The organism is Micromonospora sp. KC207 (assembly GCF_004348615.1).
In the GTDB taxonomy this organism is placed as follows: Bacteria; Actinomycetota; Actinomycetes; order Mycobacteriales; family Micromonosporaceae; genus Micromonospora.
This window is the reverse complement of the sequence record NZ_SMKJ01000012.1, coordinates 1-44,652: the sequence shown is the minus strand read 5'-3', so window position 1 is coordinate 44,652 and position 44,652 is coordinate 1. Positions and strand designations below refer to the sequence as shown.

At 73.3% G+C, this 44,652-nt stretch carries 43 protein-coding genes; 16 read left to right on the top strand and 27 right to left on the bottom strand.

What is annotated here, in order from left to right; genetic code table 11:
• Window positions 1-1,574, top strand: a 1,574-nt coding sequence (locus tag E1258_RS02930) for a PQQ-binding-like beta-propeller repeat protein (protein WP_207919372.1), incomplete at its 5' end; no start/stop codon positions are given.
• A 141-nt stretch (window positions 1,575-1,715) separates the two neighbouring features.
• Here E1258_RS02930 and E1258_RS02925 read toward each other — a convergent pair.
• Window positions 1,716-3,596: a propionyl-CoA synthetase gene (locus E1258_RS02925; RefSeq protein WP_132396551.1), complete on the bottom strand. Its 1,881-nt coding sequence runs from the start codon at window positions 3,594-3,596 to the stop codon at window positions 1,716-1,718.
• 291 nt (window positions 3,597-3,887) lie between these two features.
• Window positions 3,888-4,451, bottom strand: coding sequence for a hypothetical protein (locus tag E1258_RS02920; protein ID WP_132396549.1), 564 nt, complete (start codon window positions 4,449-4,451; stop codon window positions 3,888-3,890).
• A 108-nt stretch (window positions 4,452-4,559) separates the two neighbouring features.
• Here E1258_RS02920 and E1258_RS02915 point away from each other — a divergent pair, with 108 nt between their 5' ends.
• Both E1258_RS02915 and E1258_RS02910 read left to right on the top strand, forming a co-directional pair.
• Window positions 4,560-5,792 carry a GNAT family N-acetyltransferase gene (locus E1258_RS02915; RefSeq protein ID WP_132396547.1) on the top strand — a complete coding sequence of 411 codons (1,233 nt, stop codon included), beginning with the start codon at window positions 4,560-4,562 and terminating at the stop codon, window positions 5,790-5,792.
• Between the two features lie 62 nt (window positions 5,793-5,854).
• Window positions 5,855-6,181, top strand: coding sequence for a hypothetical protein (locus tag E1258_RS02910; protein WP_132396545.1), 327 nt, complete (start codon window positions 5,855-5,857; stop codon window positions 6,179-6,181).
• A 22-nt stretch (window positions 6,182-6,203) separates the two neighbouring features.
• On the opposite strand, the gene E1258_RS02905 is transcribed toward E1258_RS02910, so the two are convergent.
• From E1258_RS02905 to E1258_RS02895, 3 genes are all read right to left on the bottom strand, one after another.
• The gene (locus tag E1258_RS02905; protein ID WP_132396543.1) at window positions 6,204-6,671 is read right to left on the bottom strand and encodes a ribose-5-phosphate isomerase; all 468 of its coding nucleotides are present in this window, start codon (window positions 6,669-6,671) and stop codon (window positions 6,204-6,206) included.
• A gap of 101 nt (window positions 6,672-6,772) precedes the next feature.
• Window positions 6,773-7,972: a DUF1015 family protein gene (locus E1258_RS02900; protein ID WP_132396540.1), complete on the bottom strand. Its 1,200-nt coding sequence runs from the start codon at window positions 7,970-7,972 to the stop codon at window positions 6,773-6,775.
• Window positions 7,973-8,143: 171 nt separating this feature from the next.
• Entirely contained in the window at window positions 8,144-8,743 is a 600-nt protein-coding gene (locus E1258_RS02895) for a disulfide bond formation protein DsbA (protein WP_132396571.1), read from the bottom strand.
• A 243-nt stretch (window positions 8,744-8,986) separates the two neighbouring features.
• On the opposite strand from E1258_RS02895, the gene pepN reads away from it, so the two are divergent.
• A complete protein-coding gene (gene pepN, locus E1258_RS02890) occupies window positions 8,987-11,542 on the top strand; it encodes an aminopeptidase N (RefSeq protein ID WP_132396538.1) in 2,556 nt (851 codons plus the stop codon).
• A gap of 280 nt (window positions 11,543-11,822) precedes the next feature.
• Here the strand turns inward: pepN and E1258_RS02885 are convergent, their stop codons facing one another.
• From E1258_RS02885 to E1258_RS02830, 12 genes are all read right to left on the bottom strand, one after another.
• The gene (locus tag E1258_RS02885; protein WP_132396536.1) at window positions 11,823-12,230 is read right to left on the bottom strand and encodes a DUF5130 family protein; all 408 of its coding nucleotides are present in this window, start codon (window positions 12,228-12,230) and stop codon (window positions 11,823-11,825) included.
• The gene (locus E1258_RS02880) at window positions 12,217-12,501 is read right to left on the bottom strand and encodes a hypothetical protein (protein ID WP_132396569.1); all 285 of its coding nucleotides are present in this window, start codon (window positions 12,499-12,501) and stop codon (window positions 12,217-12,219) included. The genes E1258_RS02885 and E1258_RS02880 overlap by 14 nt, the downstream gene beginning before the upstream one ends.
• A 72-nt stretch (window positions 12,502-12,573) precedes the next feature.
• Window positions 12,574-14,037, bottom strand: a complete 1,464-nt coding sequence (locus E1258_RS02875; protein WP_132396567.1) for an amidase — start codon at window positions 14,035-14,037, stop codon at window positions 12,574-12,576.
• Between the two features lie 139 nt (window positions 14,038-14,176).
• Window positions 14,177-15,253, bottom strand: coding sequence for an amidohydrolase family protein (locus E1258_RS02870; RefSeq protein WP_132396534.1), 1,077 nt, complete (start codon window positions 15,251-15,253; stop codon window positions 14,177-14,179).
• Window positions 15,253-15,777, bottom strand: a complete 525-nt coding sequence (locus E1258_RS02865) for a 3-hydroxyanthranilate 3,4-dioxygenase (RefSeq protein ID WP_007072554.1) — start codon at window positions 15,775-15,777, stop codon at window positions 15,253-15,255. Before E1258_RS02865 ends, E1258_RS02870 begins: the two co-directional genes overlap by 1 nt.
• Complete coding sequence (locus E1258_RS02860; protein ID WP_132396532.1) at window positions 15,774-16,196, bottom strand: RidA family protein; 423 nt, start codon at window positions 16,194-16,196, stop codon at window positions 15,774-15,776. Before E1258_RS02860 ends, E1258_RS02865 begins: the two co-directional genes overlap by 4 nt.
• A complete protein-coding gene (locus E1258_RS02855; protein WP_132396530.1) occupies window positions 16,193-16,966 on the bottom strand; it encodes a 2-keto-4-pentenoate hydratase in 774 nt (257 codons plus the stop codon). Before E1258_RS02855 ends, E1258_RS02860 begins: the two co-directional genes overlap by 4 nt.
• The gene (locus tag E1258_RS02850; RefSeq protein WP_132396528.1) at window positions 16,966-17,754 is read right to left on the bottom strand and encodes a 2-keto-4-pentenoate hydratase; all 789 of its coding nucleotides are present in this window, start codon (window positions 17,752-17,754) and stop codon (window positions 16,966-16,968) included. The genes E1258_RS02855 and E1258_RS02850 overlap by 1 nt, the downstream gene beginning before the upstream one ends.
• Window positions 17,751-19,232 (bottom strand): 2-hydroxymuconic semialdehyde dehydrogenase, encoded by a 1,482-nt coding sequence (locus E1258_RS02845; RefSeq protein WP_132396565.1) that lies wholly within the window; start codon window positions 19,230-19,232, stop codon window positions 17,751-17,753. The genes E1258_RS02850 and E1258_RS02845 overlap by 4 nt, the downstream gene beginning before the upstream one ends.
• Before the next feature lie 23 nt (window positions 19,233-19,255).
• Entirely contained in the window at window positions 19,256-20,632 is a 1,377-nt protein-coding gene (locus E1258_RS02840) for an NAD(P)/FAD-dependent oxidoreductase (protein WP_132396526.1), read from the bottom strand.
• Window positions 20,629-21,909, bottom strand: a complete 1,281-nt coding sequence (kynU, locus tag E1258_RS02835; protein WP_132396524.1) for a kynureninase — start codon at window positions 21,907-21,909, stop codon at window positions 20,629-20,631. Before kynU ends, E1258_RS02840 begins: the two co-directional genes overlap by 4 nt.
• Window positions 21,910-21,923: 14 nt before the next feature.
• Entirely contained in the window at window positions 21,924-22,859 is a 936-nt protein-coding gene (locus E1258_RS02830) for a tryptophan 2,3-dioxygenase (protein ID WP_132396522.1), read from the bottom strand.
• A 145-nt stretch (window positions 22,860-23,004) separates the two neighbouring features.
• Between E1258_RS02830 and E1258_RS02825 the strand changes: the two genes are divergently transcribed.
• The 3 genes from E1258_RS02825 to E1258_RS02815 all read left to right on the top strand — a co-directional run bounded on the left by E1258_RS02825 (window position 23,005) and on the right by E1258_RS02815 (window position 25,086).
• On the top strand, window positions 23,005-23,439 hold the full coding sequence (locus tag E1258_RS02825; RefSeq protein ID WP_132396520.1) for an Lrp/AsnC family transcriptional regulator: 435 nt from the start codon (window positions 23,005-23,007) through the stop codon (window positions 23,437-23,439).
• Between the two features lie 220 nt (window positions 23,440-23,659).
• Window positions 23,660-24,163 carry a hypothetical protein gene (locus tag E1258_RS02820; protein WP_132396518.1) on the top strand — a complete coding sequence of 168 codons (504 nt, stop codon included), beginning with the start codon at window positions 23,660-23,662 and terminating at the stop codon, window positions 24,161-24,163.
• Window positions 24,164-24,267: 104 nt separating this feature from the next.
• Window positions 24,268-25,086, top strand: coding sequence for a class F sortase (locus tag E1258_RS02815; protein WP_207919373.1), 819 nt, complete (start codon window positions 24,268-24,270; stop codon window positions 25,084-25,086).
• A 102-nt stretch (window positions 25,087-25,188) separates the two neighbouring features.
• On the opposite strand, the gene E1258_RS02810 is transcribed toward E1258_RS02815, so the two are convergent.
• From E1258_RS02810 to E1258_RS02795, 3 genes are all read right to left on the bottom strand, one after another.
• Window positions 25,189-25,725, bottom strand: coding sequence for an HNH endonuclease (locus tag E1258_RS02810; protein ID WP_132396514.1), 537 nt, complete (start codon window positions 25,723-25,725; stop codon window positions 25,189-25,191).
• Window positions 25,726-26,023: 298 nt separating this feature from the next.
• Window positions 26,024-26,281, bottom strand: coding sequence for a GntR family transcriptional regulator (locus tag E1258_RS02805; RefSeq protein WP_132396512.1), 258 nt, complete (start codon window positions 26,279-26,281; stop codon window positions 26,024-26,026).
• Window positions 26,282-27,029: 748 nt separating this feature from the next.
• Complete coding sequence (locus E1258_RS02795; RefSeq protein WP_132396563.1) at window positions 27,030-27,824, bottom strand: helix-turn-helix domain-containing protein; 795 nt, start codon at window positions 27,822-27,824, stop codon at window positions 27,030-27,032.
• Between the two features lie 142 nt (window positions 27,825-27,966).
• Here E1258_RS02795 and E1258_RS02790 point away from each other — a divergent pair, with 142 nt between their 5' ends.
• The 6 genes from E1258_RS02790 to E1258_RS02765 all read left to right on the top strand — a co-directional run bounded on the left by E1258_RS02790 (window position 27,967) and on the right by E1258_RS02765 (window position 32,951).
• The gene (locus tag E1258_RS02790; RefSeq protein WP_132396510.1) at window positions 27,967-28,338 is read left to right on the top strand and encodes a nuclear transport factor 2 family protein; all 372 of its coding nucleotides are present in this window, start codon (window positions 27,967-27,969) and stop codon (window positions 28,336-28,338) included.
• Window positions 28,339-28,534: 196 nt separating this feature from the next.
• Window positions 28,535-28,879 (top strand): DUF1330 domain-containing protein, encoded by a 345-nt coding sequence (locus E1258_RS02785; protein WP_132396508.1) that lies wholly within the window; start codon window positions 28,535-28,537, stop codon window positions 28,877-28,879.
• Window positions 28,880-29,427: 548 nt separating this feature from the next.
• A complete protein-coding gene (locus tag E1258_RS34280) occupies window positions 29,428-29,613 on the top strand; it encodes a hypothetical protein (RefSeq protein WP_243715135.1) in 186 nt (61 codons plus the stop codon).
• Between the two features lie 108 nt (window positions 29,614-29,721).
• Window positions 29,722-30,789 carry a mechanosensitive ion channel family protein gene (locus E1258_RS02775; RefSeq protein ID WP_243715134.1) on the top strand — a complete coding sequence of 356 codons (1,068 nt, stop codon included), beginning with the start codon at window positions 29,722-29,724 and terminating at the stop codon, window positions 30,787-30,789.
• Window positions 30,790-31,044: 255 nt separating this feature from the next.
• Window positions 31,045-32,430 (top strand): MFS transporter, encoded by a 1,386-nt coding sequence (locus tag E1258_RS02770; RefSeq protein WP_132396504.1) that lies wholly within the window; start codon window positions 31,045-31,047, stop codon window positions 32,428-32,430.
• A 101-nt stretch (window positions 32,431-32,531) separates the two neighbouring features.
• Window positions 32,532-32,951, top strand: a complete 420-nt coding sequence (locus E1258_RS02765; RefSeq protein ID WP_132396502.1) for a globin — start codon at window positions 32,532-32,534, stop codon at window positions 32,949-32,951.
• A gap of 49 nt (window positions 32,952-33,000) precedes the next feature.
• On the opposite strand, the gene E1258_RS02760 is transcribed toward E1258_RS02765, so the two are convergent.
• The 4 genes from E1258_RS02760 to ettA all read right to left on the bottom strand — a co-directional run bounded on the left by E1258_RS02760 (window position 33,001) and on the right by ettA (window position 36,702).
• The gene (locus E1258_RS02760) at window positions 33,001-33,585 is read right to left on the bottom strand and encodes a YbjN domain-containing protein (protein ID WP_007072569.1); all 585 of its coding nucleotides are present in this window, start codon (window positions 33,583-33,585) and stop codon (window positions 33,001-33,003) included.
• A 131-nt stretch (window positions 33,586-33,716) separates the two neighbouring features.
• Entirely contained in the window at window positions 33,717-34,556 is an 840-nt protein-coding gene (locus E1258_RS02755; protein ID WP_132396561.1) for a hypothetical protein, read from the bottom strand.
• 11 nt (window positions 34,557-34,567) lie between these two features.
• Window positions 34,568-35,023 (bottom strand): thioesterase family protein, encoded by a 456-nt coding sequence (locus tag E1258_RS02750; RefSeq protein ID WP_132396500.1) that lies wholly within the window; start codon window positions 35,021-35,023, stop codon window positions 34,568-34,570.
• 2 nt (window positions 35,024-35,025) lie between these two features.
• A complete protein-coding gene (gene ettA, locus E1258_RS02745; RefSeq protein ID WP_132396498.1) occupies window positions 35,026-36,702 on the bottom strand; it encodes an energy-dependent translational throttle protein EttA in 1,677 nt (558 codons plus the stop codon).
• A gap of 17 nt (window positions 36,703-36,719) precedes the next feature.
• Between ettA and E1258_RS02740 the strand changes: the two genes are divergently transcribed.
• The 3 genes from E1258_RS02740 to otsB all read left to right on the top strand — a co-directional run bounded on the left by E1258_RS02740 (window position 36,720) and on the right by otsB (window position 41,106).
• Window positions 36,720-36,962: a hypothetical protein gene (locus tag E1258_RS02740; protein WP_132396496.1), complete on the top strand. Its 243-nt coding sequence runs from the start codon at window positions 36,720-36,722 to the stop codon at window positions 36,960-36,962.
• A gap of 140 nt (window positions 36,963-37,102) precedes the next feature.
• Window positions 37,103-38,503: a trehalose-6-phosphate synthase gene (locus tag E1258_RS02735; RefSeq protein ID WP_007072575.1), complete on the top strand. Its 1,401-nt coding sequence runs from the start codon at window positions 37,103-37,105 to the stop codon at window positions 38,501-38,503.
• On the top strand, window positions 38,500-41,106 hold the full coding sequence (gene otsB, locus E1258_RS02730) for a trehalose-phosphatase (protein WP_371688556.1): 2,607 nt from the start codon (window positions 38,500-38,502) through the stop codon (window positions 41,104-41,106). Before E1258_RS02735 ends, otsB begins: the two co-directional genes overlap by 4 nt.
• Before the next feature lie 68 nt (window positions 41,107-41,174).
• Here the strand turns inward: otsB and cobA are convergent, their stop codons facing one another.
• The 3 genes from cobA to cobC are packed head-to-tail and all read right to left on the bottom strand — an operon-like array spanning window position 41,175 to window position 44,643.
• Window positions 41,175-42,464, bottom strand: a complete 1,290-nt coding sequence (cobA, locus tag E1258_RS02725; RefSeq protein ID WP_132396494.1) for a uroporphyrinogen-III C-methyltransferase — start codon at window positions 42,462-42,464, stop codon at window positions 41,175-41,177.
• Window positions 42,461-43,558, bottom strand: a complete 1,098-nt coding sequence (gene cobT, locus E1258_RS02720) for a nicotinate-nucleotide--dimethylbenzimidazole phosphoribosyltransferase (protein WP_132396555.1) — start codon at window positions 43,556-43,558, stop codon at window positions 42,461-42,463. The genes cobA and cobT overlap by 4 nt, the downstream gene beginning before the upstream one ends.
• Window positions 43,558-44,643, bottom strand: a complete 1,086-nt coding sequence (gene cobC, locus E1258_RS02715) for an Rv2231c family pyridoxal phosphate-dependent protein CobC (RefSeq protein ID WP_132396557.1) — start codon at window positions 44,641-44,643, stop codon at window positions 43,558-43,560. Before cobC ends, cobT begins: the two co-directional genes overlap by 1 nt.
• Window positions 44,644-44,652: the final 9 nt, after the last annotated feature.

The following is a 44,652-nucleotide window of genomic DNA, read 5'->3' as shown; positions in this document are numbered from 1 at the left end:
GAGCGGGAGCGGGAACACCAGCGGCGGCGGGAGCGGGAGCGCCGGTGGGCGTACCGCCGGGGGTGTCGACGCCGGACGTGGGCGGCGGCCCGCCGCCCACCCTGGCCGGCGGCGCTCCGGGGCTGCCTGCCAGGGTGCCCGCCGCCCCCGGGATGCCGGACACCGGGTGGGGCGGGCCCGGCACGCCCCCGCCCACACCGCCGCCCGCCGCGCGGCGGCGCGGGATGTGGATCACGGTGGCCGCGGTGCTCGCCCTCGCCGGGGTGGGCGTCGGGGCCGCACTGTGGTTCACCCGCGACCGCTACCCGGCGCTCGAGTTCCGGAACCTGGCCGAGATCGAGCGCGTCCCGGCCGGCGAGGACCGGCCGGTCGAAACCTTCACCGCGCTGCTCGGCAACGTCGGGTACGCGGCGTACCCACTGCCGGACGACCGGCTGGAGATCGTGTCGGTCGACGCGGAGACCGGGGCGGTCCGGTGGCGGAAGCAGACCACGCAGGCGGCACAGCGATGGGACGGGCTCGTCGCCCTGCCCGGGGCGGTGGCGGCCTTCTCCGACCCGATCGGCGCCGATGCGTCCCGCGAGCTGGTGGTGCTCGACGCCGCCTCCGGCGAGCAGCGGTGGAGGCGGACCATCGGCGACGACGACCGGGTGATCTTCGGGCGGGACGTGGCGGTGCTGGTCGACACCGCCGGGCACCGGCTCGTCGGGCTGCGGACACGCGACGGGCGGCCGGTCTGGGACGAGGACAACCCGCGCGACTCCACGGGCAACGCCCGCAGCGCGGTGCTGCCCGTCGAGACGGCCGAGGGGGCCGGCGGCCCGGCGTACGCCGACGGGACGCCCCGCGACCCGTGGCGGGGGAAGGCCGACCGGCTCGTGCAGATCGGCGCGGACCGCTCCGCCCGGCTGATCGACCCGGCCAAGGGCACGGTGCTACGGATCTGGCCGGGCGTGGCCGACCGCGACGACCTGATGGTCGCGCGGGAGGACCGGCTGTACGTGGTCGACGACGCCGGGGCCGGCGGGTACCGGCTGCTCGGCTACGACCTGACCCGGGTGGCGGAGCCGACGGTGCTGCACAGCGGCGCGGACGACGGGCGTCGGGTGACGGCGCTGGCGGCCTGCGGCAAGCACCGGGCATGCCTGGTGGAGACGCCGGCCGGCGAAGCGGACCGCGCCGAGGTGGTGGCCGCGACGGAGGGCACCAGGACGAAGCGCTGGGCGGCCCCGGGGGCCATGGAGCTGGTGCCGGTGGGCGAGCACCTGATTGTCCGGCGGCAGTACCCGGAGGCGACGTCGACGCTGTTCGACCCGGCGGGCGGCGTTGTGCTGCGCGACCGGGACGGGGTGGCCATCCGGCTGGACGCGGGCAACGTGCTGGTCTTCGCCGGCCCGCTGACCGGCAGCGAGGGCGATCGGAGCCTCGCCGGGCTGGCGGTCGGTTCCCCCGACCCGGTCGAGCTGGGCCGGGCCGAGGACGTCCGGAGCGAGTCCTGCTCGTGGAACACCAGTGTGCTGTTGTGCGGCGGGGCGAAGGACTTCGTGCTGTACCGCTTCGCCCCGGCACCCTGACCCCGGCACCCTGCCCCCGGCATCTGGCCCTCGGCACCCCTGCCCCCGGCATCTGGCCTCCGGGATCCTGAGACCCCGGCAACCGGCGGATCGCCGCCCGGCCCCGCCCGCCGGTGCGAAGCGGGCGGAGCCGGACGGACGTCAGTCGGCCGTGGCCAGGTCCCGGAAGACACTGAGCGTGGCCGGGTCGTCGATGGTGGCCGGCACGGGCTCGTCGCGCCCCTCCACCAGCCCGCGCATCGTGCGGCGCAGGATCTTGCCGGAGCGGGTCTTCGGCAGCGCCGGCACGACGGTCACCCGGCGGAACGCGGCGACCGGGCCGATCCGCTCCCGCACCAGGGCGACCAGCTCGGCGGCGAGCACGTCCGGGTCCACCTCGACGCCGGCCTTGAGCACCACGTACCCGCTGGGCACCTGGCCCTTGAGCTCGTCGGCGACGCCGATCACGGCGCACTCGGCCACCGCCGGGTGCCCGGCCAGCACCTCCTCCATCGCCCCGGTGGAGAGCCGGTGCCCGGCCACGTTGATCACGTCGTCGGTGCGGCCCATCACGTACAGGTAGCCGTCGGAGTCGAACCGGCCGCCGTCGCCGGTCAGGTAGTAGCCGTCGAAGGTGCTCAGGTACGACCGGACGTACCGCTCGTCGTCGCCCCAGAGCGTGGGCAGGCAGCCCGGCGGCAGCGGCACCCTGATCACGATCGAGCCCTCGACGCCCGCCGGCACCTGCGCGCCGCGCGAGTCGACCACCCGCACGTCGTAGCCGGGGACCGGCACCGAGGGCGAACCGGCCTTGATCGGCAGCGGTTCGAGGCCGCGCGGGTTCGCCACCACCGGCCAGCCCGTCTCGGTCTGCCACCAGTTGTCCACCACCGGCACGCCCAGCCGTGCCCCGGCCCAGGCGAAGGTGTCCGGGTCGAGCCGCTCACCGGCCAGGAAGAGCGCCCGCAGGCTGGTCAGGTCGTACCGGCCGATGCGGGTGCCGTCCGGGTCCTGCCGGCGGATCGCCCGGATCGCGGTGGGGGCGGTGAACAGGGCGGCCACCCGGTGCTGCGACACGACGCGCCAGAACGCCCCCGCGTCCGGGGTGCCGACCGGCTTGCCCTCGTACAGCACGGTGGTCGCCCCGGTGAGCAGCGGCCCGTACACGATGTAGGAGTGGCCGACCACCCAGCCGACGTCGGAGGCGGCCCAGAAGACGTCGCCCGGCCCGATGTCGTAGACGTTGCGCATCGACCACCGCAGCGCCACCGCGTGCCCGCCGTTGTCGCGCACGACGCCCTTGGGCCGGCCGGTGGTGCCGGAGGTGTACAGCACGTAGAGCGGGTCGGTGGCGGCGACCGGGACGCAGTCGGCGGGCTCCGCGCCGTCGCAGGCGTCGTCCCAGGTGAGGTCCCGGCCCGGGGTCAGCGGGGCGGGATGCTGGGGACGCTGCACGATCACGCACCGCTGCGGGGCGTGGTCGGCCTCGGCGAGGGCCGCGCCGAGGATCGGATGGTAGGGCACGATCCGGTCCATTTCGAGGCCGCACGAGGTGGCCACCACCACCTTCGGCCGGGCGTCGTCGATGCGCACGGCCAGCTCGTGCGCGGCGAAGCCGCCGAACACCACGGAGTGCACCGCGCCGATCCGGGCGCAGGCCAGCATGGCGACCACCGCCTCCGGGACCATCGACAGGTAGAGCAGCACCCGGTCGCCCCGGTCGACCCCGAGCCGGCGCAGCGCCCCGGCGAACCGTGCGGTCGCGTCGCGCAGTTCCCCGTACGTGTACGTGCGGCTGGTGCCCGTGACCGGGCTGTCGTGGATCAGCGCCGGCTGGTCGCCCCGCCCCGCCGCCACGTGCCGGTCCAGGGCGTTGTGGCAGGTGTTCAGCTCCCCGTCGGGGAACCAGCGGTACAGCGGGGCCCGGCTGTCGTCGAGGATCCGCCGGGGCGCCCGGTGCCAGTCGATCTCCGCCGCCGCGTCCCGCCAGAAGCCGGTCGGGTCGGCGATGCTCCGCTCGTACGCTGCTCGATACGCGCCCACCCCGCCATGCTCGCCGCGCGCGGCGGGGCGGCACGACGGTCGATCGCCTCCGGTGCGCCGGACGTACCCCTCGGGTCGCCGAACGGCGGGCCGGTCGGTCGGCGGCCGGCCGGCGGCGGGGCCGCCGGGTCGCCGCCCCGCAACCGTCGCAACCGGGCCCGTCCGGGGCGGATGAAGGCCCGCCGGGCGGGTAAGCGGTGCCGGCCTGGTGAGGAACGACCGGCGTCGCGCGGGCCGCGACGGCGACGCCCGGGCGTCCGGCTAACCGCCGGCCGCCCGGGCGCACCGGATTCAGTTGCCGGTGACCCAGTTCCAGGCGGAGACCACCCACTCGGTCTGCTGGAGGTAGGCGACCCCCAGGCCGACCAGGAAGACCGCCGTCACCAGGTGGGCGCCCCGCGCGCTGCGCCGGACCCGCCCGAGCTGCCGCTCCCAGATCACCCGGCCGAGCAGCCGGGACAGCCCGAACAGGCCTGCGGCGACCAGCAGGCTCAGCAGGAAGGTGAGCACCGGCGCGCCCAGGTTGCCCCGCCCGGAGATGGCCCAGATGCCCCAGCAGACGAAAGCGAAGAGGGCTCCGGCGGCGCTCCACTCGCCGCCGACCCGCAGTTGGGTCAGGTGCCAGCTCAGCGGCCGACGGGGCGCCGACACGCCGGCCCAATGGCCGCCGTGGCCGTCGTGGCCGTCGTGGCCGTCGTGCTCGACGGTGGGGAACTGCTCGGTACGCGGCGTGCGCCGCTGGCCGACGGATGCCACGCCCCGGCGGAAGGCGTCGGGCTGCGGCGGCACCCCGACACCCGGCTGCGGCGACACCTCGACCGTGCGCTCCGCCCACGGCTGTGTCTGGTCTGCCATCTCGTGTCCTCCCCTGACCGATGCCGGCGTCGCCGGCCCGCCATCTCCGAGGGTAACGAGCCGACAAATCCGCTCGCCTGTGCGCGCGGTATGGGATAGACACGTGCGATGACGGATACTGCGCTGCCGATCACCGTCGGCCGGGCCGGCGACTTCGACGAGCTGGCGCATCTGTTCGAGATCGCGTTCCACACCGCCATCGGCCCCGCGTCGCGCGCGGCCGAGCAGAGCGTCTTCGAGCCGGAGCGCAGCCTGGTGATCCACGACGGTGCGGAGCTCGTCGCGTCCGCCGGGGCGTACACCCGGGAGCTGACCGTGCCGGGGGCGGGCGTGCCGGCCGCCCACGTGACCATGGTCGCGGTGCTGCCGACCCACCGCCGCCGCGGCCTGCTCACCCGGCTCATGCGCCGGCAGCTACGCGAGGTCCGCGACGCCGGCCGGGAGCCGGTGGCCGTGCTCTGGGCCAGCGAGGGCCGCATCTACCCCCGGTTCGGCTACGGCCTCGCCGCCCAGCGGCTCACCGTCGATTGCGCCACCACCGAGCTGCGGCTGCCCGCCCCGACCTCCGCCGAGGGCCGGCTGCGCCTGGACCGCCCGGCGGCGCGGCGGGCCGAGCTGGCCCGGTTGTACGACCGGCAGCGCGCCGAGCGCCCCGGCTGGTCGGACCGGGACGACAGGTGGTGGCGGTACGTGCTCGGCGACCCGCCCGGCGAGCGGGACGGCGCGACGGAACTGCGGGTACTGCTGCACGAGGCCCCCGACGGCGGGGTCGACGGGTACGCGCTGTGGCGCACCCGACGCGGTCGAGACGCCGCAGGCCCGCACGGCGTGACCCTCGTCGAGGAGCTGGTGGTTGAGAACGCGACGGCCGCCCTGGCGCTGTGGCGGCTGCTGCTCTCGGTCGACCTGACCCGCCGGCTCTTCTACCAGGGCCCGGTGGACGATCCGCTGCCGCGCCTGGTCGACGAGCCGCGCCGGCTGGAGACCCGGGTGGCCGACGCGCTGTGGCTGCGAGTGGTGGACGTGCCCGCCGCCCTCGCCGCCCGCCGGTACGCCGCCACCGTCGACGTGGTGGTCGAGGTGACCGACGAGTTGCTGCCGGAGAACGCGGGGCGCTGGCGGCTGACCGGCGGCCCCGACGGTGCCCGCTGCGTGCCCGCCGACGCGCCGGCCGACCTGGCGTGCGACGTGCGGGCGCTCGGCGAGCTGTACCTGGGCGGGGTCGGGCTCACCGCGCTCGCCGACGCCGGGCGGGTCGCCGAGCTGCGCCCCGGCGCGCTCGCCGCCGCCGGCCCGGCCTTCTCCTGGCACCGGGCCCCGGCCGGGATGGGTGTCTTCTGACGGGGCCGCCGCGTGGCCTGCGGCGGGCGCGGGGACCGGCCCGGGGCGGGTACGGTCGACGGATGGGTGACGCGGAGCGACGTCGACGCCGGCTGAGGCACCACTTTGACGGCGAGGCCCCTGCGGCCGTGCCGGCCGAGGTGCAGGACGTGGTGGCCGAGCCGCCACGCCGCCGGCCCGCCCCCGGCGCGGACGACCGGGACGGCGGCGAGCGGGGCCTGCGGGGCCTGGTCGGCCCCGGCTCCTCGCAGGTGGGGCCCCGGGCGGCGATGCGGGCCCGGGACGCCGCCCGGCCGACCGAGGAGGACCTGGCCGAGGCGGAGGCCCGAATGGTCGTCGTCCGGCGCAACTGGGTGCCCCGGGAGGACCTGCCCCGCAACGGTCGCTGAGCGGGGCGGGTCCTCCCGGTGGTCAGGGCAGTTCGGGCAGCTCGCGGCTCTGCTCGTACGCGGCGACCTGGTCGATGCGGCGGGCGTGCCGGGGGTTGCCGGAGAACGACGTGGTGAGGAACGCCTCGACGATGGCGGTCGCCTCGTCCAGGGTGTGCTGGCGGGCGCCGACGGCCACCACGTTCGCGTCGTTGTGCTCCCGGCCGAGCTGGGCGGTGTCGATGTTCCAGGCCAGCGCCGCCCGGACGCCGGCGACCTTGTTGGCGGCGATCTGCTCGCCGTTGCCCGAACCGCCGATGACCACGCCGAGGCTGCCCGGGTCGGCGACCACGCGGGTGCCGGCGTGCAGGCAGAACACCGGGTAGTCGTCGTCCGGGTCGAAGACGTGCGGCCCGACGTCGACCACCTCGTACCCCTGCTTGGCGAGGTGGCTGGCCAGGTGCACCTTCAGCTCGAAACCGGCGTGATCGGATCCCAGATAGACGCGCATACCGCGCAGTCTGTCAGGCCCGTTTCCGCGCCGCCGCGCGGGCGGCGGCGCGGAGCCGATTTCGTCACACAGGTGCTGGTCGGCGGGGGTGGACGAGCCGGTCAGCGGAGCAGCTCGGCTACCACCAGGCCGCCGCGGGCCTTCGGGGTGAACCAGGTGCTCTTGCGCGGCATCTTCTCCCGGGCCAGGTTCACCGCGACGAAGTCGTCCACGGTGACCGGGGCGATCAGCACGGCCAGCTCGGCCCGGCCCGCGTCGACCTCGCCGGTCAGCCAGCTCGCCGGGTAGTCGCCGCCGACGTACGTGATCCGCTTGTCGCCGGGGTCGAGGCCGAGCGCGTCACGCAGCAGCACCCGCTCGACCAAGGCGTGGTCGAGGTTCTCCAGCGGGCCCCCGTCGACGCGCGGCAGGCGCACCGCGTACCCCTGGTCGGGGAGCCGGAGCGCGACGGTGCCGCCGGCCGCCGGGACCTCGACCGGGCCGTCGATCGGGGCGACCTCGGCCCCGGCGGCGCAAAGCCGGTCGACCAGCTCGGCCGGGGTGACGGTCAGCTCGCTGACCAGCCGATTGTAGGGCTGGATGGCGACCGACGCGGGGGTGGTCACCACGGCCAGGAATCGGGGCAGACCGCCGGTCTGGGCGGCGAGGCTGCGGTGGTTGCCGTCGGCGACCACCAGCTCGCCACCACCGGCGAGCGCGGTCAGCGCGTCCTGCTCGGGGCCGGGGCCGAGCAGCCAGACGGCGTGCGTGCGCCCGGCCTGGTCGATGTCGGTCGCGGCGGGCACCCCGGCCGCCTCGGTCGCCGCCGCGAGCGCGGCGTGCAGCTCGTCGCCCCGGCCGGTCTGGAGCAGCAGTACGGGCGAGAGCAGGTGCCCGAGCGCCTCGGCGAGGGCGACCCGCTCCCGGACCTTCGAGATGAAGACGTCCTCGTTGCGGATGACCAGACCCGGCTCGTCGGCGCTGGTGGAGATCTGGTCGGTGTCGACCATGGCGAACAGCCCGTACGCGGTCTCCTCCCCCGGCGCGCTGATCCGGTAGAGGACCACGACCTGCTCGGCGGGGGTGTAGCTGCCGTCGGCCTTCGCCTCGGCGAGCCGGGTCGCCGCGTCGGGGAGCGCGTCGAGGAACGACTTGCCCAGGCTCTCCGGCGCCCGGTGGGGCATCTCGATGCCGAGGGCACTGTGCGGGTTCGCCTCGATGATCGCGGTGATCTCCGCATCGTCGGCGAACTCGTCGTAGTTCTGCGCGCCGGTGCCGCCAGTGGTGATCCAGGCCCGGGCGATCGGATGCACGACCGTCATGTCCGCTGACGCTACCGTCGCACGGTTACGCCGGGCACCCGACCCCAAACAACGTCCACCAGATGAACGGGGCCCTCTGGTCGCGCGCCGGGCGGCGCGCGACCAGAGGGGGGTGAGAAGGGCGCCCCTTCTCCACTCCACCGGAGGCGTTGGTAGGGCCCTTCCTCGTTCCTATCCGAAGGTCGCGTCGACCTCGCGCGAGCGCTTCAGCTCGTAGAAGCCGGGCGTGCCGGCGACCAGCAGGACGCCGTCCCAGAGCCGGCCGGCGGCCTCCCCCTTCGGGCACGGGGTGACCACCGGGCCGAAGAACGCCACCGGCGAGCCGTCGGGGCCGGGGGCGTGGATCACCGGCGTGCCCACGTCCTGGCCGACCGGCCGCATACCGGCCTCGTGGCTGGCCCGCAGCGCCTCGTCGTAGGCGGTGCCGTCGGCGGCGTCGGCCAGCTCCGGGCCCAGCCCGGCGTCGGCGAGCGCGGCCACGTACAGGTCCCGGCCCAGTTCCTCCCTGCCGGGGTGGATGCGGGTGCCCAGGGCGGTGTAGAGCGCGCGGACGGCGTCGGGGCCGTGCTGCTGCTCCACCGCGACGCACACCCGCACCGGGCCCCAGCCGGCCTGCATGAGCTGCTGGTACTGCTCGGGCAGGTCACGGCCCTCGTTGAGCACCGACAGGCTCATCACGTGGAAACGGATGTCCACGTCGCGGACCTGCTCCACCTCCAGCAGCCAGCGGGAGGTGACCCACGCCCAGGGGCAGATGGGGTCGAACCACATGTCGACAGTGGCACCGGTCACGTGAGGTTCCCTTCGCGACGGGAGGGCCTGGACACCGCTCCTCGTCCCCCGATCCTCACCCCAGCAACCGGCGACCGGTAGCGGAATGAGAGCGTGAGCTCAACCACCGCGAGGTGCCCTCGCGTGGAAGACTCGGATCGGAACCGGTCGCCACGAGCGGACGGTCGGCTGGCGCCGCGGCGGCGCACGGCGAGAATGGGATGGAGACGAACAGTGCCGGGAGTGCGCAACCTGACCCAGGTCGAGGCCACCGAGCGGGCCCGCCTGCTTGAGGTGACCGGGTACGACATCAGTCTGGACCTGTCGACCGCCGTGCAGGCGGCCGACGGACGCACCTTCCGATCGGTGACCGAGGTCCGGTTCCGCTGCGCCGAGCCGGGTGCGAGCACCTTCATCGAGGCCGCCGCCGAGTCGATCAGGTCGGCCACCCTGAACGGCGTACCGGTCGACCTGGCGGACTGGTCGGCGGAGAAGGGGCTGGCGCTGCCCGGCCTGGCCGCCGAGAACACCCTCGTGGTGGACGCCGACTTCGCGTACTCCAACAGCGGGCAGGGCCTGCACCGCACGGTCGACCCGGTGGACGGCGAGACCTACCTCTACAGCCAGTTCGAGACGGCCGACGCGCAGAAAGCCTTCGCCTGCTTCGACCAGCCCGACCTGAAGAGCGTCTACACCTGGCACGCCACCGTCCCGGAGCACTGGCGGGTGGTGTCCAACATGCCGGTGGAGCGCGACGAGCCGGCCGGCGAGGGGCTCAAGACGGTCCACTTCGTCTCCTCGGCGCGGATGAGCACGTACATCACCGCGCTCTGCGCCGGCCCGTACCACGAGGTGCGGGACAGCCACGACGGCATCGACCTGGGGGTCTACTGCCGCGCGTCGATGGCGCGGCACCTGGACGCCGACGACCTGTTCCTGGTCACCAAGCAGGGCTTCGACTTCTTCCACGAGCAGTTCGGGGTGCGCTACCCGCTGCCGAAGTACGACCAGCTCTGGGTGCCGGACTTCAACGCCGGGGCGATGGAGAACTTCGGCTGCGTCACGCACGCCGAGTCGCACTACATCTTCCGCTCCCAGGTCACCGACTTCGAGTACGAGCAGCGGGCCAACACGATCCTGCACGAGCTGGCCCACATGTGGTTCGGTGACCTGGTCACCATGCGCTGGTGGAACGACCTGTGGCTCAACGAGTCGTTCGCCGAATGGGCCAGCCACTGGTGCAACGCCAACGCCACCCGGTTCTCCGACGCCTGGACGACGTTCCTGTCCATCCGGAAGAACTGGGGCTACCGGCAGGACCAGCTCTCCTCCACCCACCCGGTCTACTGCGAGATGCCGGACCTGGAGGCCGTCGAGGTCAACTTCGACGGCATCACGTACGCCAAGGGCGCGAGCGTGCTCAAGCAGCTCGTCGCGTACGTCGGCGAGGAGCCGTTCCTGGCCGGGTTGCGGGCGTACTTCGGCAAGCACGCCTGGGGCAACGCCACCTTCGACGACCTGCTGTCGGATCTGGAGACGGCCTCGGGCCGGGAGCTGCGCAAGTTCGCCGCCCAGTGGCTGGAGACCGCGCAGGTCAACACGCTGCGCCCCGAGGTGACGATCGGCGCCGACGGCAGCTACGAGCGGGTCGTGGTGCGGCAGGAAGCGCCGTCGGGGCACCCGACGTTGCGCACGCACCGCATCGGCGTGGGCCTGTACGACCTGGCCGGCGGCCGGCTGGTCCGCCGCGACCGGATCGAGGTCGACGTGACCGGCGAGCTGACCGAGCTGGCCGAGCTGCACGGGGTGCGGGCCGCCGACGTGCTGCTGCTCAACGACGACGACCTGACGTACACGAAGCTGCGCCTCGACGAGCGGTCGATGGCCACGGTGGTGCAGCACATCGCCGGGTTCGAGTCGTCGCTGGCGCGCGCCCTGTGCTGGATGGCGGCGTGGGACATGGTCCGCGACGCCGAGCTGTCGGCCCGCGACTACCTGGCGCTGGTGGTGGCCGGGCTGCCCGCCGAGACCGACATCAACCTGGTCACCGCCACCCTGCGGCAGTCGGTGGTCACCACCCTCAACCTGTACGCCGACCCGGCCTGGGCCCCGACCGGCTGGGCCGAGCTGGCCCGCACCGCGAAGGCGACGCTGGCCGCCGCGAAGCCGGGCAGCGGGCTCCAGCTCGCCTGGGCGCGGACGTACGTGCAGGCATCCCGCTCGACGGAGGACCTGGCCACCGTCCGGGGCTGGCTGGGCGGCGTAAACGTGCCGGACGGGCTGGCCATCGACACCGAGCTGCGCTGGGTGATCCTCCAGTCGCTGGTGAGCAAGGGCGTCGGCGGCCCGGCGGAGATCGAGGCGGAGCTGGCCGGCGACCGCACCGCCAGCGGTGAACGGGAGGCCGCGTACGCGCACGCGCTGGTGCCGACTCCGGAGAACAAGGCGGCCGTCTGGGCGCAGCTCACCGGCCCCGACGCGCTGCCGAACTGGCGCAACCGGGCACTGTTGCAGGGGTTCGCCCCGGCGGTGCAGGCGGAACTGGTCGCCCCGTACCGGGAGCGCTACTTCGACGTGGTGGACCAGGTCTGGGCGCAGCGCGACAGCGAGCCGGCGCAGGAGTTCGTGCAGCTTGCGTACCCGACCCAGCAGGTCTCGGAAGACACGGTGGCCGCGACGGACGCGTGGCTGGCCGCCGCTGGCGACAAGCCGGCGTCGCTGCGGCGGCTGGTCGCCGAGGGCCGCGACGCCGTCGTGCGCGCGCTGAAGGCCCGCGAGCGGGACGCCCGCAGCGCCTGAGACTGCCTGGGGCCGCCTGGGACCGCGGTGGGGCTGCCTGGGGCTGCCGAGAGGCTGCTTGGGGCTGCCTGGAGCCGGCGCGTGGACGCGAGTCCAGCGCCGGCCCCGTCCGTTCCGGTGGCGTGAGGTGCCTGGCCCCGCTGACGCCACCGGCACCGCCGAACGCACCGACGCCCGGCCCGCTGTCGCGGGCCGGGCGTCGTCGTGCGGTGGTCAACTCGCCGTGCGGTGGTGAGAAGGGTGCCCTTCTCGACCGTAGACGTTGGGAAGGGGCCCTTCCTTACGCCTTGCCGGCGTGGCTGGCGAGCTGGTCGAGGCCGATGATGATGCCGCCGGCCAGGTCGCCGCCGCCGAAGGCCGCGACCATGGAGAGCGCGGCCAGCTTCGCGTACGTGTCGGGGATGCGCTTGCGGGCGTGCCGCCCGGTGACGATCTCCAGTTGCCGCTGGTTGGGCGACACCGCGATCAGGACCGACCGGTCGGGATCGGCGAGCTGCCGGTGCAGCCGCTGGGCGTGCGCGCGGATCGGCTCGTCGAGCCCGCCGACGTAGACCGAGAAGACCAGCCCGGTCCCCTGGTCGGCCAGGCGGAGCGCCTCGTCGATGCGCAGTAGCTGGCGGGTCGAGAACGGCCCGTCCAGCACCTCGGGCGGGGTCCCCGCCTCGGCCTGCTTCTCACCAACGGTCACTTGCGCCTCCGGTTCCACCGGCCGGCGCCTCGACGCCGGCCCGGTCAAGCTTGTGGCTGGTCAGCGCCGGCGTCTGCGCGCCCGCGGCCAGCGCGGTGCCGGCCGACTCGGCCAGCTGCTCCGGACGGCCCAGGAACCAGACCGGAGTGAAGTCGAAGGGCCGGCCCGGCCGGTAGCGCTTGGCGCCGCCACCGGAGGACCGGCCGCCGGCGAACGCCAGCGCGGTGATCACCAGCACCACGGCCGCCGGGATGCCGACGAAGATCAGCAGAGTCTCGGTAACAGACAATCCCAACGCCCCCAGGCGGAAAGAGAGACCAGGACTTCCGGGTCGGTTGAACGATCATGACATCGGCTCGCCGACTCCGCTTGCATTCACGTTAGCGGAGGCCACGGCCCGCCAGATTGCGGGGTGGTGATCCCACCCGCCGCTGGCGTGCTCGAGCTGCGCGGCGACGGCGATCAGGGTGGCGTCGGCACCGTACCGGCCGGTGAGCAGAACACCGACGGGCAGCCCCTCGGCGGTGCGCCCCAGCGGCAGGGAAACGGACGGTTCTCCCGTCGCGTTGAAGATCGCGCAGTACGGCGAGAACCGCCGTTGCCGGTCGAAATCGCGCTCCGGGTCGCCGTCGGCGCTGAACCAGCCCACGGGCGCCTGTGGCGCGGCGAGGGTCGGGCAGAGCAGCAGGTCGCAACCGGCGGTGCGACGGACGCCCCGGCGCACCTGCACCTGGAGCTCGCCGAGGGTGCTCATCAGGGTGCCGGCGGAGATCTCCGCACCCCGGGAGCGCAGAAACCGGGTCAGCGGCAGCAGTCGGCTCTCCCGCTCTGGCGGGACGGGGACGAGCGCCAGGACGTACCAGACGATCTCGAACAGCGGCCACACTTCGGGGCCGAACGGCGCGGGGACCTCGACCACCTCGTGCCCGGCCGTGGTGAGCAGCGCTGCGGCGGTGTCGACGGCGGCCACGCAGTCGGGGTGGACCGGCTGCTCGGCGAGCATCGGTGTGGTGAACCGGCCGATCCGCAGCCGGCCGGGCGCCGCCCGCCGGGCCGCGCCGAGGTAGCCCCCGTCGGGCGCGGGCGGCGGCAGGTAGGGCTCGCCGGACACCGGCACCGCCATGACGTCGAGCAGCGCGGCGACGTCGGCGACGGTACGCCCCAACGGGCCGTTGATCGGCAGGCCGAACGCGCCGAAGCCCAGCGGCCCGCCGGGGACCGTGCCCCGGCTCGGCTTGTAGCCGACGAGGCCGCACAGCGAGGCGGGGATGCGCAGCGAGCCGCCGCCGTCGGAGCCCTGCGCGACGGGGACCAGCCCGGCCGCGACCGCTGCCGCCGCCCCGCCGCTGGACCCGCCGGCCGTGTACGCCAGGTCCCACGGGTTGCGGGCCGGCGGCGCGACGAGGCCCTCGGAGTAGAGCGAGCAGCCCAGCTCACTGGTGGTGGTCTTGCCGAGGCTGACCAGCCCGGCGGCGCGGATGAGCCGGACCACGTCGGCGTCGAGCGGGGGCACCAGGTCGGCGAAGGCGGCCGAGCCGAGGGTGGTGCGCACCCCGGCGGTCAGCGTCAGGTCCTTGAACGCGGTCGGCACGCCGTGCAGCGGGCCGCGCCCCTCGGCGGGGGCGGCGTCGGCGGCGCGGGCGGCCTGCCGGGCCGGCTCGCTGGTGACGGTGACGAACGCGCCGACGGTGTCGCCGAGCGCGTCGAGCCGGGCCAGGTGGTGCTCGACGAGGCCGACGCTGGAGCACTCGCCGCGTGCGATCGCGGCACCCTGCTCCAGGGCGGTCAGGTCGTGCAGCTCGGCCACCCCGCCATCCTGCCCGACCCCGACCCGCCCGGCCGCCCGACACAACCGGGCGTGGATCGTGTCCTTGTTGCTCTTGGTGCCCAGCTCGCGATTGCTCTTGGTGCCCAGCTCGCGCCGGGCGCGCTCGAGCAGCTCGTCATCAGGATCGACGACAGCCTTCACCAGCGGGGTAACTCGGTCGGTCCATATGCAGCGACATCGACATGCCGAGGAAGCGCAGGGCGTTGGCGGAGAGCAGCTTGGCGCGCTGCCCGGCGGTGAGGAAGTCGGCCTCGCGGACCACCCGCCCCGCCGGGCGTTCCCCCAGCGGGTACGGGTAGTCGCTGCCGACCAGCACCCGGTCCTCGCCCATCGTGTCGACCAGCAGCCGCAGCGCCGCCGGGGCGAACACCACCGAGTCGACGCAGAACCGGTCGACGTACGCGCTCGGCGGGGCGGCGGACGCGCCCCGGACCAGGTCGCCCCGGCGGTGCCAGGCGTTGTCGGCCCGGCCCAGCCAGAACGGGAAGCTGCCGCCGCCGTGGGCGAAGCAGATCCGCAGCGACGCCGGCACCCGGTCGAAAACCCCGCCAAGGATCATCGCCAGCACGGACAGGTGCGTCTCGGCGGGCATCCCGGTCAGCCAGCGGGCCATCCACCGGTCCAGCCGGGGGCCGTCCGGCATGTCCCACGGGTGCACGAAGACCGGCGCGCCGACGCGCGCGCAGTGCTGGAGGAAGGTGACCACGCCAGCGTCGTCGAGGTCCCGGTCGCCGACGTGGTTGCCGATCTCCACCCCGACGTGCCCGGCGGCGAGGCAGCGGTCCAGCTCCGCGCAGGCCGCGTCCGGGTCCTGCAACGGCACCTGGCAGAACGGCACGAGCCGGCCCCCGCCGCCGGCCGTGACCTCCAGGGTCAGGTCGTTGAAGATCCGGGCCACCCGCGCCGCCTGGCCGGCGGGGCGGTCGTAGCCGAAGAAGACCGGCGTCGGGGACACCACCTGCACGTCGACTCCGTCTGCGGCCATGTCGGCCAGCCGGGTCGGCGCGTCCCAGCACTCCGCGCCGACCGGCCGGAACTCCGTCTCCCCCACCATGATCATGGCGGCCCGCTCGGAGTCGACCCGCAGCCAGGGCCAGCCGGACCCGCCGCACGCCGCGCCGAGGTCCGGCCATCCCTTCGGTACGACGTGCGTGTGCACGTCGACGACGGGTGCCCGCGCGGTGGGCCCGGCCATCAGCCCTTGCCCGGGTGCAGCGCGCCGCAGTTGCCGCAGGTGCGGGCGGCCTCGTCGGCGTAGAACGCGCCGAAGACCGGGGGCAGGTCGGCGGCGATGTCGCGGACCTGCAACTGCACCTCGTGCACCTTCTCCCCGCACTGCGGGCAGTACCACTGGAACTTCTCCAGCGTGCCCTCCTCGCGGACCCGCTCGACGACCACGCCGATCGAGCCGGGCTCGGGGCGCTGCGGCGAGTGCGGCGTGTCGCGCGGCAGCATCCACATCTGCCCCTCGCGCACGTGCACGGTGCGCGGCCCCTCGGGCGTCATCAGGTTGATGTGCATGTTGCCCTTGACCTGGTAGAAGAACTCCTCGTACGGGTCGACGTGGAAGTCGGTGCGCTGGTTGGGTCCGCCGACCACCATCACGATGAAGTCGTCGCCGCCGGGGAACATCTCCTTGTTGCCCACCGGGGGCTTCAGCAGGTGCTGGTTCTCCGCGATCCAGCCGGGGAAGCTGAACGGCTCGGCGATCTCACTCACGACTGACCTCCCGACGGAAGAAGCGCCACGGCCTGCATCTCGATCAGCAGGTGCGGGTGCGGTAGTTGGTGCACGGCCACCGTGGTCCGGGTCGGCCCGGTGGCGTCGAAGAACTCCGCCCACACCTCGTTGTAGCCCCCGAAGTCGTTCATGTTGACCAGGTACGAGGTGACCTGCACCAGGTCGGTCAGGTCCGCGCCGACCGACCGCAGCAGGTCCCGGACGTTGCCGATGACGGCCCGCGTCTGCTCCCGGATGTCGAGGTCGGTGGTGCCGAACTCGTCCACGGCGACGCCGGCGAACGTGTTGTCGGGCCGCCGCGACGACGTACCGGAGACGAAGACGAAACCGCCCGCGACCTTGACGTGTGGGAACGCTCCGCGTGGCACGGCCCTGCCGGCCACCGTCCGGGCGGTCACGACGCGGCCCGCAGCGAGGCGACGCCGAGCTTCTCGACCACGGCCCGCACGTGCGCGCCCCGGCGCAGCGGCACGGCGGCGGTGGCGGCCCCGGCGAGGAAGACCCAGCCGGAGCGCAGCCGCACCCCGTGCCGGCCGGCGAGCCGCAGCCCCTCGTCCAGCGCGCGGCGCGGGTCGCCGAGGATCGCCGCGGTCGAGCCGACCTGCGCGACGCGCCCGTCGACCTCCAGCAGCACGCCGAGGTTGTCCAGCCCGTCCGGCACCGGCGACCACGGCCCGATCGCGAACGCCGCCGCCGAGGTGTTGTCGGCGATCACGTCCGGCAGGGAGAAGGTGAAGTTCGCGTACCGGGAGTCGATCAGCTCGATCGCCGGGGCCACGGCGCGCACCGCGTCGGCGAACGACCCGACGGGCTCGCCCGGCTCGGGCACCCGGTCCAGCAGGAACGCCACCTCCGGCTCGACCCGGGGGTGGATGAAGTCGCCGACGGCGACCGTGCCGCCGTCGGGCAGCCGCATCGCGTCGGTGAGCCGGCCCCAGATCACCTCGTCGACGCCGACCTGGGCCATCTTCGCCCGGCTGGTCAGCCCCATCTTCAGTCCGACGAGGCGCTCACCCCGGTCGAGCCGGCGCTGCACGAGGGCGGTCTGCACCGCGTACGCGCCGTCGACGTCCAGGCCGGTCTCGGCGGCGAGCTGGCCGATCGCGGTGGCGGTGTCGGCCGCCTCGCCCAGCTTCGCCGCGATGCCGGCGGTGTCCACCCCGATCATCAGTTCTCCTCGCTGAAGCAGGTTCGCACCGAGCCGAGCCCGGAGATCCGCGCCTCGTACGCCGCGCCGGGCGTCACCGGCACCATCGGCCCGAGCGCGCCGGAGAGCACCACGTCACCGGCGCGCAGTGGGTCCCCGGCGCGGACGAGGGTGCCGGCGAGCCAGCCGAGGGCGTGCAGCGGGTTGCCGAGGCAGGCCGCCCCCGCCCCGACCGAGACTGGTTCCCCCGCGTGCTCCAGCACCATCCCGCACAGCCGCAGGTCCACGTCGGCGAGCCGGCGCGGCGCGGTGCCAAGCACGAACAGCGCGCTGGAGGCGTTGTCGGCGACGGTGTCCACGATCGAGATGTCCCAGCCGGCGATCCGCGAATCGACGATCTCGATGGCCGGCAGCACGTGGTCGACGGCCCGGACCAGGTCGACAGTGGTGGGTTGCCCAGCGGTGAGGTCCGTGCCGAGCACGAACGCGATCTCCGCCTCCACCCGGGGCTGGAGCAGCCGCCCGATCGGCACCTCGTCGCCGTCGGCGACGGCCATCGCGTCGGTCAGCACCCCGAAGTCCGGCTCGTACACGCCGAGGTTCTCCTGCACGGCCCGGGAGGTCAGGCCGATCTTCGCGCCCACCCGGCGCTCGCCCCGGCCGTGCCAGGCCCGCACCTGGCGCTGCTGCACGAGGTACGCCGAGGCGACGTCCCCCTCCGGCAGCAGTCGGCCGCGCAGCGGCGGGCAGGTCTTGCCGCTCTCCCGGGCCTCGGTCAGCTCCCGGACGGCGGCATCGATATCGATCATGAGAGGTCCACGCAGACGTTGGTGAGTTCGGAGTAGAAGTTCAGGGAGTGCACGCCGCCCTCGCGGCCGATTCCGGACGCCTTGACCCCGCCGAACGGGGTGCGCAGATCCCGCAGGAACCAGGTGTTGACCCAGACGATGCCGGCGTCGAGCCGGGCCCCGGCCCGGTGCGCCCGGCCCACGTCCCGCGTCCACACGGTCGCGGCGAGGCCGTACTCCGTGCCGTTGGCCAGCGCGTACGCCTCCTCCTCGGTATCGAACGGGGCGACGTGCACCACCGGGCCGAAGATCTCCTCGCGGTTGGTGCGGGCGTCGGGGCCGAGGCCGGTGAGCACGGTCGGCCGCACGTACGCGCCGCCGTCGCGGGCGTCGCCGAAGGTGGGCGTGCCGCCGCCGGCCCGGAACTGCGCGCCCTCGGCGCGGGCCAGGTCGTGATGGCCAAGCACCTTGTCCCGGTGCTGCCGGGAGATCAGCGGCATGTTGACGGTGGCCTCGTCTGCCGGCCACCCGTACGCGAGCGCGTCGGCCGCCTTCGCCAGCCGCTCGACGAACTCGTCGAACACCGGGCGCTGCACGTAGATCCGCTCCGTGCACAGGCACACCTGGCCGCCGTTGGTGAAGCTGGACCGCACCGACCCGCCGACGGCCGCGTCGAGGTCGGCGTCGGCGAAGACCAGGCCGGCGTTCTTGCCGCCCAGCTCGAACGAGACGGCCTTCACCCCGTCGGCGGCGGCCCGCATGATCGCCCCGCCGGTGGCGGACTCGCCGGTGAAGGTGATCGCGTCCACCCCCGGGTGGCGGGTGAGGAACTCCCCGGCCGAGTCGGGGCCGAAGCCGTGCACCAGGTTGAACACCCCGGCGGGCACCCCGGCGGCGGCCATCACCTCCGCGAGCAGGGTCGCCGAGGCGGGGGTCTCCTCGCTGGGCTTGACCACCACAGCGTTGCCGCAGGCCAGGGCCGGGGCGACCTTCCAGGTGAGCAGCAGCAGCGGCAGGTTCCACGGGACGATCACGGCGACCACGCCGACCGGCTTGCGCACGGCGTAGTTCAGCGCCCGGCCGCCGGTCGGGGTGACGGTGGTGAACGACTCGGTCGGCGCGGTCGCCACGATCTCCGCGAACGCCCGGAAGTTCGCCGCGCCCCGGGGGACATCCAGCGTCCGGGCCTGGCTGATGGACTTGCCGGTGTCGGCGACCTCGGCGGTGACCAGGTCGTCGAAGCGGCGTTCCAGTTCGTCGGCGACCCGGCGCAGCACCTCGGCGCGGTCCCGCTCCCCCATCCGGCCCCACGGCCCGCGCAGCGCCGCCCGGGCGGCGGCCACCGCGTCGTCGATCGTCGACCGGTCGGCCTCGACCACCTCGAAGACCGGCTCCCCGGTCACCGGGCTGCGCTTGGTGAAACGCCGCCCCGCGTCGACGAACTCCCCGCCGACGAAGTGCCGCAGCAGCCCCGGGTCGCCGGCCGCCCGCCCGGCCATGAGTCCCGGGTCCCAGCTCACGCTCATCGCCGCCGCCCCCGGGCCGCCTCGACCGCCCCCGCCAGCAGCGCCACCGCACCGGCGGCCACGGCCGCACCGACGGCGCCGGCCACCAACGCCGCCCCAGCGGCCGCCGCGCCGAGCGCCGCCTGCTGTCGGCGGACCCGCCGACGCACCTGGGCGTACGGGGTGGTGGAGAAGGAGACCAGCTCGTACTGGGAGACGTACCGGCCGGGCAACGCCCGTTCCAGCGCGTGGTCGAGGCGGCGGCGGGCCTGGAAGACCGGGGAGGCCACCTTGTCGCGCATCTCCACGAAGTTGGCCAGCGCCATCCGGGCGATCGCCTCGGCGTCGTCGCGCCGCCGCGCCTGGAACAGCGGCAGGGCCGCCGCCCAGTCGTCGGCGCACTCGTCGAGGCAGCGGTCCAGCTCCACCACGTCCTCGAACGCGCAGTTCGCGCCCTGGCCGTAGAACGGCACGATGGCGTGCGCGGCGTCGCCGAGCAGCCCGACCCGGCCGTTCGCCTGCCACGGGGCGCAGCGGACGGTGCCGAGCACGCCGACCGGGTTGTGCTGGTAGTCGTCGACCAGGTTCGGTGCCAGCGGCACCAGGTCCGGGTAGTGGGTGGCGAAGTGCCGCTCGATCGCCGCCGGGCTGGTCAACGAGGCGAAGCTCGCCGTGCCGTGGGTGGGCCAGAACAACGTGCAGGTGAAGGAGCGGTCCGGGTTCGGCAAGGCGATCATCATCGACGTGCCGCGCGGCCAGATGTGCAGGGCCGCCGGGTCGAGGGCGAACTCCCCGCCGTCCGGCGGGATGGTCAACTCCTTGTAGCCGTAGTCGAGGAAGTCGAGGCTCTCGTCCAGCACCCCGTGCGCGAGCAGTTGCCCACGCACGGCGGAGCCGGCCCCGTCGGCGCCGAGGACGACCGGCGCGACGGCCGTGACCTTGCCCTGCGGCGTCTCGAAGGTCAGCTCCCCGGTGGCCGGGTCGAGCCCGACGAGCCGGTGGTCGAACGCGACCCGCACCCCGGGCAGCGTGGTGGCGGCGGTGAGCAGGGCGTTGTTGAGCGCGCCCCGGCTGATCGAGTTGATCGCCCGGTCCCCGGCGGCGCTGTACGACTGGAAACTCGGCTCCCCCATCACCGGGTGGATCATGCGCCCGCGCATCGGCAGCGCGTCGGCCAGCACCTCCTCGGCCAGGCCGATGCGGCGCAGCGCGTCGAGCCCGCGCTCGGACAGCGCCAGGTTGATCGAGCGGCCCCGCTCGACCCGACCGGTGCGCGGGTCGCCCCGCCGCTCGTAGAGCGCCACCCGGTAGCCGCGCCGGGCCAGGAAGCAGGCCAGTAGGCAGCCGGCGAGTCCGGCGCCGACGACGGCGATCTCGTCCTGTCGGGGATTCACCGGGTCACCTCCGCAACCGTCGCGGCCAGCGCGTCTGCGACCCGCCAGCAGTCGTGGTACGTCGAGTACAGCGGCACCGGGGCGAACCGGACGACGTCCGGCTCCCGGGCGTCGGCGATCACCCCGTGCTCGTGCCGCAGCCGCTTGGTCAGCTCGCCGGCGCTGCCCGTTTCGATGCGCACCGAGAGCTGGCAGCCCCGGCGGGCCGGGTCGCGGGGGGTGACCACCCGCAGCGGACGGTCGGTGGTCACCTCGTCGAGCAGCCGCTCAAGGTACCCGGTGAGCCGGACGCTGCGCTCCCGCAGCGCCGGCATCCCAACGGCGTCGAACAGCTCCAGCGACGTGCGCACCGGGCCCATGGCGAGAATCGGCGGGTTGGACACCTGCCACGCCTCCACGGTCGCCGGGGGCCGGGAGGTCGGGGCCATCTCGAACCGGGTGGCCGCCTCGGTGCTCCACCAGCCCTCGAAGCGGGGCAGGTCGGGCCGGCCGAGGTGGCGCTCGTGGACGAAGACGCCGGCCAGCGCGCCCGGCCCCGAGTTCAGGTACTTGTAGGAACACCAGGCGGCGAAGTCGACGCCCCAGTCGTGCAGCGCTAGGGGCACGTTGCCGGCCGCGTGCGCCAGGTCCCAGCCGACGACCGCCCCGGCGGCCCGGCCGGCGGCGGTGATCGCCGGGATGTCCAGTAGCTCGCCGGTGAGGTAGTTCACCCCGCCGAGGAGCGCCAACGCGATCGTGTCGCCCTCGGCGGCCAGAAGGTCCACCACGTCGGCGGTGCGCAGGGCGTCCTCGCCGGGGCGCGGGCGCAGCCGGAGCACCGTGGCGTCCGGGTCGAGGCCGTGGAAGCGGGCCTGGCTGCGCACCGCGTAGCTGTCCGAGGGGAAGGCGCTGTCCTCGATGACGATCCGGGTGCGCCGCCCCGCCGGCCGGTAGAAGCTGACCATCAGCAGGTGCAGGTTGACGGTGAGGGAGTTCATCACCACGGCCTCCGTGGGCCGGGCGCCGACCAGTCGAGCGACCGGCCCGGTCAACAACTCGTGGTACGCCAGCCAGGGCCGCTCCGCCTCCAGGTGCCCCTCGACGCCGAGCCGGCCCCACGCGTCCAGGTCGGCCAGCAGCTCGGCGCGGGTGGCCCGGGGTTGCAGGCCGAGCGAGTTGCCGGCCAGGTACGCGGCCTGCGGGTAGCGCCCGCCGTCGGCCGGCGGCACGTGGAACAGGTGCCGGTGCCCGGGGTCGGCCTTGTCGAGCCGGTGCGCCTCGCTCTCCGCGGCGGTCATCGTGCCCTCCCCGCTCACATCGCCGTCCGGGCCGACCACAGCTCCGGGAAGACCACCCGGGACATGCTGCGCTGCAACCAGGCCAGCCCGGCCGAGCCGCCGCTGCCGACCTTCGCGCCCATGGTGCGCTGCACCGCCTTGACGTGGTTCCACCGCCAGTCGCCGAACTGCTCGGCCACCTCGGCCAGCGCCTCGCCGAGCAGCCGGAGCTCGTTGCCCGGGCCCCGCGCGCCGGCCGGCCCGTCGACGCCCGGCCCCTCGTCGTCGTAGACGGCGACCCAGGCGGCCTCCACGGCCGGGTGCGGCCGGTGCTCCTCGGCGACGTCCCGCCCGAGCACCTCGGCCGGCACCTCGAAGCCGCGTCGGGCCAGCAGGGCGATCACCTCGTCCCACAGGCTCGGGGTGGCGAGCGTGGCGCGCAGGTCGGCGTGCACCTCGGCCTGCCGGCGGAACGGCCGGATCAGGGCCGGGTCGCGCAGGCCGAGGGTGAACTCCAGGTGCCGGTACATCGCCGACTGGAAGCCCGAGCCCTCGCCGAGCAGGTTGCGGAACCGGTTGAAGTCGGCCGGGGTCATCCAGCGCAGCCCCTTCCAGGCCGCGTTGAGCCCCTCCAGGTGCAGGGCCGCGCGGCGCAGCGGGGCCAGGGCGTCCCAGACCCGGTCGGCGCGCAGGCAACGCTGGGCCTCGCGCAGCTCGTGGCGGGCCAGCCCGAAGTACAGCTCCATGATCTGGCTGACCACCAGGAAGGACATCTCGCCCGGGTCGTCGCTGAGCGGCTGTTGCAGCCGGTGCAGGGTGCTGGCGTGCACGTACGCGTCGTAGGGCACCCGATCGGCGAAGTCCAGGGTCGGTTCGCCGCCGTTGCGGGCCGCCCGGGCCGCCCGCTGCTGCGGGGTCGCCGGACGGACCGCCGCGGCCAGCGCGGGCGCCCGCAGGTCCGTCTGCTTCACCTGTCGTCTCCTCTATGAGCCGGGTAACGTCATGGTGCCCCGGTCGAGACGCGAAACGGAATGCCGATTCGACGGCACTGCCGGCCTTCGACCTGCCGAGGCAAAGGCGAACTGCCCTTCGGGGTTTCGGAGAGGAAGATCGCGCGTGGACGACATGGACTGGGCGCTGCTGCGCGAACTCCAGGCCGACGCCCGGCTCTCGTTCAGTGAGCTGTCCCGCCGGGTGCACCTGTCGCCGCCGGCCGTGGCCGAGCGGGTCCGCCGGCTGGAGGAGTCGGGGGTGATCACCGGCTACCACGCCCATGTCGACCTGACCCGGGCCGGCCGCACGGTGGTCGCCCTGATCCGAATGTCCTGTTACGGGTCGCGGTGCATCCTCAACGACCCGGACGTCGCGGGCTGGCCGGAGATCATGGAGATCCACCGGATCACCGGGGACGCGTGCAGCATGCTCCGGGTCGCGGCCGGCTCGATCGGGGACTTCGAGCGGGTGATCGACCGGCTCGCCCCGTACGGCCAGCCGTCGAGCACCATGGTCCTCTCCACCCCCCTCGCCTGGCACCCGGTCGCCCGCCTGTAAGGAAGGGCACCTTGTTAACGCTTTCTGTATAGAAAGGGCCCCTTACTAACGCCTCACCACCCGCCGCGCCTCCACGCGGCGGGTTTGCCGCGCCGGCAGGGGGAATGCAGGGCGGACTTGTCCCGGGGAGGATTCCGGTGCCCGGCACCGGGAGGGGGGAACAATGCGGGGGCTCAGCGCGTCACACCGCGTCGTTTCGGCCACGCACGCCGTGCGGGCCATGCTGACCGTACGGGCCGTGCTGACCGTGCTCGGCGTGCTCGGGGCGTTCGTCCTGGCCGCTGGCGCGCCGGCCCGGGCCGGAGAGAACACCTTCATCGAGGTCACCCCGAACAGCGCGCAGGCCGGCACCCGGGTCGACATCCGGGCGAGCTGCGACAACGACAACAACCGCCAGGCCGACGTGCAGTCCGACGCGTTCGGGCGGGTGATGCTCCGGCCGAACAACGGCTTCCTGACCGGGGCGGTCACCATCCCCGGCAACAAGCAGCCCGGCGACTACTCCGTCGAGCTGCGCTGCCCCAACGGCGGCACCGCGACCACCACGCTCACCGTGCTGAACATGGCGCAGCCGAGCAAGGGCCCGAACACGGGTGCCGGCGGCACGGCGGACGAGGGCCGGGACACCGGCACGCTGCTGCTGGTGGGTGGCCTGGTGGCGGCGGCCGTGGCGGCCGGTTTCGGCGCGTTCGGCTCCCGCCGGCGGACCGGGACGCGTTCCTGACGGGAGCCGTCATGGCCCGACGCACGCCCGACCGGCGGGACCCCGCCCGGACTGCGGACCACGCCCGACAGCCGGACCACGCCCAGACGGCGGACGGCGCCCGGATGCCGGGGCGGAGCCGGACGACGCGACAAAAGCGGGTCCGGGCGGCCCTGCTCGCGGCCCGGGGCTGCCGCCGGTTCGCGCGGGTGGCCCGGCAGGCGTTCTCGGCCAGCGTCGCCACCGTGGAGCCATCCGGCCGCCCCGGGCCCGCCGGTGTGGCGGGCCGGTACGGTACGGCCGCCGGACGGTGGCGGTCGGCGGCCCGCCGGGGCCCGGGCTTCCCGGTGCTGTTCGTCGCCACCCTGATGGTGCTGATCGTGGCGATGCTCGGCGTCGAACGGGTGACGGGGTACAGCCTGCTGCCGGACCGGTTCGTCGCCGGGCTGCGCCCCCCGCCGAAGAAGTTCCCGGTGCTGCCGGCCAGCCGGCCGGTCGGCATCGCGAGCGAACCGATCGGCCTCGACGCCCCGGTGCACGACGTGGGCATCGCCGCGGACGGCAGCATCGGGGCACCCGACGCCGACCGCGCCCAGGAGGCCGGCTGGTACGACCAGGGCCCGACCCCCGGCCAGTACGGCCCGGCCGTGATCGTCGGCCACGTCGACACCCGCACCGGGCCGGCGGTCTTCCACGAGCTGCGGGAGCTGCGCTCCGGCGACCGGGTCGAGGTGCGCCGGGCCGACCGCTCCGTGGCGATCTTCGAGGTCGACGAGGTGCGGCGCTACGACAAGGCCCGGCTGCCGGTGGACGAGGTCTACGGCGACTTCAGCCGGCCGGGGCTGCGCCTGATTACGTGCGGCGGCGCGTGGGTCGGTGGCGAGACGGGATACGCCGACAACGTGGTCGTGTACGCGTCCCTGGTGCGGGCCCGCACCGGCTGACAGGGCCGGCGGGCAGGGGTATCCGGTGCGCGACGAGGACGCCGCGGCGAGGGGCGAGGCGTGGGGACGCGGGCGAGCCGGACGGGGAGGCGGGCGAGCCGCTCAGGCCGCGGCCTCGGCCTCGCGCAGGTCGAGCCAGTCCGCCCAGCGCGGGTCCGGGGCCCGGTGCCCGAGCACCCGCCAGGCCGTCCCCTTCGGCACGGCGGGCGGCGCGTGCAGCCGCCAGCCCAGCTCGGCCGGGGTCTTGTCGCCCTTCGTGTGGTTGCACCGAGCGCAGGCGGCCACCACGTTCTCCCAGGCGTGCCGGCCGCCCCGGCTGCGCGGGAAGACGTGGTCGATGGTCTCGGCGGGCCCCCGGCAGTACGCGCACCGCCAGCCGTCCCGGGCGAAGATCGCCCGCCGGGAGAGCCCGATGTGGGCGCGGTAGGGCACCCGGACGAAGCGGGTCAGCCGGACCACCGAGGGCACCGGGAGCGCGTCGCGGGCGCTGTGCAGGATGCCCTCGCCGTCGGCGACACAGACGGCCTTGGCGGAGAGAACGAGGATGGCGGCACGACGCACCGACACGACACACAGCGGCTCGTAGGTGGCGTTGAGAACCAACGCGCCGGAGCCCACCGTGGGTCGTATGTCAGGCATCGAGCTCACCCTCCCGGTCCAGCCGCTCCCACCGCTGGCCACGCCGAGCGTGCCCGCGCACGGCGGAACGACGCCGGCGTCGGCGGGATCACCGACGTCCGTTGCGCCAATCGTCCCTGATAAGGCCACGGATTGCACGTACTAATCTCTCTTGTGCTAGAGAGATCATCTCGATTGGTACGGATCGCTGGTGCTGCCTGGGTGGTCTCTGCTGTCGTCTGACATCAGTTGATGGCCCTTGCCGGTCTCAGTTGTGCCGAATCTGTGCCCGATGATCTTGCGCCGGGCATCGATGGGGTTACTGACTCTCGGGCCGGACGAAGGTCCCGCGTTGCGGCACGACGAACAGCACGCTCTGATCCACCAGCACAGCAATTGCACGTCGCACGGTCGCGCGAGCAAGGCCGTACTCCTGGACAAGCTGAGACTCGGACGGGATGGCCCGGTTGGGCTGCCAGTCACCGCGACGAATCCGGGCCGCCAGGATGCCGGCCAGTTGGCGATAGGGCGGCAGCGGCGCGCCGTGGTCGATGCCGGCATCCGGGTCAGGCTCCATGGCACTGACGCTAAAAGTCTCGACACGAGCGGCTTCGAGCTTCTACGTACCTAGACGTCTGTAGACCAAGCTTGATACGGTGCGGCCAACCCGCTGTGCCGGTCGTGGAGGACCCGAACCCGCCCCGGTGCGGCGGCACCCCTGCCCGGCTGGGCTTCCCCGGCTCAGCCGGGCAGGGCTCACCGGCGAGGAGATACGGCACCATGACGGAAGTTCAGCCCCCGGCCCCTGGCCAGGAGCTGTGGATCACCCGTGAAGCGTCCGCGCAGTTCGCGGGCCAATACTTCCTGTTTCGGGTGATCTCGGTGTGCCCAAAGCCCACCTACCAGGGTTGGGGCTTGGCTGACCGGATACGTGCTAGACAGCCGGGGCATGGCGGTGGACAAGCGGGAGATCTTCGTGCGGCTGGTCGGTCTTCGCCCAGCTCAATGCCTTGTCCGGTGACCAGCGGCTAGCGGCATCGCGCCCTGGATGTCGGCGTACAGGACCGAGTGCACAGGCAGGTACGCCGGAGCTTACAGAGATCGGGATGCCAGAAGGGTCGACGACGTCTGTCGAGCCAGCCTCCATGTCACACTGCGGGCCCACTCGCCGACTACACCCCGTCACTGCCGGGGCTGGTCGCGCTCATACCGGGTCGCGGCATGAGCGTGCGGATCGAGAGGCAGCGACGAGCGGCGCGAGCGGAATGAGGCCCCGGTTCGCTTTGGGCGGAAGCGATGTTGAGTTGTCAACTGGCCATGCCGGCTCATGCCTTGGCGAGGGCGTGGAGCGTTTCGGTGGTCGCCGGATCGGCAGGGAAGAATGCCTCGACGGCCAGCCCGGCGACGGTGACATCCAGCGGCGTGCCGAAGAGGGTGGTGGTGCTGAAGAAGGACAGCTCCTGGTCGTTGTGGCGGTATCGAAGCGGGACGACGACGCGCGAAACGGCGTCGCTGATGGGTGCAGCATGGCCGTTGCCGCCGGGATAGCCGCGAAGCTCCTCGTGCAGTTCGTACAGGGCCGAGTCGTTGGTTGTCACGGCCTGCTGGCGCAGCCGGTGGAGCAGGTGGGCGCGCCACTCCGGCAGGTTGAGGATTCGCGGGGCCATGCCGTCGGGGTGCAGGCTGAGCCGCAGCACGTTGATCGGTGGGGCTAGGAGGTGGGGCTCGGCACCGGCAGTGAGCAGGGCGACAGCAGGGTTGGCTTCGACGAGGTGCCAATGCTGGTCGATGAGCACTGCGGGGTACGGGCTGTGTCCGTCGAGGATCTGCCGTACGGCGGCACGTACCGGAGCCAGTTCCGGGTCGCTCAGCTCGTGGCTGGGGTAGGCAGGTGCGTAGCCGCCAGCGAGCAGCATCGTGTTGCGCTCAGCCAGCGGCATGTCAAGCTGCTCCGCCAGCCGCAGGATCAATTCCGGGCTCGGCCGAGACCGCCCGGTCTCTACGAAGCTCAGATGCCGGGCCGAAACCCCCGCCTCGATCGACAGGTCGAGCTGACTCATCCCGCGAGTTCGGCGCCAGTCGCGCAGGAGCTCCCCGACTGGTCGCCCCGGCCTGGTCATGGTCGTCACGCCACCGACCCTAATTACCGCACTGGCGCACAGACCATTACCTGCGACGTAATCGACAGCGCGCAAGGCGCCGGAGATCATCTCTTCCAGAGGCGACAACCCGCCCCTATTCCCAGCAAACGAGGAGAGATCCATGGTTACCGCGTTCGATGAGCTGGCCCAGCGGTACATCGCGATCTGGAACGAGACCGATCCAGCGAGGCGGCGCCAGTACATCAACGACCTGTGGGCCCCCGAGGGCCGCTACATCGACCCGCTGGCCGTCGCCGAGGGCCGGGAGGCCATTGACGCAACGATCGCGGCAGTGCAGAGCCAGTTCCCCGGCATGACGTTCCGGTTGGCCGGACCGGTCGACGGCCACCACAACCAAGCCCGCTTCACCTGGGAGCTCGGGCCAGAAGACGTCGAGGCACTGATCGTAGGTTTCGACGTCGCAATAACCGACGGCAACGGACGGCTGACGCAGGTTCTGGGATTCCTAGACCGAGTCCCAGCGGCGAAATGACCCGGGGGCGGCGCCCGCAGGCGACACGGTGGGTGTCGGACTGGATACCGACCGTCGACGACACCGCCGACCGCCCCCCGCGGCCGCCTCTGCTCACCACTCGACAGCGGACCTGGGCGCGTTGTGCTGTCCAGTCCGCGTCTGACGAGGACCACCGGCACAAGCGCCGAAACCGGCCGTAACGAACGGAGAGCTCATGACCGCGTACGCATTTGCTCACCTACGCAAAGCACCAGTCCACGCCGAGGTGCTGAAGTACATGGAACGCATCCAAGCCACCCTCGCCCCCTTCGGCGGCCGGTTCATCGTCCACGGCGGAACCATAGACGTACTGGAAGGCAACTGGCCAGGCGATGTGGTGATCATCGAATTTCCCGACATGACCAAGGCCCGCTCGTGGTACCACTCCAGCATCTACCAGGAGATCAAGCCGCTGCGGACAAATCACCTAGCGGGCGAGGTGATCCTCGTCGAAGGAGTTGAGGCCAACCACAGCTCATCGCAGATGGCTGCCGAACTCCGTCAAGCCAATGGGCTGTAGCGTAGTGAATCTGACCCCCGCCCGACGCTCGCTCATCGGCAAATCCGCACGCCGAGGAACGGCCGAGCTCGGCAATACCCGTCACGCAACGTCACCGACTTGGACCGCCTTCATCAGGCGGCGAGTTGCCGGACACCCACCGGCGCGGCCGTCGACGAGCGTCCTCCCCCCAAGGTCATACCCGCACGATAGATCGACCCTAGGGCGTGTGTCGAAGTCGGTCACAGCCATTCGTTGATCGCGGCGATGTGCACGGTGGCCTGGTAGCAGACGGCCAGCTTGTCGAATCGCCCCAGTTCTGCCCAACTGGCTGCCGCTTGTGTTTCGTCGGCTTCCATGGGCGCCGCGCGCGCCGGGACGTGACCGGCCGCCAGGCCGCATGCGCGGCCCGGCGCTGGCGCGGCGGCGGGCCGCTTGCGGCCCGCCCTTGACCGGGAAGCTGATCACCGATCGGTATTGGTCTGAGCTGTGGGAGACCTGGCGGTCGGCTGCGGGCTGGCCCAAGGAAGGAACTCCACTCCCTGCGACACTTCTTCGCCTCGACGCGGATGAGCAACGGCGTCGAGCCGCAAGAGGTTCAGAAGGCGCTACGACACGCAAGCCTGCGGATCACGCTAAAGACCTACGTCCACTGGATGCCGAAGAGCAATCGGCGGCGTGGCCTGGTCGGGCAGATCTTCCGGCCAGGCAAGGGCGGTCAGACGGTCGACCGGATTGGTCAAGATCATCCCTAGTTTGTGCCCTGATTGTGCCAAGTGATCTCGTCTGGGGTTCTTGCAGGCCACCGCCCTGGGCGCGTACCCGCTGGCGGGCGGTCGCGGACGGTGCGGTACGAAAGCAGGGTGAGCGCCGCCAGCCTGATCCTCGCCACGCTGTCCTTCGCCGTGGCCCCGGACGCGTCCCCGAGCCCGTCCCCGAGCGCAAACTGTCAGGGCAGCACCTCCTGCGAATGGGTGTACGAGACGACCGGCTCGTCCTGGTTCGCGGAGGGCAGCTACTGGATCCTGCTCAAGCCGCTGCGGGTGCTGCTGATCGTGGCCCTCGCGTTCCTCGCCCGGTGGGCGCTGCACCGGATGATCAAGCGGCTGGTCCGGACCACCGCCGACGGGGTGCCCACGCTGCTGCGCCCGCTGCGCGAGCGGGTGCCGACCGCCACACACGAGCCCGGGGAGTTCGTCCCCGAGCGGCGCCGGCAGCGGGCCGAGGCGATCGGTTCGGTGCTGCGCAGCATGGTCACCGCGTTCGTCTTCGGCATCGCGCTGCTGATGATCCTGCGGGAGTTCAGCTTCGACCTGGCGCCGCTGCTGGCCAGCGCGGGCATCGCCGGCGTGGCGCTCGGCTTCGGCGCGCAGAGCCTGGTCAAGGACTTGATCGCCGGGCTGTTCATGCTGGTCGAGGACCAGTACGGCGTCGGCGACACGGTGGACCTGGGCGAGGCGACGGGCGTGGTGGAGTCGGTCGGCCTGCGGGTCACCACCGTCCGCGACGGCCGGGGTGTGCTCTGGTACATCCGCAACGGCGAGATCGTCCGGGTGGGCAACAAGAGCCAGGGATGGGCGCTGGTCGTGGTCGACCTGCCGATCGGGTTCGCCGGCACCGAGGAGGCGACGGCGGTGCTGCGCACGGCCGCCGCGTCGGTGGCGCTGGACCCGGAGTTGGCCCCGGAGATCGTGGAGCAGCCCGACGTGCTGGGCGTCGAGCAGATGACCGTGGACGGCGCGGTGATCCGTACGGTGGTGAAGACCACTGCGGACGGGCAGTTCGCGGTGGGCCGGGAGCTGCGCCGGCGGCTCGCCGAGGCACTGGAGAACTCGGGCATCACCGCGAAGATCGCCGCCGCCCGCCTCTACCCGGGTGTTCCGCTGCGGGCCACGAACGACACGGCGACGGGCCAGGGCGGGGCCACCTGAGCCACCGAGAGCATCGATGGCCTGCGGTTTCCCTGACCGACAATCCAGGGGTCGCGGACCGCGTAGCCCCTCGGGTATCGTCCGTTCGTTCAGTCGGAGATGCGACGATCAATCCGTTCGCCCTAGCTAGTTGTCAGACGATCGGGCAGAATCCGGTACGCACGCCACCTGCCGGAGCGTGATCACGTCTCGCTGATCCGTAGATCTGACGACGGTTCCCGGTCAGGCCATCACGAGTGGCCCACCGTGGGAACGATGGAGGCCACGGTGTCCGACGAGCGACCCTCCCAGGAAGGGCCGGCCACCTTCCGTGAGGTGTTCGCCCAGCGGGAGTACGGGGCGGTCCTCACCGCCAGCGCCCTCTCCTGGATCGGCGATTTCGTCGCCAAGGCCGCCGTCACGGTGCTGGTCTACCGCGAGACGCATTCCGTGGCCTACTCGGCCGCCGCGTTCGCGGTCAGCTTCCTGCCCTGGTTGATCGGCGGCCCGCTGCTGGCCACGCTGGCCGAGCGGTACCGCTACCGCTCGGTGATGGTGGCCTGCGACCTGATCCGGATGGTCCTGATGGCGCTCGTCGCCATCCCGGGCAACGAGCCGTGGCTGATCCTCTGCCTGCTCTTCGCGACCACCCTGGCCAACCCGCCCAGCCAGGCCGCCCGGTCCGCGCTGATGCCGCTCATCCTGACCGGCGACCGGCTGGTGGTCGGGCTCTCGCTGAACAGCAGCACCGCCCAGGCCGCCCAGGTGCTCGGCTACCTGATCGGCGCGGCCCTGGCCACGTTCAACCCGACTCTCGCCCTGCTGGTCAACGCGGCCACGTTCGCCCTCTCGGCGGTCCTGGTCCGTCTCGGCGTCCGGGACCGGCCACCGGCGATGACCAGCGCCCACCGCAGCCACCTGCTGCGGGAGACCGGCGACGGCTTCCGGATCGTCTTCGGCACCCCGGTGCTGCGGGCGATCGCCCTGCTGGTCTTCAGCGCCATGCTCTTCTCGATCGTGCCGGAGGGGCTGGCCGCCGCCTGGGCCCGCGAGGGCTTCGACGACGGCGTGGACAGCGGGGCCGCCCAGGCTGTGATCATGGCCGCCAACCCGGTCGGCTTCATCGTGGGCGGGCTGCTGGTCGGCCGGGCGGTCGCCCCGGCCCGCCGGCTCGTGCTGATCCGGCCGCTGGCGGTGCTCGCCCCGCTCGTCCTGGTGCCGTCGCTGCTCGACCCGCCGCCGCTGGTGGTGGCCCTGCTCGCCGGCCTCTGCGGTTTCGCGGTCGCCGGGCTGCTCCCGGTCGCCAACGGGCTCTTCGTCCGGGCGCTGCCGAACGGGTACCGGGCCCGCGCGTTCGGGGTGATGGCCACGGGGGTCCAGGTGATCCAGGGCTTCGCGGTGCTGGCGACGGGGCTGCTCGCCGAGCACTTCCCGATCCCGGTGGTGGTCGGGGGGTGGAGCGCGGCAGGCGTACTGCTGATGCTGTTCACCGCCGCGCGCTGGCCGAAGCGGGCGGCGATCGACGCGGCGGTCGAGGCCGCCGGCAACGCCGACCCGGCGGCCCGGCCCGCCGAGCCCCGCCCACGGCCCGCCACCCCGGGCGACGGGCACGCGGGTGGCCAGCCGGGCGAGCGCGGCCGGGCCAGCCAGGCGGTGAGCTGACCCACTCCCCGACGTCGCCGCGACCCACGCGGCGACGAGGACGGCGGCGCCCCGGCCGGTACGCCTCCGCCGGTTCCGGCCGCACCTGGCAGGATGGAACGGTGAATCCCACCGGTGAGTCCGAGCGTGCCGTGACCCTCTTCGAGGCGGTCGGCGGCGAACCCACCTTTCGCAAGCTGGTGGACGAGTTCTACGTAGGCGTCGCCACCGATCCGCTGCTGCGGCCGATGTACCCGGAGGAGGACCTGGGCCCCGCCGCGGACCGGCTGACACTGTTCCTCATGCAGTACTGGGGCGGCCCCAACACCTACTCCGCCCAGCGGGGGCATCCCCGGCTGCGGATGCGGCACGCCCCGTTCCGGATCGGTGCCGCCGAGCGCGACGCCTGGCTGCGCCATATGCGGCGGGCCGTGGACCGGCTGGACCTACCGTCGGAGATCGCCACCGCGCTCTGGGACTACCTGGAGCGAGCCGCGTACTTCATGGTGAACGTCATGGAAGATCCGGCCAGGCCGGCCTGACGCGCGCCCGCCCGGGTCGCCATCGGCGGCCCGGGCGGAACGGCACGGATCAGAGAAGGGCACCCTCGTCGTGCAGCCAGTCCACGAAGGTGGTGGCCACCGCGGCACCGCAGTCGAGCAACTCCACCAGGAGCGCGTCGTGCGTCCCGGCGCCGAGCGGCACCTGCAACTCCGCGTAGATCGGCAACTGCCCCCGCTCGGTGGGGTCTCCGATGTAGGCCTTGCAGAACCGGCGGGTGTGGTTCCACTCGTTGACCACCCGGTACGCCCGGTCGGCCCAGTCCGGCGGGACCGTCGCGTGCGGACGGGCCCGCATCACCAGGATTTCGTCCTCGGGACCTTCCAGAGTGACCAGCACCGCGTGCCGCTCCCACATGGCCAGCAGGTTGCCGTCACCGTCTGCCAGGTAGCGCACGTCCAGCAGGTCGAGCGCGTCGCAGACCCGACGTAGGGTGACCGGCACGACGGTGGCCGACATGTCGGCGATCATCGGCCGGTCGACGGGCGGGCAGTCGTCGCCCGGTTGACGTGGGGCCGGTGGTCCGACCCAGACGGTGCTGTCCACTGTGATCCCGCTTCGAGTTTCCGGTTCGCCGCCAACGGCGGGACCGGGGCGCCATGACCACCACGGCATCGCTCGCGCACCTCACTCCCCAGCGGATCCAGTCGCCTACGGTGCGTTGGATCCGAGGATGGACGGTACCCGGACAGCCGGGTTGTAGCATCCCCCCAACGACAGCCCCAGGCCAGAAGAATGACCACGGGTCATACTTTCGGCCGAGCCCCAAGTGGCGTAACGGCAAGATCCACAACCTTCTGCGACCACACAGTTCCGTATGGTCCCACCAGGCCGACCCACCGGCCAGCCATCCTCACCTGAACATCGCCGCTCCCGACCCCCGCACCGGGGCTCGCGGCGGCCCCGGCGGCACTGCCGGGGCGGCCCAGGAAGCCCATGCGGACCAGCCCCTGGACCAGTCGCTGGGCGATCTCGACCGGCGGGCCGGACGGGTCGTCCGGGGTGACCACCACCGCGACGTGGTCGAGCAGCGCGTCTCTCAGCACCCGCTGCCCGACCGGTCGGCCGGCCACGCCGTGCGCGGCGGCCTCCCGCAGCGTGCCGGCCGCCGCCTCGGCGATCCGCCACAGCTCCCCGGCCGGCAGCAGCTCCACCGGCCGGCTCGCCGGCGGCGGCAGCGGCCAGCGCCACTGCGCGTCCCGCCGGGCGGGCAGCTCGCCCGCGCCGGACGACAGGGCGGCCAGCAAATCCCGGGCGGGCACCGCCGCGTCACCGCACCCTGTTCCGGCCACCGTCCGGACGGCCAGCACGCCCCACGGCAGCCGGGCCCAGAGCGCCGTCCGGCCGGTGGCCGCGGCGGGTCCGCCCGCCCCCGACCCGCCGTCGGACCGGCCGGGCGCGGACGGGTCCCCGACCCGGACACCGGGCGGGGTCGCCGGCTCGGCCGGGCGCAGCCGGACCAGCGCGGCCGGGTCGAGCCGGACCAGCCGGGCCAGGAACGCGCCCGCGTCGGCCACCCCGGTCAGCCCGTGTCCACCGGCTGGACCGGCGCCGGCGGCGGCCGGACCGGAGCCCAGTGGGCGCACCGGGGCGTCGCTCACGCCGGCCCTCCGGCCGCGCCGCCGGGGGCGTACGACAGCAGGAAGGCCCGCTCCTCGTCGGTGATCCGCCGGGGGCGCTGGGCGGCCAGGTCGAACGGGACCAGCACCGAGCGGGCGGTGCTGGCCAGCGTGTCGCCGTCGTACAGCTCGTAGGCGACGGTGAACCGGGACACCCGGATCTCCTCCACCCACAGCTCGATCCGGACGGTGGGGGCGGATTCCGCGGTGGCCCGGCCCAGCGCGTAGTCGACCGGGCGCAGGTAGTCGACCTCGTGCCGGCGGATGACCACCCCGTCGGCGAACGAGCCCACTCCCCATGCCCGGCCGCCGGCGAACATCAACGCCACCCGCGCCTCCTCGTAGAGGGTGAGGAAGCGCGAGTTGTTGACGTGGCCGTACGCGTCCAGGTCGGACCAGCGCAGCGTGCAGCGGTAGACGAAGCGGTCCGCCATGCTCAGTCGCGGGTGAGCTTGCGGTAGGTCACCCGGTGCGGGCGGGCCGCCTCGGCCCCGAGCCGATCGATCTTGTTCTTCTCGTACGAGTCGAAGTTGCCCTCGAACCAGAACCACTTCGCGGGGTCCTGGTCGTCGCCCTCCCAGGCCAGGATGTGCGTCGCGACCCGGTCCAGGAACATCCGGTCGTGGGAGATGACCACGGCGCAGCCGGGGAACTCCAGCAGCGCGTTCTCCAGGCTGGAGAGGGTCTCGACGTCCAGGTCGTTGGTCGGCTCGTCGAGCAGGATGACGTTGCCGCCGATCTTCAGGGTCAGCGCCAGGTTGAGCCGGTTGCGCTCGCCGCCGGAGAGGACCTTGGTCGGTTTCTGCTGGTCCGGCCCCTTGAACCCGAACGCCGCGATGTACGCCCGCGACGGCATCTCGACCTTGCCGACCATGAGGTGGTCGAGCCCGTCGGAGACGACCTCCCAGACCGTCTTGTCGCCGGCGAGGCCCTGCCGGTTCTGGTCGACGTACGACAGGGAGACCGTCTCGCCGATCCGGACCTGGCCGTCGGTGGGCTGCTCCAGACCGACGATCGTCTTGAACAGGGTGGTCTTGCCGACGCCGTTCGGGCCGATGATGCCGACGATGCCGTTGCGCGGCAGCGAGAACGACAGGTTGTCGATGAGGACCCGGTCGCCGAAGCCCTTGGTGAGGTTGTGCGCCTCGATGACCGTGCTGCCCAGGCGCGGGCCCGGCGGGATCTGGATCTCCTCGAAGTCCAGCTTCCGGGTCTTCTCCGCCTCGGCGGCCATCTCGTCGTACCGGTCGAGGCGGGCCTTGGACTTGGTCTGCCGCGCCTTGGCGTTGGAGCGGACCCACTCCAGTTCCTCGGTGAGGCGCCTCTTCATCTTCGCGTCGCGGCGGCCCTCGACGGCCAGCCGGGCGGCCTTCTTCTCCAGGTAGGTGGAGTAGTTGCCCTCGTAGCCGACGGCCCGGCCCCGGTCCAGCTCCAGGATCCAGCCGGCCACGTTGTCCAGGAAGTACCGGTCGTGGGTGATCGCCATGACGGTGCCGGCGTACTTGGCCAGGTGCTGCTCCAGCCAGGAGACGCTCTCCGCGTCCAGGTGGTTGGTGGGCTCGTCGAGCAGCAGCAGGTCGGGGGCCTCCAGCAGCAGCTTGCACAGCGCCACCCGGCGGCGCTCGCCGCCGGAGAGCTGGGTGACGTCGGCGTCCGGCGGCGGGCAGCGCAGCGCGTCCATGGCCAGTTCGAGCTTGGAGTCGATGTCCCAGGCGTCGGCGTGGTCCAGCTCCTCCTGGAGCTTGCCCATCTCCTCCATCAGTTCCTCGGAGTAGTCCGTCGCCATCTGCTCGGCGATCTTGTTGAACCGCTCCAGCTTCGCCTTGGTCTCGGCGACCGCCTCCTCGACGTTGCCGAGGACGGTCTTGGCGTCGTTGAGCGGGGGCTCCTGGGCCAGCAGGCCGACGGTGTAGCCGGGCATGAGCCGGGCCTCGCCGTTGCTCGGCCGGTCCAGCCCTGCCATGATCTTGAGGAGGCTGGACTTACCCGCGCCGTTCGGGCCGACCACACCGATCTTGGCCCCCGGCAGGAAGCTCAGCGTCACGTTGTCGAGCACGACCTTGTCGCCGTGCGCCTTGCGCGCCTTTTCCAGGACGTAGATGTACTGGGCCACGGTGCGGGCTACCTCCGTTGATTGCTGATCTCGACGCTTCGGGATGCGGGCGCGGGCTCCGTGGGCCGCTCGCCGCCGCCGGCCGGGGGCCGGCCACAACGCTCGCCGCCGCCGGCCGGGGCCGGCCACAACGCACGCCGTCGTCAATCCTGACAGGTACGCCGGGCTACGCCCACATCACCCCGCCCACGGAGTACGGCGACCGGCGGGAACCGATGGGCGAGATCCTGCCGAAGGAGTGGCCGATCGTCGACCCGTGAGCCGGATGGCAGGGGTGATCACCTTCACGGTTCGGCCCGTGTGGGACGGGTAGGTAACTCCGGCACGGGGGCCAAGACGCCGCAGCTACGCTCAGTACGCTCATTGCGGTGGACCCGTCAGCACCCGGAGGTGGCCGAACGTGACCGTCCGTAGTTCCTTTGTCGTAGTGGCGAACCGACTACCGGTCGACGAGGTGATCACCCCCGAGGGGCGGCAGTGGCGACGCAGCCCCGGCGGGCTGGTCACCGCCCTGCACCCCGTCCTCGCCGAGCACCAGGGGACCTGGGTCGGCTGGGCCGGCGGCACCGGCCCCGCCCCCGAGCCGTTCGACCTGGAGGGCATCCGGCTGCACCCGGTGCCGCTGAGCGCCGACGAGTTGGAGCGCTACTACGAGGGCCAGTCGAACGCGACGATCTGGCCGCTCTACCACGACGCGGTGGAGACACCGGCGTACAAGCGCCGCTGGCGCGAGGCGTACCGGCTGGTCAACGCGCGGTTCGCGGAGGCCGCGGCGGAGGTCGCGGCCGACGGTGCGACGGTCTGGGTGCAGGACTACCAGCTCCAGCTCGTCCCCGCGATGCTCCGCGAGCTGCGCCCCGACCTGCGGATCGGCTTCTTCCTGCACATCCCGTTCCCGCCGATCGAGCTGTTCATGCAGATGCCGTTCCGCACCGAGATCCTGCGCGGGCTGCTCGGGGCGGACCTGATCGGCTTCCAGCAGCGGCTGGCCGCGCAGAACTTCGTCCGGCTGGCCCGGCACCTGCTCGGGCTACGTTACGAGGGGCAGATGATCCAGGTCGACGGCCGCCAGGTGAAGGCGGGCGCGTTCCCCATCTCCATCGACACGAAGGAGATGGAGCGGCTGGCCGAGGACCCGGCGATCCAGTCCCGGGCCAAGCAGATACGCGAGGAGCTGGGCAACCCGAAGACGATCATCCTGGGCGTCGACCGACTCGACTACACGAAGGGCATCGAGCTCCGCCTCAAGGCCTTCCGCGAGCTTCTCGCTGACGGAAAGTTGACAGTGCCGGACGCGGTTATGGTGCAAGTGGCCACGCCGAGCCGGGAACGGGTGGAGCACTACCAGGCCCTACGGGTCAAGGTCGAGCGCGAGGTTGGTCGGATTAATGGCGAATTCGGCAGAGTGGGCGTGCCGGCAGTGCACTATCTGCATCAGTCGTACAGTCGCAGTGAGTTGGCAGCGATGTACGTCGCCGCCGACGTCATGATGGTGACCCCGCTGCGAGACGGAATGAATCTGGTGGCCAAGGAGTACGTGGCATCGCGCGCCGACCAGGGCGGCGCGCTCGTGCTCAGTGAGTTCGCTGGCGCCGCGACAGAGCTGCGCCAGGCGTTTCTGTGTAACCCGCACGACCCGGACGCGGTCAAGGACGCGTTGCTCAAGGCCGTGCACGTGGAGAAGCCCGAGGCCCGTCGCCGCATGCGGATCATGCAGCGCCACCTGCGCACCCACGATGTGGGGCACTGGGCGAAGTCGTTCCTCACCGAGCTCGGTGTGCCTGATTCGGAGGTTGCGTGAACACGTCCGTCCACGATGAAACGGCCCTGGCCGCGGGAGTGTTGGCCCCGGAGCTGCGGGCGGCCATCGGGCGGATAGCCCGCGTTCCGCAACTCCTCGTCGCCTGTGACTACGACGGCACCCTCGCGCCGATCGTGGAGGACCCGAGCAAGGCCGTGCCGCTGCCCGAGTCGGTCGCCGCCGTACGCGCGCTCGCCGCGCTGCCGCAGACCACCGTCGCCGTGGTCTCCGGCCGGGCGCTGCGCGACCTCGCCGCGCTCTCCCGGCTGCCCAGCGAGGTCCACCTCGTCGGCAGCCACGGTTCCGAGTTCGACATCGGCTTCGTCGAGCGGCTCTCCCCCGAGCTGATCGCCGTGCGCACCCGGCTGCGCGACGTGCTGCGCGAGATCGCCAACGCCCACCCGGGCGTCCGGCTGGAGCGCAAGCCCGCCAGCGTCGCCGTGCACACCCGCGGGGTGGACCCGCAGGTCGCCGCCGCGGCGATCGACGCGGTCCGCACCGGCCCGGCCACCTGGGACGGCGTCACCGTCACCCAGGGCAAGGAGGTCATCGAGCTGTCCGTGGTGGCGACCCACAAGGGCACCGCCGTCGACCAGCTCCGCACCCAGCTCTCGGCCAGCGCCGTGCTGTTCATCGGCGACGACGTCACCGACGAGAACGCGTTCGGCAACCTGCACGGCCCGGACATGGGCATCAAGATCGGCCCCGGCGAGACGAAGGCGGACTACCGGGTCGCCGAGCCGATCGAGGCCGCCCGGGCGCTGGGCCTGCTGCTGGAGACCCGGCGGCACTGGCTCTTCGGGGAACGGGCCGTCCCGATCGAGCGGCACTCGATGCTCGCCAACGGGCGTACGGTCGCGTTGCTCACCCCCGAGGCCAAGGTCACCTGGCTCTGCCACCCCAAACCCGACTCGGCGGCGATCTTCGCCGATCTGGTCGGCGGCGGGCCGGCCGGGCACTTCAGCGTCGCCCCCGAGCGCGGCGGCATCCCGCTCGGCCAGCGCTACCGCTCGGGCACGATGACCGTCGAGACCCGCTGGTCGGGCCTCACCGTCACCGACTGGCTGGACAAGCCGGCCCGGGAGACCACCCCCGACGGCCCGGCCGTCGTCACCGGCGACTCCACCCTGGTCCGGGTGCTCAGCGGCTCCGGGAAGATCCGGGTGGAGTTCGCCCCCCGGCCCGAGTTCGGTCAGGTCGCCACGCAGCTCCAGCCGGTCGGCGACGGGCTGCTGGTGCTCGGCTCCAACGAGCCGATCGCGCTCTACTCCCCCGGGATGGAGTGGCAGGTCACCAACGACGGCGGGTACGAGACGGCGAAGGCCGTCGTCGACCTGTCCGCCGCCGGCGGGCAGGTGGTGCTGGAGCTGCGCTTCGGCACACACAGCCTGGAGCACCACCGGCGGACGGTCCACGATCGGCAGGCCGCCGCCGAGCAGCCGTGGAAGGACTGGGTGGCCTCGCTGCGGCTGCCCACCACCGCCCGGGACCTGGTGGCCCGCAGCGCGCTGACCCTGCGCGGCCTCTGCCACGAGGCGACCGGCTCGATCCTCGCGGCGGCGACCACGTCGCTGCCCGAGGAGCTGGGCGGCGTCCGCAACTGGGACTACCGGTACTGCTGGCTGCGCGACGCGGCGATGACCGCGCGGGCGCTGGTCGACCTCGGCTCCACCGAGGAGGCCGAGGGGTTGCTGCGCTGGGTGGACGGCTGCATCGAGCGCACCGGTGGGCACCCCGAGCGGCTGCACCCGCTCTACACGGTCGACGGGTACGAGCTGGGCGCCGAGGCGGTCATCGACACCCTGCCCGGGTACGCCGGCTCCCGGCCGGTCCGGGTCGGCAACCTCGCCAACCACCAGCTCCAGCTCGACGTGTTCGGCCCCATCGCCGACCTCATCGCCGCCGTCGCCGACGCCCGGGGCTCGGTCCGCGACGACGAGTGGCGGGTGCTGGAGAACATGGTCGAGGCGGTCCGCCGCCGCTGGCACGAGCCCGACCACGGCATCTGGGAGGCCCGCCTCCCCCCACGGCACCACATCTTCTCCAAGGTGATGTGCTGGATGACCGTCGACCGGGCGCTGCACGTGGTACGGCAGCACGGCGGCGAGGACCGGCCGGAGTGGGTGGAGCTGCGCGACCGGATCGGCGCCAACGTGCTGGAGTACGGCTGGCACTCCGACGTCGAGGCGTACAGCGTCGCGTACGGCGACGAGGACATGGACGCCTCGTCGCTGTGGATCGGCCTGTCGGGCCTGCTCCCGGGCGACGACCCGCGTTTCCTGTCCACCGTGCTGCGGATCGAGGCGGACCTGCGCAGCGGCCCGGTCGTCTACCGGTACCACTGGGACGACGGCCTGCCCGGGCGCGAGGGCGGCTTCCACATCTGCACGGCGTGGCTGATCGAGGCGTACCTGCGCACCGGCCGCCGCACCGACGCGGAGGAGCTGTTCGCCCAGATGATCGACACGGCGGGCCCGACGGGGCTGCTCCCCGAGCAGTACGACCCGCTGGCCGAGCGCGGGCTGGGCAACCACCCGCAGGCCTACAGCCACCTCGGCCTGATCCGCTGCGCTCTGCTGCTCGACAACATGCTCAAGCAGTGACCTGACGGGCGAAACGGGGCCGGCGGCACTCGCCTCCGGCCCCGTACGGCTGTCAGGGCCTCAGGGCCTCAGGAGTCGAGCACGCCCACCACGTCGCCGACCACCACGACCGCCGGGGGACGCAGCCCCACCGCGACCACGTCGGCGGCCACCGCCCCGAGCGTCGAACGCAGGCTCCGCTGATCGCCGGTCGTCCCCTCCTGCACCACCGCGACCGGCGTGTCCGCTGGCCGTCCGTACGCGGTCAGGGTCTCGGTGATCGCGGCCAGGTTCTTCAGCCCCATCAGGATCACCAGCGTGCCGCGCAGCCCCGCGAGAGCGTCCCAGCGCACCAGCGAGGCCGGCGAATCGGGCGCGACGTGGCCGGACACCACGGTGAACTCGTGCGCCACCGCCCGGTGGGTGACCGGGACGCCGGCCGCGGCCGGGGCTGCGATCGAGCTGGTCACCCCGGGGACCACGGTCACCGGCACCCCGGCCGCCGCGCAGGCCAGCAGCTCCTCGCCGCCCCGGCCGAAGACGTACGGGTCGCCGCCCTTGAGGCGCACCACGAACGCCCCGGCCAGGGCCCGGTCGACGAGGATCCGGTTGATCTCCTCCTGGGCGCGCGACGGCCCGTACGGGATCTTCGAGGCGTCCACCAGCTCGACGTCCGGGCGCAGCTCGTCGAGGAGCAGCCCGGGCACAAGGCGGTCGGCGACCACCACGTCGGCCTCGGTGAGCAGCCGCCACCCCTTCACGGTGATCAGCTCCGGGTCGCCCGGTCCGGCTCCGACGAGCGCCACCCGCCCTGGTGCCCGGCCTGCGGCCCGTTCGCGTCCGGCAGCCGGCCCGCGCTCCTCGGCCGGCGGGAGGTTGACAGGGGGCCCTTCCGCTACCGAATCCGTTAACAGGGGGCCCTTCCTTGCACCGAGGAGGTCGCGGATGGCGTTGCGGACCGTCATGGCGCGGCGGGGGTCGCCGCCGCCGAGGACGGCGACCGTGACCGGGCCGTGCCGGGTGACCGCCGGCGTCCAGGCGGTCGCGGCGGCCCGGTCGTCGGCCCGGACGCAGAAGATCCGCCGCTCGGCGGCGGCGGCGCTGACCGAGGCGGCGGCCGCCGGGTCGTTGACGGCCGCCTGGACCAGCCAGGCCCCGTCCAGGTCGTCGGGGGCGAAGCGGCGCGGCTCCCAGTGCAGCCGGCCGGCGTCGACGTGGGCGCGCAGCGCGGGGGTCAGCTCCGGCGAGACCAGCAGGACGTCCGCGCCGGCGTCGAGCAGCGCCGGCACCCGCCGGGTGGCCACCGCTCCCCCGCCCACCACGACCACTCGCCGGCCGGCCAGGCGCAGGCCCAGGGGGTACGGACTCGGGGCGCTCACTTCTCGGCCACCCCCGCCGAGTCGAAGGTGGCCACCTCGTGCAGCACCCGGACCGCGCCGGTGACCACGGGCAGGGCCAGCAGCGCGCCGGTGCCCTCGCCGAGGCGCAGCCCGAGGTCGATCAGCGGGTCGAGCCCGAGGTGGCGCAGTCCCGCCGTGGCGCCCGGCTCGGCGGAGCGGTGCCCGGCGACCATCGCGCCGACCGCGTCCGGGGCGAACGCGGCGGCGGCGAGCGCCGCGCTGACCGCGATCACCCCGTCGAGCAGCACCGGCACCCGGCGGGCGGCGGCGCCGAGGATCAGACCGGCCAGGGCGGCGTGCTCCAGTCCGCCGACGGCGGCGAGGACGCCCAGCGGGTCGGCCGGGTCGGGGACGTGCCGGGCGAGCGCGGCCCGCACCACGTCGATCTTGCGGGCGTACGTGCAGTCGTCCACGCCGGTGCCCCGGCCGGTCGCCTCGGCCGGGTCGACGCCGGTGAACGCGGCGATCAGGGCGGCGGCCGGGGTGGTGTTGCCGATGCCCATGTCCCCGGTGAGCAGGATGCCCGCCCCGGCGTCGATCAGCTCGCGGGCGACCCGGATGCCGGTCTCCACGGCGGCGCGGGCCTCGTCGCGGGTGAGGGCGGCGGTGACGGCGAGGTCGCGGGTGCCGCGGCGCACGTTCGCCGCCACGAGGCGGGGCGTCTTCGTGCCACCGGAGACGCCGGACGAGCCGTCCGCCTGGGCGGGGACGACCGGCAGCGGGGTGGCGACACCGACGTCGACGACGGTGACAGAGGCGCCGGCCTGCCGGGCGAAGGCGTTGACCACCGCACCACCGGCCAGGAAGTTGCCGATCATCTGCGCGGTTACCTCCTGCGGCCAGGGGGTCACCCCCTGGGCGTGCACCCCGTGGTCGCCCGCGAAGATCGCCACGGCGGCCGGCTCGGGCAGCGGCGGCGGGCAGGCGCAGGCCAGGCCGGCGAGCCGGACGGAGAGCTCCTCCAGGGCGCCGAGCGAGCCGGCCGGCTTGGTGAGCCGGCCCTGGAGCTCACCGGCGGCGACCATCGCCGGCTCGTCGAGCGGTCGGATCGCCGCGATCGTGGTGTGCAGCATCATGCCTCCAGGATTTCCGCCAGCGCCCCGGCGAACGCGTCGGTGGTGGCCCGGTCGCGCACGGCCACCCGCAGCCAGTCTGCGCCGAGGCCGGGGAATGTGTCGCCCCGGCGTACCGCCCAGCCGCGCTCGCGCAGGCGCTGCCGCACCCCGGCCGCGCCGGGGAGGTGGATCAGCACGAACGCACTGGCCGGGCGGCCCGCGACGCGTACCCCGGGCAGGGCCGCCAGGCGGGCGACCAGGTGGTCGCGGTCGGCCGCCAGCTCGGCGGCGATGGCGCGTTCGGCCGCGACGGCGGCCGGGGAGGCGCAGGCGGTGGCGGCGGCGAGCGCCGGGGTGGAGACCGCCCACAGCGGCTGGGCGGCGGCGAGGCGGGCCAGTAGCGGGGCTTCGCCGAGCAGGTAGCCGATCCGCAGCCCGGCCAGCCCCCAGGTCTTGGTGAGGCTGCGCACCACGACCAGGCCGGGCAGGTCCCGCCGGGCGGCGAGGGACTCCGGCTCGCCGTCGACGCCCGGCGCGGCGGTGGTGTCGGCGAACGCCTCGTCGACGACGAGGACGCGGCCCGGGCGGGCCAGCGCGGCGAGGGTGGCGGCCGGGTGCAGCACGGAGGTGGGGTTGGTGGGGTTGCCGACCATGACGAGGTCGGCGTCGTCGGGCACCCGGGCCGGGTCGAGCCGGAAGCCGTCGGCGGGGTCGAGCAGCACCCGCTCGACGGGGTGCCCGGCGGCCCGCAGCGCGGCCTCCGGCTCGGTGAACTGGGGGTGCACGACCACCGGCCGGCGCACCCCGGTCAGGGCGCGGGCCAGCAGCACGAAGCCCTCGGCCGCCCCGGCGGTGAGCAGCACCTCCTCCGGGGGGCGGCCGTGCCGGGCCGCGACGTCCGCGCGGGCGGGCCGGGGGTCCGGGTACGCGGCCAGCTCGCCGAGGGCGGCGGTGATCGGGTCGGCCAGCCAGTCCGGCATGGTGGCCCGGCGGACGTTGACTGCGAGGTCGATCATGCCCTCGCCGATTTCGGCGTCCCCGTGATGGCCGAGATCCGGCACGTCGTGGCCGGGGCCGTCCCCGTGGGCACCGAGATCCGGCACGTCGTGGCC

Excerpts from the sequence above, each read along its gene's own strand:
- E1258_RS02760 (WP_007072569.1), bottom strand. The coding sequence starts at position 33,585 with ATGCCGTGGTGGTCATGGCGCCCCGGTCCCGCCGTTGGCGGCGAACCG.
- E1258_RS02895 (WP_132396571.1), bottom strand. The coding sequence starts at position 8,743 with ATGTGGTTCGACCCCATCTGCCCCTGGGCGTGGGTCACCTCCCGCTGG.
- E1258_RS02810 (WP_132396514.1), bottom strand. The coding sequence starts at position 25,725 with ATGCCTGACATACGACCCACGGTGGGCTCCGGCGCGTTGGTTCTCAAC.
- E1258_RS02750 (WP_132396500.1), bottom strand. The coding sequence starts at position 35,023 with ATGGCGGACCGCTTCGTCTACCGCTGCACGCTGCGCTGGTCCGACCTG.
- E1258_RS02905 (WP_132396543.1), bottom strand. The coding sequence starts at position 6,671 with ATGCGCGTCTATCTGGGATCCGATCACGCCGGTTTCGAGCTGAAGGTG.
- E1258_RS02855 (WP_132396530.1), bottom strand. The coding sequence starts at position 16,966 with ATGATCGGGGTGGACACCGCCGGCATCGCGGCGAAGCTGGGCGAGGCG.
- E1258_RS02820 (WP_132396518.1), top strand. The coding sequence starts at position 23,660 with ATGCTGACCGTACGGGCCGTGCTGACCGTGCTCGGCGTGCTCGGGGCG.
- E1258_RS02845 (WP_132396565.1), bottom strand. The coding sequence starts at position 19,232 with ATGGCCGGGCGGGCGGCCGGCGACCCGGGGCTGCTGCGGCACTTCGTC.
- E1258_RS02795 (WP_132396563.1), bottom strand. The coding sequence starts at position 27,824 with ATGACCAGGCCGGGGCGACCAGTCGGGGAGCTCCTGCGCGACTGGCGC.
- E1258_RS02785 (WP_132396508.1), top strand. The coding sequence starts at position 28,535 with ATGACCGCGTACGCATTTGCTCACCTACGCAAAGCACCAGTCCACGCC.
- E1258_RS02805 (WP_132396512.1), bottom strand. The coding sequence starts at position 26,281 with ATGGAGCCTGACCCGGATGCCGGCATCGACCACGGCGCGCCGCTGCCG.
- E1258_RS02915 (WP_132396547.1), top strand. The coding sequence starts at position 4,560 with ATGACGGATACTGCGCTGCCGATCACCGTCGGCCGGGCCGGCGACTTC.
- E1258_RS02850 (WP_132396528.1), bottom strand. The coding sequence starts at position 17,754 with ATGATCGATATCGATGCCGCCGTCCGGGAGCTGACCGAGGCCCGGGAG.
- E1258_RS02815 (WP_207919373.1), top strand. The coding sequence starts at position 24,268 with ATGCCGGGGCGGAGCCGGACGACGCGACAAAAGCGGGTCCGGGCGGCC.
- E1258_RS02870 (WP_132396534.1), bottom strand. The coding sequence starts at position 15,253 with ATGGCCGGGCCCACCGCGCGGGCACCCGTCGTCGACGTGCACACGCAC.
- kynU (WP_132396524.1), bottom strand. The coding sequence starts at position 21,909 with ATGACCGCCGCGGAGAGCGAGGCGCACCGGCTCGACAAGGCCGACCCC.
- E1258_RS02910 (WP_132396545.1), top strand. The coding sequence starts at position 5,855 with ATGGGTGACGCGGAGCGACGTCGACGCCGGCTGAGGCACCACTTTGAC.
- E1258_RS02770 (WP_132396504.1), top strand. The coding sequence starts at position 31,045 with ATGGAGGCCACGGTGTCCGACGAGCGACCCTCCCAGGAAGGGCCGGCC.
- E1258_RS34280 (WP_243715135.1), top strand. The coding sequence starts at position 29,428 with ATGAGCAACGGCGTCGAGCCGCAAGAGGTTCAGAAGGCGCTACGACAC.
- E1258_RS02900 (WP_132396540.1), bottom strand. The coding sequence starts at position 7,972 with ATGACGGTCGTGCATCCGATCGCCCGGGCCTGGATCACCACTGGCGGC.
- cobT (WP_132396555.1), bottom strand. The coding sequence starts at position 43,558 with ATGCTGCACACCACGATCGCGGCGATCCGACCGCTCGACGAGCCGGCG.
- E1258_RS02790 (WP_132396510.1), top strand. The coding sequence starts at position 27,967 with ATGGTTACCGCGTTCGATGAGCTGGCCCAGCGGTACATCGCGATCTGG.
- E1258_RS02920 (WP_132396549.1), bottom strand. The coding sequence starts at position 4,451 with ATGGCAGACCAGACACAGCCGTGGGCGGAGCGCACGGTCGAGGTGTCG.